A 57,671-nucleotide genomic window follows, 5' to 3' on the forward strand; every position below is an offset into this window, starting at 1 on the left:
CTGAATCTAATCCATTTCCGTTATTCGCTAAAACATCTACMTTTACTGAAGTATTGATTGTTGTTGTTGCTGAATCATCCTGTGCTACTGGTGGTGTATTAYCGATAGTTACAGCAACATTCGCTGTATCTGTTCCGCCATTTCCATCACTTATTGTGTATGGGAAAGTAATTTCTGTTCCTGTTCCATCAGGTTGAATATCTAATGTTCCTCCTGCTAATAAAGTTACAGTTCCTCCTGTTACTGATATTGGAGTATCTACAACTGGAGTAGTTCCATTGATATCTGTAATTGTTAATGTATCTCCATCAACATCATCATCTATTCCGTTTCCGTTATCCGCTAAAACATCTACCTTTACTGAAGTATTGATTGTTGTTGTTGCTGAATCATCCTGTGCTACTGGTGCACAATTAGGTTTTGCATTTATAACTATATTTGAACTTACTACCGAAGTACATCCCGTTCCATTTGTATCTGTTACTGTAAATGTATAACTACCTGTATTAGCTGTTACCAATCCGGTTGCTGATATACCTACTACTGATGGTGTAAATGCATATGTATCTCCTGAATCGTATCCGGTAATTTGAAAACTTCCCGTTGAAACAGCACACGTTGGTTGTGTTACTAATCCTGTCATTGATGCTACTGGCAACGCATTCACAGTAAGTAAAACTTCATCAGAAATTACCTCCGAACACGTATTACTTGTACTCGTTGTTACTAACCTGTATTTATTTGTTGAAGTCGTTAAAGGTGGATTCGTTAATGTTAAAGATGCGGTTGTTGCATTACTATATATGCCGCCATTACTTATAACATTCCACGATCCAGCTCCTTCAATTTGTTCTACCCATTGATAAACAAGCCCTGTTGTATTTCCTGCAATTCCTCTATAATCTGGAACTCCAGCATTAAAGATAGTCGTGCTTTTTGATAACATTTCAGCCGTAAAAACAGCATTTCCTCCTAAACAAATAACCTTATTTGTAGGTTGTGTCTTTACTTCTATTTTTGTTGCTGTTAATACATTTGTGTTTGTTCCCTGTCCTTGTGTATTATTGCTACCATCAGCAGTTCCTCCTGAATTTACCAAATTAGGAACTCCATTAATATCTACACCTCCTTGGTTTGCTATATCAATTCTTTTATCAGCATCTAATTGTACTGATGTTACATTTTCATTCGCTTCTATTGCATCAGGACATCCGTCATTATCAGAATCTGTATCTAAATAATTTGGAATTCCATCATTGTCATTATCACAGTGATTAATTTTAACAATTACATTATCGACATATTCATCGGTAGAGACACTAATAGCAGCATTATTTAACCAAGGATAATTACTTGCTGCACCTAAATCTATTTCATTTGCTATAAAAGCTGTTCCTAAAACTCCTGAAACATTATATTTATAACCTTTATTATCAGCATATAAATGTAAAATACCAGATCCGTTGTCTTTAACATAATAGGTTGTAGATTGTCTAAACCAACCTTTTACTCTTGGAGGTGCTGTAAAGTTAGGTAATGATGAATTAGGTTCTCTAATTAAAACACTTCCATGCCCATATAAGAATACTCCATCTGGAGCCCCAGCATAATCTTCTTGCCAAATAGGGTCTTGACCAGGTGCACCAATAGCAATACCATATTCATTACTTCCATTTGTTAAAGTTGAACCTGTATCTTGTAATCCTAATGAAAAATCAGCTTCAACAGTATATTTCTCTCCGTTTAATAAATTTACTTTATTTAAAACGATAAATGAAGACATTTGCTCCTGATCAACTATTCCTCCTCCATTTGCATCAATTACAATACTTGGATTACCATCAACTCCAGAAATCGATTTATACTCTCCTACATTTGTAGTACTCGTATTTCCTGGGTGTGAATTATAAGCTTCTTGCAAACCATCAATCCCTGGCACTCCTACTAAGCTTCCTTTTGGAATAACTGCTCCTACTGTACCGGCTTCAAATGTTTCATTTATAATGATTTCTTCTACTATATTTCCTGTACAATTAGCATCTTCTTCTGCATCTAAAATACCATCATTATCATCATCTAAATCACAACTATTATTTACACCATCACCATCGGAATCGGTTGTTGTTGGTGTACCGTTCGTACTCGCACCAACTGTACATGGGTTTGGTGGAGGACATGCTGAACCTTGTACACTTGGATCATATGGTTTTGTTGTATCAATTACATCTTTTAAAATTCCTGAATCTGGCGAAGTTTCTAAAGCATCATATAAACCATTTGCTCCAACACCCTCTGCTATTTGTGCAGGAGTTAAATCTGTTAAACCTGCCTCTGTTCCATCAGGACAACCATCGCCATCAGCATCTATATTTAAACTTCTAGTACATATTGGGTCAACTGGAAATCTTGTTACTTCAACAGCATCTACAGTTATTACAGCATCTGAATTATTAGACCCTAATTTTACATTTACAGATGTTGATGTTGCTTTAAAAATTACCCTATACACTTTCCAGTTAGGATCTAAAGGTGAGCTACTAGGAGTTACCGATACTGGAAAATCAGCCATACTGTAGGCACTAAAATCGGGATCATCACTAGTTAAAACATTACCTCCTGTTATATCAACATAAGTAGAAGGTATATATTTATCTACATTACCTGAATTATTATACACAGGTAATAACCCCATCTCATAGGTAAATGCATAAACTTTACCTATAGTTAAACCTGTTAAATCATTAGAGATAGCCTCAGAGCCTCTAGAAAAAATAATAAAAGCACCTCCGTCCGTAGTCGATTTTTTTATTACTGGGTGCTTAGTATTAGCGTCATTATCTGATTGATTTATATACTGTCCTTCTGTCCAATCTACCGAATCATGAAATAACCAATCATCTTTTTTACCTACAAGATTAACAACTGGATCTTGAGGTAACTGTTCCTCTAAATGTACTGTATAAGAACTTCCATCACTTGCTTGCTTAACACTCCAACCATTCCAATTGTTGTTTGAATAAAAATCAACAGCTTGGTCATACTCAAAACTTCCACTAGAAGTTAAATCAGAAGTACATTCAAATTTATCTATAATACCATCATTATCATCATCAATATCAATAGCATCAACAATACCATCATCATCAAAATCGCTAATTATTGTAAATGCAGTTGGATCACTATAACAAGGGCTTCCGTTATCATCACCTTCAAAAATAGCATAATATGTACCTGCTAAAACTTGTGAACCATCTGGTATTTCACTATCAACACTTGCTGGTAAAAAATAATACCATTTTACATTTTTTGCACCTTTATTAGTTATCGTTGTTTCAAAAGTACTCAAATTAAAAGTTGCTTGCCATTCAATTGGGTCAGTAGGATTTTTTGAAAACTGTGGAGCATCCGTAGCAATACTACACGGATTACACTTTGTAGTACCTACTGTAACAGCATCTATTTGTGAGGATACTGGAGGGGCTGCTTTAATTTTTATATATTTATAATTTAAAACAGCAGTAGCAGGTAATGTATATGTTATATCAGTATAACTTGTTGTAAGCGGAGCTAAATTCCCAGAGTTCCCAACCCAAGTACTACCATCAACACTAAATTCTATAAGGTAATTACCCGTACCCCCTGCTTTCGCTTTAATCGTTACAACAGCCCCTGCGGTAAAAGGAGTAGCAAACTCCAACTCAATATTGCTCCAATAGTCACCACCTGTATTGTCGGGAGCTCCAAAAACATTACCAATTGAACCTGAGTATTCATGAACTGCAGATGCTATTGCATATTGATTTTCAACAATCGTTCCACTAGGACCGCAATTAAGAGCCTGCCCCACCACCAACGAAGGCATCAGAAATAGAGAGACGATTAAAATCCCTGTAAATAAGAGCCTGTTTTTTATTAATAAGTGATAATTCTTTTTCATAAAATTAATTTTAAACTTAAACTTTGATGTTTTACTTAAAACACCAACACCTACTGATATCATTTATTTACTTTATTATTGATGATATATTACGGATTTCATAATTTATACTCAATAAAAATTGTTATTTTGTTTTCGGGGCTAATTTAGTTAAATATATAACATAGTGTATGTTATGTTATATATTTTTTAAAAAAAGCGTTCTTTTTAAATATCCCACTACGTAATATACTTTTTTCCTATATATAAACCAAAAAAAACACCAACTAATTAAAAAATAAGCAATATAATTAATAAAATATTGTATTTTTATAAATGTAATAATTTATTTTATTGATATATTTAATTCCAATAAAACATTAATAATCAAACCTAATAGCTCTACTCTATTGACACAATATTTTAAGAAAAGTCACATTATTTTTTGTTTTCTATAAAAAAATATTTCCACTTGTAATTCTTCAAAAAAACAAGAAAAACGTATTTTAAAGCATTTTAAAAGACTTAAATTAAAAAAATAACCAAATACAAGTAAGACGATGAGTTAATTGATGAATTTCAACACTATTTTTAACTTTTTTAATTATTTTTATAGAATATTTTATTTTTATTTCAGATGAACATTAATTTCAGGATAATTCTAACTAAAGAAATACTCATAATTCTTCCATTATTAAAAAAGGCAAATACCAAAACGCCTCACGATATTTTAAAAGAACGTGTTTTAGAGATGGCAAATTATCCAACTTATGAATGCGTGGGTCTTTTTGATGCCGATTTATTAATCGGTATTTGTGGTTTATGGCACAGTACCCGTCATTATATTGGTAAAAGCGTAGAGCCTGATCATGTTTTTATTGATGAAACTTACCGAGGAAAAAATTTAGGAAAACAATTTTTTAATTGGATTTATGATTACACGAGACAAAAAGGCTGTGAAGTAATGGAATTAAACACCTATACAGGAAACAGAAAGTCGCATAAATTTTATTATAATGAAGGTTTTGAAATCTATGGCTTTCATTTTCTGAAAGTTATGAGATTAGATGAGAAATTTTATTAATTTTACACAAAAAGTTATTGTAATTTTAAAAAACTGTTATATATTTGCAACCGCTTAACGATAGTGTTTTATTATTGTTTTAATAACAGTTAAAATACATTCAGTAAGCATTGCAAGAAATTGCAATTAAATCTTTACCAATGCGAAAGTAGCTCAGTTGGTAGAGCGTCAGCCTTCCAAGCTGAATGTCGCCAGTTCGAACCTGGTCTTTCGCTCAAGTCTTTNAGAAGATAGACTTTAAAAATCTTTATTTACCAATGCGAAAGTAGCTCAGTTGGTAGAGCGTCAGCCTTCCAAGCTGAATGTCGCCAGTTCGAACCTGGTCTTTCGCTCAAAAATCCGAAAAACATTATGTTTTCGGATTTTTTTGTTTTACATATATTTCAATAGAAAAGTTATTTGTAGCTACTTCCCGCTTTCCGCACTCGCTTTTTTTATTTTTTCAAAAGAAAAATAAAAAAGAGCTCAAACAATTGCTTCAATCGGGGCTAGACTTATCTACTAAATTTAGTCATCAATTTAAAAGCCTGTTCACATCTACAAAATATATCAGCAAAAAAATTGTATCAAGAACTTATTTAATAGTAAAGTCAATTAAAATTTATCAAAAAAAATAATTCAAATTCTCGATACAATTTTAATTCCTTTTCGTCATTAAAATCACTCGAATTGACAATAGTCATCAAAAAAAAGAGAATAACTACGGAAAATAAGAAAGCGAAACTAAAATAAAATCCCTTTGACGCATTTTTAGTACAAATGCCTAGCCCCGATTGAAGCATTTGTTTGAGCTCTTTTTTTGATTTTTCTTCAAAAAAAAGCGAGTGCAGAAAGCGGGAAATTGCTTCAAAAAAAAATCTTTAAAAACGGTAATAAAATTATTTTATCTTCAGTTTATCGCCAAATAAAAATAATCCAACAATAATTACTCCGATAATACCAATCATTATCATATTGTTTTCAAAAACACTTGGTTTAAGTAATAAAGTAAGTACATAACCACCAATCGCACCGCCCAAATGTGCCGAATGACCAATGTTATCTGCCTGATTTTTCATTCCATAAATCGAATATAATAAATACCCAATTCCGAAAACATAGCCTGGCAAAGGAAGTGGAATTGGAAACATTATTAAAGTCATATCAGGATACAACATAATTGCCGAAAACACCACACCAGAAACTGCTCCAGATGCTCCAACAGCACTATAATAAAAATCTTTTTTATGCTGATATAACGTATAAACACTTCCCGCAAACAAACTTCCAAAATAAATAATCAAAAAATAAGGAACTCCAAAATTAACTAAAACTGTTTTTCCAAAAAGATACAACGCATACATATTAAATCCTAAATGCATCCAATCGGCATGTAAAAAACCCGAAGTTAACATTCTGATTTTCTCACCATTGATAATTTGCTGAATTTGAAATTTATAGCGATTAAAAAAAATAATATCATTAAATCCTTTATAGGAAATAATAACATTTACAACTATTAATAGTACAATAATTTGATTCATATTTTTTGTTTAGAGCTACAAACATAATCAAAACTTAATAAAGTAAATCATTCATATTTTAATACGATATTTGCATTTTTAAAATTTAATATATGAAGTTTTTAGTTTTTGCACTCGTATATCCTTTTCTTTGGATAATTTCAAGATTGCCAATGCCAGTATTGTATCTTTTTTCAGATTTCTTTTTTTACATCTTATATTATATTATCGGCTATCGAAAAAAAGTAATCGAAAGCAATTTAAGAACAGCTTTTCCTACTAAAAGTGATGCTGAAATTAAACAATTAACCAAAGAATTTAGCAGTCATTTTGTTGATATTATTTTTGAAAGTATAAAATCTTTTGCTATCAGTAAAAAAGAACTAGACAAACGCTACAAATATGTAAATGCCGATTTAATAAACAAATATGCTAAGCAAGGGCGAAGCATTGTTTTGACAGGTGCGCATCAGGCAAATTGGGAATGGGTTTTCGCTTTACCACAACAAATTAATATCAGTTCTTATGGAGCTTATACTAAATTACAGAATCCTTATTTTGAAAAAGTATTAAAAAAATCAAGACGTAAATACGGTTTTGACGGCGTACCAACACAGTTATTTTATAAAAAAATTAGCCAAAGACAAGCTAAAAATATTCAAAGTTTATATATTTTGTTAAGCGATCAATCCCCACAATTAGCCAGAGCCAGATATTGGACACATTTTTTAAACGAGAAAGTACCTGTACACACAGGTCCTGAAGTTTTAGCTAAAAAATATAATTTAGTGGTTATCAATATGAATACCACTAAAATAAAACGAGGATATTTTGAAACAACATTTGAATTAATCACTGATACGCCTAATGATTTTGAAAATTATCAAATTACAGATAAATTTTTAGCTATCACAGAAAGAAATATAAAAGCACAACCCGCTTTTTATTTATGGTCGCATAAACGTTTTAAGCACAAAAACAAATATGAAGAATGGCTTAAAATCAGAAAGAAATAACTTTTTAATATCATAAAAAATAAAAAGGGCAGACACATACATAGGTCTGCCCTTTTTTTGTCTAATTTAAATTTTATGCACAAAAAAATCCTTCTTAAAAAAGAAGGATTTTTATTTTTGGGTGGAAGACGGGATTCGAACCCGCGACCCTCGGTACCACAAACCGATACTCTAACCAACTGAGCTACAACCACCATTTAATTGCGAGTGCAAATATATAACAGTTTATCTGTTCTGCAAAACTTTTTTTAAGTTTTTTTAAGTTTTTTTGATTTTTATTTGATTTTTATTTTAAATCAAATCCGTTATTTTATCCACAGCAACGTAACGTTCTGATGTAAAGCCTTCTGCAAAATCAACACCAATTAATCTGCCTAAATCTTTTGCTCTATAATTGATACTGTCTGTAAAATTTTTGCTTGTAATCGGCGTTTCAGGCTCTTTACTGTTCGGATCAAAAAATTGAGAAGCATACGCTAACACCGATTTTTCCTTTTTATCCATAAAACCTGTTACATCAACTACAAAATCTGGCTTACTATTTTTCCATTGTATATAATGATAGACTTGTTTTGGTCGCCATTTCTCTTGAATTTCACCATTCAATGTCGTTTCAATTTTGATTAAACCACTTAAAAAACAAGCATTTGATACCAAATCACTACCTTTTGGATGGTCAATATGTCTGTCATCAACAGCATTACACAACACCACATCAGGCTGATATTTTCGAATCATTTGTATAACCGCCAATTGATGTTCCTTATCATTGATAAAAAAACCATCAGCAAAGCCTAAGTTTTCACGCACCGAAACTCCTAAAATAGCTCCTGCATTGGTAGCCTCTATATGTCGCAATTCCGCAGAACCACGAGTTCCCAACTCTCCCCTAGTTAAATCGATAATTCCTACTTTTTTACCAAACGATATTTCTTTGGCAATCGTAGCGCCACAACCTAATTCAACATCATCTGGATGCGCTCCAAATGCTAATATATCTAACTTCATGTTTCTTTATTTTGATAGGCTAATTTACAAAAACCACTACAAAACATCACATAAATTCAATATCTTCGTACTTATGATTAAAATTGTAATTATTGGAGGTGGAAATGTTGCCATACATTTAGCAAACGCTTTTTATAAAACTAAAAAAGTTTTATTAACACAAATGTATGCTAGAAATATACAGCAAATTATCCATTTGAAAGAACGCGTTGCGATTACTGATAACATTAATTTATTAGCCGATGCAGATATTTATATTATTGCCGTTTCTGATGATGCTATTTCAGCAGTTTCTTCAAAAATTAATAAAAAAAATAGCTTAGTGCTACATACTTCAGGAAGTGTTTCGTTGGATTCGTTGAAAAATAATGGCAGAAAAGGTGTCTTTTATTTATTGCAAAGTTTTTCAAAAGATAAAAAGATTAATTTTGATAAAATCCCGTTTTGCTTAGAAGCCTCTACAAAAAAAGATTTAAAATTATTGAAAAAATTAGCATCTTCAATTGGAAAAAAAATATACACTATCAATTCCGAACAACGAAAAATTTTACATGTATCGGCTGTTTTTGTAAATAATTTCACCAATCATATGTATAAAATCGGAAATGATATCTGTAAAGAAAATAACGTTCCTTTTGAAATTTTACATCCTTTAATTGAAGAAACTGCACTCAAGATTCAAAAATTATCACCAGAAAAAGCACAAACTGGTCCTGCTAAAAGAAATGATACACAAACAATTGCAAATCATTTAGAATTATTAAATAAAGAACAACAAACAATATATCAACTAATTACAAGTTCAATTCAAAATTCAATTCAAGATTCAATTCAAAAATAAATTAATACAAAAAATTAATAAAATGGAAAAAAGTTATAAAGAAATATTACCGCAAATAAACACCTTTATTTTTGATGTCGATGGCGTATTAACAAACGGAATTGTTACCGTTTTCCCAAATGGCGAATTAGTCCGTCAAATGAATATTAAAGATGGATACGCCTTAAAAACTGCCGTAAACGCAGGGTTTAGAGTTTGTATTATTTCTGGAGGAAAAAATGAAGGCGTGCGTACTCGCTTGGCGAATTTAGGAATTACTGATATTTATTTAGGCGCTCATGATAAAATTAAACAATTTAATGAAATTATCAGCAAGTACAATTTAAACCCAGAAAATGTGTTATATATGGGCGATGATATTCCTGATTATCCTGTAATGAAATTAGTTGGAATGCCGTGTTGTCCGAATGATGCTGTTCGAGAAATTCAGCAAATTTCAAAATATATTTCTGATAAAAATGGTGGCGAAGGTTGCGCACGCGATGTATTAGAACAAGTATTAAGAGTACAAGGAAAATGGGCTGAAAATTTTGATGCTCAGTATGATTAATGAATTTTTTGGAGCAATTTTTGAAGTTATTTTAATTAATTATTAATAAAACCCTAAAAAAACCTAAAAACATGAAAAAATTATTTTTAAGTATTTTAATACTGATGATTACAACATCGATGAATTCACAATCTATTTTTGGCGAATGGGAAAATCGTAATGAAGAAACCAACACTGTTGATTCTGTAATTAAAGTATATGAAAAAGACGGAAAAGCTTTTGCAAAAATCATTAAAATCACAGATGAAAATAGGCAAAAAGCAGTATGTGATAAATGTAAAGGAAAACGTAAAAATACGCCGATTTTAGGCATGAATATTTTCACAGGCTTACAAAAAGATGGCAAGGAATGGAGTGGTGGAACTATTGTAGATCCTAAGAACGGGAAAGAATATAAATGTTATATCGAACTTGAAAATACTGATAAATTAAAAATTAGAGGCTATATCGGTTTTGCTGTTTTTGGTAGAACGGCGTATTGGCATCGAAAAAAATAATATCAAAAATCATAAAAAAACACGAAAAACTTCAGTAAAACTGGAGTTTTTTTGTGTTATTTCGTGTTATTTTTTATAAAAATTTTGAATGTTAAAAAATATTTTAATTAATATGGAATCTCTAATTGTCCGTGATTTTCGATATGACTTGGCGGAATAACTCCCATTATTTTTGTCGCCTCATAACGAATCTGTGGTTTTTGAGTATTGGACGAGGTTGTATGAATTATTTTTAAATTAAATTTTAAATAATCATTTGGTTGAATCACAAATTTACGAGCGTGATATTCTGATAACCAAAATTCATCTGTAATTTTAACATCAATAGGCGTACCTTCTCTTTTTAGTGTCCAACAAGAACTGTCTGATAATAAATCCATCGTATTTATTTTTAAGACCTCTACACGTTCTTGTGCAATAGTTCCATCGCCTAATTCGTTTAAAATCTTTGGAACATCGATAAAACTTTTACTGGTCAATTTTGCTTTATTTTTACCTATTTTAAAACAAAAATACTCGCCTCTTTTCAATTTACTTGCTTGCACAGAAAAGGCTTTTACACAATTTAGAACATAATAATTATTTACTGAAAATAATAATAAATGACTTGGCGCTTCTTTTTTTATTTTTCGATTTATTTCATCAGTAAGTTTGTCTAAACCTTTTTTAGAAGATATTTGTTGTAATTCTATCGCCTTTAAAGTTTTGTATTTTATATAAACCAACAAAGCTCCTAACCAAGCTACATTATCGATATCTCTCTGATTTCTAGTAGGCACATTTAAAAATACTTGCTTTATTTTAGTAGTCATTGTTTCAAAATCTACCGCTACTAAATTATATTCCACGGAAGTATCTACAGAAATATTATAAACAATGTGTTTGTCTAAAATTAGTAATTTGTCATAAAAATCGGCTAAATGATTGAATACTTTTGATGGATTTTTAATTCCTTTTAATTCCAGATTTAGTTCAAAATCATATGCTGTTATCATTTCCATACATTAATTTTTTACTACAATCGTAATTTTTTCTGTTGTCAGATTGTATCGCTGGAATTTTTTAAATGCCATTTTTAGGTATTTTTTTTTAGACCGATAAAATTACTACTTTTTCAGCGGTCTTACTAATGTTTTTTTTACATATAATCATTCTACGAGCCTGTTTAAATTTCATTTAAAAAAATTGTACCAGAAAAATAAGAAATCGAATTTGTCAAAGAGAATTTATTTCAGTTTTGCATCCTGATTCTTGTCAATTCGAGTGATTTTAATGACTAAAAGGAATTAAAATTGTATCGAGAATTAGAATTCTTTTATGTTGATGATTTTTAATTAACTTTAAATATTAAATAAGTTCTCGATACAATTTTTTTGAAGTAAAAAAATCACTCGAACTGACAGTTTATTTAATTTTTAAACAGGCTCTACACCTATTTTATTTTCAACAAATATAAAACTTTATTTTACCTACTAAAAAACTGTAAACTAACATATTACACTATCATTTAATTGTTTATTTTTAAAACAAAAACAATGTTAAAAAGAACTCTTTTCTTCGGAAACAAATGCTCATTAACCACCAAAAATGAACAGTTAGTCATAAAAACAATAGCTAGAGAAATTTCTGTACCAATTCAAGATATAGGCTTTGTTGTTATCGAAAATCAGGAAACTTATATTTCTATTCCTACTTTATCAAAATTAAGCACGAATAATGTTAGCGTAATTTTTTGCAATAACAAACACATGCCTCAAAGTATGCTTTTAAATTTAGATAACCACCACATACAACACGAGCATTTTAAAAATCAAGTTAATGCTTCTGAACCTTTAAAAAAACAATTATGGCAACAAGTTGTAAAGGCTAAAATATTAAATCAAGAGGCTGTTTTAAGTAATATTACTTCAAAAAAAACACCATTAAAAGAATATGCATCATCTGTTTTAAGCGGTGATTCAGATAATAGAGAAGCTGTTGCTGCCGCTTATTATTGGAAACATCTATTTGACTTTAATTTTAAAAGAGAACGTTATGGATGTTATCCTAATTTGTTTTTAAACTATGGATATACCATATTAAGAGCCGCCGTTGCCAGAGCTCTTTCGGGTAGCGGATTATTAAATACCTTAGGTATTCATCATCATAATAAATACAATGCTTTTTGTTTGGCTGACGATATTATGGAACCCTACCGACCTTTAATTGACATAAAAGTTTTAGAAATTATAAAACAATATGATGAGCACGATTTAATTACTCCTATTAAAGCCGAACTTTTAAAAACATTAACACAAACTGTTTATTTTGAAGATAAAAAAAGCCCTTTAATGGTTGGTTTAACCTCAACAACAAACTCTTTACAACAATGTTTTTCTGGAAAAACCAGAAAACTAATCTATCCAAAATTATGGATTTAAACGCTTATAGAATTATGTGGTTATTTGTATTTTTTGATTTGCCTACCGAAACAAAAAAAGACAGAAAAAATGCCCAACAGTTTCGTAAAAACCTTTTAAAAGATGGTTTTACAATGATGCAATTTTCTGTTTACATGCGACATTGTGCGAGTAGTGAAAGTACTGATGTACATGAAAAGAGGATAAAAAATTTACTTCCGCCTTTTGGAAAAGTAAGTGTTTTAAGAATTACCGATAAACAATTTGGTAATATTATGAATTTTTGGGGCAAGGTTCAAAAACCAAAAGAACCGCCTCGGTTACAATTAGAATTATTCTAATAGGAATGAAAAAATGCTTCAAATAAAGCTATTATGTCTTTATAAGAAGCATTTTTTTATACGATATTTTCTTACTAAAACGAGTATTAGCAATGGTTCTGTAAGTTGCTAATATCGTTTTCTCTAATCTTTAATCAAACCACAACAGTTTATTATTTATAGTTAATCCCCGTGTGAATATCGTTTTCTCTAATCTTTAATCAAACCACAACAATACAAGAGCTTCTCTATATTTAAATGGAATATCGTTTTCTCTAATCTTTAATCAAACCACAACCAGAACCTACCAACGGAACAACAGGAAATTAATATCGTTTTCTCTAATCTTTAATCAAACCACAACTATCAAATTGTATATAATTTTTCATATTTTAATATCGTTTTCTCTAATCTTTAATCAAACCACAACTAATTTCCATCATTTTTGAATTTCCTGCTAATATCGTTTTCTCTAATCTTTAATCAAACCACAACCTTTGCTCGTCTGTCATTTTACGCTTCGAAATATCGTTTTCTCTAATCTTTAATCAAACCACAACGCATTCTCAAAATGCTTTACTACTTCTTTTAATATCGTTTTCTCTAATCTTTAATCAAACCACAACAGAACGCAGGATTCATAACTCTGAGGTCAGAATATCGTTTTCTATAATCAAAAAATGTCAATGAACTTTCATTCCTCACAAAAAATTAAAGCTTTTTTAAAACACCTATACTATTAATTCCAACCTTAATTGGATTAAATGTTTTCCAGCCTGTTTTTCCTGTTCCAAAACCTTTTATATAATGAAAAGCAATCCCTAGTTTACCATCTAAATTACTTTCTTTATCTTTTCTAAAATAATAATCTCCAGATGTAAATTTCTGAACCCTATACAAATGGTCTTTTAAAAGATTCGCATCTATATTATCCCAATCAACCTCATCATTTTGTAAACCTAATAAAAACATATCATTAATTTGCAAAGTCGTTACAATTTTTTTTCCATCTTCAGGGAGTTGAAAAACATCTTGCTTTTGTCTTTTACGCTCTACGGCTGTCCAAAAAGTTACGACACTTTCTTTTAAATTATCTTCTTCATCTTTATAAATAAGTACATGATGATTATTTCTAGGATTCACATATTGGTTTACATCTTCTTTTAACTTTTCTGCTCCGCCTATATTTTCTTTAATACGTATTTTTTTTATTGGTACTTTGCTACCGTTTCTATTTGGTAAAAATATTTGTGCTTGTTTTATACCATTTTCATCAATTTTAAAAAAAGTATCTGAAGGTATTTTTCCTTTTACAAAACCGCCTAATTCTTTAACTCGTTTTAAAATAAGTAATCGAACAGTTGCATCTACAATTTTATCTAAATGCTTTTCTGTGGTTAAACTTTCTAACGGTTTTCGTATATGAAATGCTTCGCTACTATCTGGCGCTTTTCTTTTTCCATAAACCGACTCTTTATGCAATTGCCCTCTAGCGGAAACCCCTAAATTTTTATATTCAACCCCATTTTTTTTAGTTTTATGAGTTCTAATAGTTATTAAATTTTTCTGCTTTTTGTGTGATACTAAAATTTGTTCAACTGCAGTTTCTGCATCCATTCTAAAAGATTGCCAAGGCATCGGAAAATCTTTTAATTCATGATTTTTATGGTACCTATTTCTTTTCGTTAATTCTTGTAAATGACTTCTTTTCGCACACGCCATCACCAACGCATCTATTGCGTGATGCCTGTGGTCGGCTCTCGTTTTCGCATCTTGTTCTTTATTTAAAACCGTATTTAAACCCCAATTATGCCTTAATACGGCGGTCATTTGCCCAGGAGCAACCATTACATTTGCACATATTTTAGATAGATAATTTTTAGCTTCTTTACTGATATATCTTGTATCATTTAATTGACGACTTATAAAATCTTCATCGTGTTTTTGCTTTACAAAATGCTTAAATTTATTATAACAATTCGGATAATGAGCCTTTGTTTTAAAACAACTTAACGCCTGTAATTTTATGGCTTCCCATTTTTCTGAACCTTGCGAACTGTAAAATTCATACGGCGTTTTATTTCCTTTCGCCCTATTTTCATCAGCAAAACAAAGTGTTTTATTGTTGAAACTATCGTTTAACGACCTGCTCCAAGGAAAAATATGTTCTATTTGAACTTCTCCTGTAAAAAGTTTGCTTAACGTAATTACTTTTCCTGTAAACGGACACGTTTTATTACATTCTTCCCAAAGTTTATATTTTAAAATATTTGTATGATTTGTTCTTTGGTCTAATCCTTCTAACTCCACTTTTACTCTGTCATTTTCACGCTCTAAAATTTGTTGTCTTCTTCTGGTTTCTTGTCGGTTGGTTTTTGATGCTTTTAAATCTCGTGCTAATTCTACTTTTATTTCCGTTGGTTTTCCGTAAGTAGCTATAATTTCATTTACTAATTTTCGTATTTCAAACAAAGCGGTAATTACCACAGGATTTTTAATTTTTTGAATTTCTCTATCGGCATTTATATTTACAGGAAGTTTGTCTAATATTATTTCCGTTTCAATCGAACTACTATGATGATATAATTTTTCTAATTGTTTATCGGTACAATTAAATTCATTTTTCAGCATATTTTTTAGCGGTTCAATATATCCGCCTTTTATGTTTGAACGCACTATTTCAGGAACATTATCTAATACAAATTGTTCATTTTCTGCCCAATTATTTTCTTTTGATAACACATTTTTAACACCTGCCAATCCTACGGCAATATCAAACATAAAACCTTGTTTTAAAAATGGCAAAATAGTATTGATTGCTTTTCTACTTAAATTTGAATAGCCTTCTTTTAAATTAAATTTAGAAATTTCGGTTGCTTTTTCAGCATCGAAATTCCAATTTTTTAAGGCATATTCTTTTAGTTTATCCCTATCATCAAAAAAAGATAAAACGTGCCAAATATTTTCTTGTTCTTCTTCTGAAAAATGAAACCATTCTTTACCAAAAAACTTTTTGTTGGATAATTGGCTTATCGTATGCGTTCCTACAATAGTATCTTTATCCTTATAATTAAATTGATAATTACTTTCTGATTTGCCAATAACTTTTCTTATTGCTTTAAAAGCAACTTTTTCTTTGGATAATAAAAGTTGTATAATTTTTTCTTTTTCTTCGGGTGTAACTTCTTGTTTTTCTCCGTTAAAATCATAAGAAAGCGTGTTTACCCATTGATAAATTCTAAATAATTCAAAAGGAATCGCACTAATTTTACATTTTGTTTTTTTGGGTTCAAACGAGCAATAACCGACTAAATGTTTTTGAGAGCGTAAAGGTCTTTGATGAAATAAAACACCGTCATCTTTATAGCCATCTTTTTTTCTTCCACCAAATAACGATTTTAGTTTTTCGGTTAATTCTGTATGATATATTTTTTGAAATTCCCAAATTAGCTCAAATTCATCAATATACATTTGCCTTGTTGTATATCTATTTCTTATGCGTTCTAAATCTTCGGAATAAGGTTCATTCTCTTTGGGTTTTATTGAATTTAAGTAAGAACCTAGTGTTTTATTTTCTTCACTATTTCCAATATTTTTGATATTTTCGAGCGTACTACTAATTCCTGTTTTGCCAATTTTGGCATCACCTGTAAAAAGCGTACTTGTTTCTTTTACATCTGCACCAGCACTTCTACTATTACTTAAAAATCCTCTTCGTTGAATTATATGATAAAAAATTCTTCCGATTTCTACTAAAGATATTTCTTGATGAATTGCTTTTGCTCTTAATTCGTATGGATTTAATTTAAACCAATCTTGCAATTCTTCATTTTTGAAAATTTCTGTACCGTTCCAATCTTTAATTAAATCAGGGGAAATTGGGCATAATTTATGCTTCGCCAATTCTTTTAATAAATATCGTTTTCGCAATCTTCTTCTAAAAATTTGCCTTCTAACTCCTCTTGCTTCTGTTCTACTAGCATTTTTTGAAGTTTCTCTTCCTTCTCCCTCACCTAAATTTACAACACCTTCGGGGAAAATTCTACTTCCCATTCCTAAAATGATATTATTTTGAACCAACGCCCAACCAATAGAGTTTGTTCCTAAATCTAACCCAAGTATTTTTGACATAATATAGCAATTATTATTTTGCTCTAAATTAATGTTTTAATCTAAAAATCATCAAAAAATTTTCTATATTTGAAATGTGAAAAAATTACTCTAATCTTTTAATCTTATCACAATAAGGCTATATGCCGTAGATGAAAATCTTGAGTCCTGCTTCGGTAGGACTTTTTTTATAAAAAAGAATATAATTATCAAAATAAAAGACTATCCACTTATTTAAAAATGGATAGTCTTTTTATTTTCTGATATTTCTTATGTATTTGGTCATGCTAAATTTATTTCAGCATCGCACAAATAGAAGAACTTCGGCAAGTCAGGATTGAATGCTATTTTTAACAAGGGTTTTAACTCTTGCCACCCTCTTTTTTCTGTTATAAAATTTTTAATTCGTTAAATATTTTACTCGATAAAAATTCGTATAATTTTGATGCTAAAAAACCAATAATCATTCCGTTTATAAAACCGCATAAAATATCGATTGGAAAATGCACGCCTAAATACAATCGACTATATGCAAAAACTAAGGGAAATAATGCTAAATATTTAATAGCTGGCACGTGTTTTTTTAACAACATGATTAAAAAAACAGCTATAACTGTAGAAGTTGTAGCATGTCCAGAGGTAAAACTATAATTCCTAGGATTTATTAATCTTCTTAAAGAATCTTGTATTGCAGGATTATTATTTGGTCGTAATCTTTCAAAAGTACGTCTAATTAAGTTTGTAAATTGATCTGAAAAAGTAATTAAAAGAGCAATAAACAACAAGGTAAATACGGCTTTTTTCCATCCTAGATATTTAAAAATCAGAATAATTAAAAAAATAAATAAAGGAATCCAATTAAATTGATTCGTTATTGTTAACCAAAGCCAATCCCATTTTTCGCTTCCTAAATTATTTAAATAAATGAGAAGTTGTTGGTCTTTTTGTATAATTTCTTGCATTAAATCTTCCATAAAATTGCCCGCTTACTTTTTTCTTACTGATTCTTATTAATTCTTGTTGATTCTTGTTGATTCTTGTTGATTTATTTTCCTACTTTCAATACTTCAATTTCGAAAATTAAATCTGATTTTGGTGCAATTGGTCCTAATCCACTTTCGCCATATCCTAAATAATAAGGAATAAAAAACCTAGATTTTTCGCCTTCTTGCATGGTTTGTACACCTTCTTTCCAACCTGCTATCAACGGAAAATTTGGATCATTAATCGTAAATGTAAAAGGAGTTTTTTTATCTAGACTTGAATCTATTTTTGTTCCATCAGTTAAAAATAACGAATAATGAACCGTGGTTGCTATTGCTGGATTTACTTTTTTACCTGTTCCTTTTTTTAGTTGTAAAATTTGCAAACCAGAATTTGTTTTAACAGCCTTCTCAATTCCTTTTTCTTGCTGAAATTTACGTTTTAGGGCTTCAATTTTTTCTATGCGTTCGGCTTGATTTTTTGTTACATTGGCCAATTCAGTTTCAAAAACAGTTGCTGCTTTAAATTTTTTAGCATCTTTTCCAATTCTGATAATTGCTACTTCATTTATAAAATCACGTTGTTTGATGGCATCAACAACATTTTGACCGACCAATACTTTACCAAAAACCGAATGTTTTCCATCTAACCAAGGCGTTGCTTTATGCGTGATGAAAAACTGACTTGAATTGGTTGCTTTTCCAGAATTTGCCATTGATAAAATCCCTGGACTATCGTGCTTATAAAGTAATTTACCTTGTTCATCAACTGGAAATTCATCTGCAAATTTATATCCTGCATTTCCTCTACCAGTACCTGTTAAGTCGCCACCTTGTATCATGAAATCTTTAATTACACGATGAAATACGGTGTTATTATAATACGGTTTTCCTTTTAATGAATCGGCTATTTTAGGGTGATTTCCCTCTGCTAACGACACAAAATTTGCCACGGTCATTGGCACTTCTTTTGCGTGTAATTTCACTAAAACATCGCCTCTATTGGTTTGGATATCGGCATATAATCCATTTTCTAAATCGGGATATTTAACCGATTTACACGCTGAAAACAATACAATAACGGCTATTAAAATTTTATAAAACTTCATTATTTTGATATTTATTATTTATTCTTTTAGATACGCTTATAAACAATCAATTAGGTTAGCAACGAGTGCTAACCTAATTGTATTTCAGTTAATTACCTCCATAGATTCTTTAAGATAATTAACGGAATAAATTGAAGTAATGAATTAAAGTAATTTTCGAAAAACTACTTTACCTCAAGCAATTCTACTTCAAAGATTAATGCCGAAAAAGGCTTGATATCTTGACCTCTTTGTTGTGCTCCGTAGGCTAAATCTTGCGGAATGAAAAATTTATATTTTGCTCCTGGTTTCATTAATTGTAATCCTTCTGTCCAACCTTTGATAACTTGACCTACGCCAAATTCACTAGGAGTTCCTCTTTTCACAGAACTATCAAAAACAGTTCCATCAGTTAACGTTCCATGATAATGCACTTTTACACGTGATTCTTTAGTTGGTGCTTCTCCTTTTCCTTCTTTTAAAATAAGATATTGTAATCCTGAAGAAGTTGTTTTCACTCCTTTTTTCGTTTTATTTTCGGCTAAGAATTTTTCTCCTTCTTTTTTATAATCTCCAAAATCGGCTGCTGCTTTCTCAGCTTGTGCTTCTTGTTGTTCTTTCATTTTTTCAGCTTGTTTTTTCTGAAAAAACACTCTTAAAACAGTATTGACATCTTTCGTTTCTACTAAAAAGTTTGTCGAATCCATTCCATTTTTAAATCCCTGAACAAATAAATCTTGATCGACATCGTCTAAATTCATTTTAATTTTAGTTGCCATATCTAACCCTAAACTATAACTTACAGAATCCATTTCTGTAGCTAATGAACTTTTAGTTTTAAATTGACTATTTCCACACGATACTACAGAGAACGTTAAAACAGCTCCTGCTAAAATTTTAGTTAATTTCATTTTTATTGTATTAGTTGTTTATTTTGATTTATTATTTAATTTCTAGTAATGCAACGGTACTTTTTATGGGTTGATTTACGGTTATTTTATTTCCATCGCCCACAACGCCAAAAGCGCGGTATGACGGAATTACAAAAGTAACAATTTCTCCCTTTTTCATCAACTTTATTCCGTCTTGTAATGCGGGAATAAAATCTTCTTTATCTATTTTATAGCTTCGTTCTTCTTTTTGATAAATAATATTTCCGTTAATATCTGAAATATCAAAAGAAAAAACCACGGTATTTTCAGGCGTTGGTTTTGGGTTCTTTACAGGATTATTTATAGAATCTTTCACAAGATAAGTATACCAAAAACCGCTTTTAGAAACCTCATATTTAGTGAGTGTATCTTTGGAAATCCATTTTTCTAGGCGTTTTTTCTCTAAGGCGTTTAACTTTTTATTTTTAGCGATAACTTCTTTATAAAAATTAGTTGTTCCTTGTTTTTTGGGTCTTCTCGCTTGGTTTTCTGAACAAGAAAACAAGGTTGAAATCATCAAAAAAACAAACACTTTAAAAAATTTAGTAACAATACGATTATCCTTCATAAGACGTTTCTAATACTTTTTGATATTCAGGTAATAACGCTGTAAAAGTAGCAATAGTATCTTCTAAGGAAACATCACTTTTTCCTCCAGCGGCGTTATCGTGTCCGCCACCATCAAAATGATTTCTCGCAAATTGATTTACCGAAAAATTCCCTTTACTACGAAGCGACATTTTAACAATTCCTTGTTCTTTATCTTCAATAAAAATAGCCGCAAATACGATTCCTTTTAGCGAAAGTGCATAATTTACAACGCCTTCGGTATCCCCTTTTTCGTAGTTAAATTTTTTCTTTTCTTCTTCGGATAACGTAATAAAAGCGGTTTTATATTCGGGTAATAATTTCATATTACTCAAGGCTTGTCCTAATAACAATAAGCGATTATACGAATTTGAATCGTGTACATTACTGTGGATTTTATCATTTTGCGCACCTTTATCAATTAAATCGGCAATAATTCGATGCGTTTTACTCGTGGTTGAACGAAAACGAAAAGAACCTGTATCGGTCATAATTCCTGTGTATAAACAGGTCGCAATATTTTCATCAATCAAAGCAACATCGCCCATCATTTCAATAAAATTATACACCATTTGACAGGTTGATGACATCGAAACATCGGAATACATATACTTAAAATCATCAGGTTGTTGATGATGGTCAATTAAAGCAAACTCATTTTTATATTTTTCTAAGGTATTTTGCATATCGCCACCGACTCTATGTAAGGCGTTAAAATCCAACAGAAAAACAATATTTGATTTCTCTAAAGCACGAACACTTTGTTTATTTTGGCGGTCAAAACGATACACCGTTTCAGAACCTGGTATCCAATGTAAAAAATCGGGATATTCATTTGGCATTACAACTTGCGCAGTATGTCCTTTTTTATCTAAATAATGTTTCAATCCTAAGGTTGAACCAACGGCATCTCCATCAGGATTTCGGTGTCCTATAATCACAATATTTTTGGGTTGTGATAAAAATTCTTGAAGCTGTGTAAAGTGTTTTAAAATCATAGATGACAAATATACAAATTAATGATTTATTAATCTTTTTATGCTTTTATTTTTGTTCTTTTACTAAAAATTACATTCATGATTTTTAGTAAATTTTCTATTTATATTTCGTTGTTTTTAATTAGTTTGATATCTCTTTCTATTGATAATTGTTATGGTCAAGAAAAGTTTACGTTAGCTTTTGGTTCGTGTGATAATCAGAGAAAAGTAAACCCTTTTTGGGAAGATATTATTTCTTTAAAACCCAACGTTTGGATTTGGGGCGGCGATAATATTTATGCTGACACCAATAATATGACTAAAATGGCGCGATTTTATCAGCAACAAAAAAGAGATACTTCGTATCAAAAACTGATAAAAAACACGCCTATTTTAGCTACTTGGGACGATCATGATTACGGCATAAATGATGGAGGAATTGAACACGTAAAAAAAGAAGAAAGTCAGCAATTATTTTTAGATTTTCTAAACGTTCCTAAAAACTCTCCTAGAAGAAAGCAAGCAGGAATTTATCATTCCGAAACCTTTAAAATTAAAGATAAAAGCATCAAAATAATTGTTTTAGATACGCGATATTTTAGAACCGCTTTAACAAAAGGTACTGGTAAAAATAGGTATCAACCTACAAAAAAATTAACAGGAAGTATTTTAGGCGTTGCACAATGGAAATGGCTAGCAAAAGAATTGACAAATTCTACAGCAAATTTTACTGTTATTGTGAGCAGTATTCAAGTACTTTCGAAAGAGCATGGTTTTGAAAAATGGGGAAATTTCCCAAATGAAGTACATAAATTTTTTAAATTGATTGAAACTTCAAAAGCAAAAAATGTCATTATTCTTTCTGGAGATAGACACATTTCTGAATTTTCAAAAACAAATCTAAATACTATTTCGTATCCTATTATCGATTTTACGTCAAGCGGATTAACGCATGCTTACAGTTCTTTTTCTTCGGAAAAAAATAAGTATCGAATTGGTAAAGTTATAAGTGATTTGAGTTATGGCGTGTTATTTTTTGATATAAAATCAAACGAAGTTACCTTTCAGATTCGTGGTAAAAACAAGGTTATTTTACAGGAAATCAAGCAAATATATCCTTAATTTTGTAATAACATTAAAAAGTGTATTTTTGCGCCGATTTGTGCGAAGTTTGCACTTACATTTATTAATTAGAAACTCAATTACAATGGCAACAAATAGAACTTTTACAATGATTAAACCAGATGGTGTTGAAAACGGACACACTGGCGCAATTTTAGACAAAATTAATGCTGCAGGTTTTAGAATCGTAGCGTTGAAAAAAACTCAAATGACAACTCGTGATGCAGAAGCTTTTTATGCGGTACATAACGAACGTCCTTTCTTCGGAGAGTTAGTTGAATTTATGACTCGTGGTCCTATTGTGGCTGCTATTTTAGAAAAAGATAACGCTGTTGAAGATTTTAGAACTTTAATCGGTGCTACAAATCCTGCGGATGCTGCTGAAGGAACAATCCGTAAAATGTTTGCTACTTCTATCGGTGAAAACGCTGTTCACGGTTCTGATTCTGATGAAAACGCTGCTATCGAAGGTGCTTTTCACTTTTCAGGAAGAGAGATGTTCTAAAAATATTTTAAGAACAATAATTCTTTTTAAATATATAAAAACTCGTTACAATTGTTGTAACGAGTTTTTTATTAAAATATGAATCCGTCAAACTGAATTTAGTTCAGTTTCGCATCCTGATTTTCCGTAGTTTTCCTATTGATGCGATGCTGAACTAAATTCAGCATGACGAAAATCTGATTTTTACACAACATCTTTTACTAAGTCGTATTTTATTTCAGCATAATTAGAAATTACTTTTTGCGCTAACGAATAATCCTGTTCTTTTGAATGTTCACTTTTATAAGCAACACAATAAATTCCGCCATCGTAAGCGGCTTTAATTCCGTTGGTAGAATCTTCAATTACTAAACATTCTTTTTTATCAAAACCAGCAATATCGGCTGCTTTTAAAAATATTTCAGGATGTGGTTTTGATGCTTTTAAATCGGCTCCGCTAATTTTTCCTTTAAAATATTTATTTAAATCGAATTTATTAAAAACATTATCAATAGTAACCATCGATGCCGACGATGCCAAAACTAAAGTAACACCATTTTCATAATAATTTTTAATCAACTCTAACACTCCTGTTAATAATGCTAAGTCATTATCATCAGAAAAAAAGAGTTCTTTAAAAAAAGCTCTTTTAGAATCTACCAATTCGGTTGCCTGAAGTGTTAAATCAAATTTCGCCACTAAATCTTTACAAATCTCTAAGGTTGATTGCCCTGTGTACGAATTGTAAAGTTCCTGTGAAACCTGAATCCCGACTTTTTCAAACATTAAAAAATATGCTTTTTTGTGTAACGGTTCGGTATCTACAATTACGCCGTCCATATCGAATAAAACTGCTTTTAAAGCCATAATAATGATTTTCTATTTTCCTACAAAAATAATCAATTGCCCTTTACTGATTGCAATTATTAAGCATCACTTTATATGAATTATTTTGTGAAATTTATTTTATACGGATACTCATTTTCATCGGCTGTATTATATCAAATTTTGCATCTTTATATTTCGGAGGTCCCATAAATCCTTTTGCATTGTTCGAAATTCCTGTAGGTTCCTTAGGGATTCCTAAAAAATTGGTATCCATTTTTTCATTTTCATTTTCATCATGAAAAACCGATACAGCATACGTTCCTGTGGGAATATTTGTTATTTCTGCGGATGCTTTTTTAGCTATTACTTTTACAATTACTCCTTTAAAAGGTGTTTTCAAAAAGCTTTTTTCGGCATTATAAAGTGCGATATATAAATTTCCTTTTGATGATTTCATTCCTTCAAAACCCAAAGTAAGCGTGTGTTTTTCTTGTGATGTTATTATTGCTATATTACTAAAAAAGAAAGCGAATATTAAAATTATTTTAGAGATATAGTGGAACATACTTCTTCTTGTTTTAAATTATTTTGATTGATTTTGATTGATTTTGATTGATTTTGATTGCTATTTGAACGTAAAAAACAACTCATTATTATATATCCTTTTTTTGATTATTTTTTGCTTCTTGTTTTTTAGCGATATATTACGTATCTTTTTCGTGTATTATTGCAATAATAATACTACTATTTTTTTAATTTTAACATTATGATTCGTTTCTATTTATATAAAATTAACAATCTATTTTAAGAATTTAAAAATTTAGTATTATCAAAAAATAAGCACGCTGTAATTTATATTTTGATTAAATATTTTGGGAATTCTTTTGATAAAATAGCCTAAAACATTTGATAAAAATGTACTTTTACGGGGTATAAAAAATCATTATGTCACACGATTTAAGCGATTATAGAAAATCATACGAGAAAAAGGAGTTACTTAAAAAGAACTGTCCTGAAAATCCGATGGAATTATTTAGAAACTGGTTTCTTACAGCAGACGCCTCTGAAGTAGTAGAGGAAACAAACGCTATGAATGTTTCCGCAATAGGACTTGACGGTTTTCCTAAAAACAGAATTGTATTGTTAAAAAAATACACTTGGGAAGGGTTTATTTTTTACACAAACTATCATTCAGAAAAAGGAAAAGCTATTCTAAATAACAATAAAGTATGTCTTTCTTTTTTTTGGCCTGGATTAGAACAACAAATAATCATCAAAGGAAAAGCTGAAAAATTAGCCGAAAATTTATCTGATGGTTATTTTGAATCAAGACCCGATGGCAGCAAATTAGGTGCTTGGGCATCTAACCAAAGTGAAGTTGTTGCTTCTCGTGAAGTGCTCGATGAACAACTTCAAAAAACAACCAATCAATTTAAAGACAAAGAAATTACACGTCCGCCACACTGGGGAGGTTTTATGGTAAAACCTACTTCTATTGAATTTTGGCAAGGTCGCCCCAACAGAATGCACGACCGAATACGATATACTTTAGAAAAAGATTTTTCGTGGAAATTAGCACGTTTAGCCCCATAATTTTATATTTACATACATTTTAATAATTTAAATGAAAACACTTTATATTGTTCGTCACGCAAAATCTTCTTGGCTATACCAAGGTATTAAAGATATTGATAGACCTTTAAAAGAGCGTGGTATTAAAGATTCACATCTTTTTTCTAAGTTTCTATCCCAAGAAATAGTAAAGCCAGATGTATTTGTTTCCAGCAGTGCAAATAGAGCGTTACACACAGCTATTATTTTTTGTGAAAATTTTAAATATCCGCTTTCTAACCTGCAAATAAAACGTCAATTATATAATTTTAGTGATGGTTATTTAGTCAAAACCGTAAATGCTTTAGATGATAATTTTAGCAGTGCTATTATATTTAGTCACGACCACGGTATTAATAGTTTTGTAAATAATTTTGGCGATAAACCAATAGCTCACGTGCCTACTTGCGGAATTATAGGCATCGAATTTAAAGACAAACACTGGAAAAACTTAAAAAAGGGACGCACTATTTTAGTCGATTTCCCAAAAAATCATAGATAAAATTATAGTATTTTGAAAATAAAAAAATATGGCGCTATTGATATCGGCTCTAATGCTGTAAGACTTTTAGTAGCAAATGTTATTGAAGAAAAAAATAAAGAACCATTATTTAAAAAATCATCCTTAGTTCGAGTTCCTATCAGATTAGGAACCGATGCCTTTGTTAATGGAATTATATCCAAAGAAAACACCAGTCGAATGATTGATGCCATGAAGGCATTTAAATTAATCATGAAAGTTCACGGTGTTGAAAAATACAAAGCTTGTGCTACTTCTGCCATGAGAGAAGCCAGAAATGGCGCCGAAGTTGTTAGTACTATTTTAAAAGAAACCAATGTTGCTATTGATGTTATTGATGGTAAAAAAGAAGCTGCAATTATATTTTCTACTGATTTACATCATTTAATTGATTCTGATTTTACATATCTTTATGTAGATGTTGGCGGTGGTAGTACCGAATTTACCTTGTTTTCTAAAGGACGAATTGTAAAATCAAAATCGTTTAAAATAGGTACCGTTCGACTAATTAACAATAAAAAAACTGAAAATAATGCCATTTTTAAACAAGTACAAGAATGGGTAGAAGAAAATACTAAAAACTATAAACGTATATCCTTAATCGGTTCTGGAGGAAATATCAATAAAATTTTTAAAATGTCGGGCAGAGAAGTTGGAAAACCAATTTCCTATATTTATTTAAATGCTCAATATCAGTTTTTAAAAAAAATGAGCTATAAACAACGTATTTCGGAACTAAGCTTAAACCCCGATAGAGCCGATGTTATTGTTCCTGCTACTAAAATTTATTTATCAGCAATGAAATGGAGCGGTGCCCGAAAAATATTTGTTCCTAAAATAGGACTTTCTGACGGAATCATTAAAAGCCTATATTTCAATAATTTATAACTCTCAATATTCTTTTAACATTTCATTAACATCTATAGAAAAATACTTATATTTGTTTAGGTGTGACTTTCATAAAAAAAGTGTGTCATATAATTAAACTAAGTAATCATAAACAAATTTTTATCTATTATGAAAAAATTACTATTAACGGGAGCCTTATTAGCTTTCTATTTTACTGCATCGGCACAGGATTTGCCTACCAATGCAGAACCCGGAAAATGTTATGTCCGTTGTAAAACTCCTGCTTTATGGAAAAATCAAGATGTAACTATTGAAATTGCTCCTGCTTACAAAAGAATTGTAACGCACCCTACTCAATATAAAACCGTAACTGAAAGTGTTTTAGTTGATGAAGGAAGTCAAAAATTAGTAGTTGTACCTGCTAAATATGAACCTCAAACCTATTCAATCGTTACTAAAGAAGCTAGCCAACGTATTGAAAGATCGTTATCAAAACCTTCTACCGCTTCTGAAACGGTAATTACAAAAGAAGCTGCTCAGCGTTTAGTTGTAATTCCTGCAAAATATGAAATGCGTGACGTTACTGTAGTAACCAAAGAAGCGACACAACGTTTAGAGATTATCCCTGCAAAATATGAAATAAAAGATGTTGTTGTAGTTGTTAAAGAAGCATCGCAACGTTTAGTAAAAGTACCTGCTACTTCAAGTGTAGTTACTGAAACTATTGTTGTAAAAGAAGCAGCTGAACGTTTAGAAGTTGTTCCTGCAAAATATGAAATGCGTGATGTTGTTGTTACTGTAAAAGAAGCATCACAACGTATTGAAGTTGTTCCTGCAAAATACGAAATGCGTGACGTTACTGTAATGGTAAAAGAAGCATCGCAACGTTTAGTTGTCGTTCCTGCAGTATATGGAACTGAAACTATTTCTTATAAGAAAAGAGATTACGGAAATAAATTAAGTGTAATTCCTGCATCTTTTAATAACGATAGTGAAACTATTGAAGTAAAAGCAAAATCGGCAAGATGGCAAATGAGCGAAAAAGCGCCTGATTGTGAATCTTCTGATCCTAACGACTGTCGTTACTGGTGTTATAAAGAAATTCCTGCACAATTTCAAACGGTTAATAAAACTGTTTTAGAAAAAGATGCTAGTATTGTTTCTACTCCTGAATGTAATGAAAGTACTTCACCTAATGGATGTGGTAATGGAACCTATACAAAAAGAGTTGTTAAAACTCCTCCAAGTACAAGAGTTGTAGCAATTCCTGAAATTACAAAAGTAGTTAAGAAAAGAGTAATGGTAACTCCTCCTACAACAAGAACTATTGATATTCCTGCTGTAACGAAAGTTATCAAACAACGTGTAATGACTACACCTCCTAGTACTAGAAAAATTGCAATTCCTGAGGTAACTCAAACTATCAAAAGAACAGTAATTACTCCAGAATCAACTAGAGTAGTAGCAATTCCTGAAGTAACGAAAATTGTTAAGAAAACAGTAATGGTAACGCCTCCATCAACTAGAACAATTGATATTCCTCAAGTAACGAAAGTTATCAAGAAAACAGTAATGGCAACACCTCCATCAACAAAAGTTATCGCTATTCCTGAAGTAACGACAACTATTACAAGAGTTATTCCTGCAGTTACAACAACAAAAGTTATCGCTATTCCTGAAGTAACGACAACTTTAACAAAAACTGTAATGGCAACACCTCCAACATCTAGAGCGATTAAAGGAGAGCCTGTTTACAGAACTTTAAAGAAAACTGTTTTAGAAAAAGATGCTTGGAAAGAAGAAGTTCCTGTAGCAGCTAAATACAAAACAATTACTAAAGAAGTATTAGTATCTAAAGGTGGATTAACATCTTGGAAAGAAGTAGAATGTAAATTAACAGTAAACACTCCATTACCAATTAACTGGAATTTAGGAAGTTCAACATTAACTTCAGGTGCTAAACGTTTAATTGATACTAGATTATTACCAATTTTAAAAACTGGTGTAGCTGCAGCCGTTGAATCTCATACAGATTCTAGAGGTAGTAACGTAAACAACCAATCTTTATCAGAAAGAAGAGCTCGTTCAGTAGTAAACTACTTAATTTCGAAAGGAGTTAATGCTAGTCAATTAACAGCTAACGGTTATGGTGAAACTAAATTAACAAACAGATGTGCTGATGGCGTTTCTTGTACAGAACGTGAGCATGCTGCAAACCGTAGAACTACTTTTAGAGTAATTAATCAAAAATAATTATTGATTAAACATACTTTTAATTAGTATTTTTAAAATAAGAAAACCGAGCTTTTGCTCGGTTTTCTGCTTTTATAGAATGATATAAAGTAATCTAAAATAATATTAAAATACGGCAAGAGATTAAAAAAACTATTGTTTAAAAAAAGTAAAAATAGATCAAACCACCTCAAAGAAATTTTATATCAGCTTAGAGCCTGTTTAAATTTCATCTGAAAAAAACATCACAGAAAAATAAGAAATAGAATCCGTCAAACTGAATTTATTTCAGGTTCGTATCCTGATTTTATGTGTTTTTTTTAGCTTTTTTTGATGATTCTTGTCAATTCGAGTGATTTTAATGACTAAAAGGAATTAAAATTGTATCGAGAATTTGAATTCTTTTATGTTGATGAATTTTGATTGATTTTGACGCTAAAAAGTTCTCGATACAATTTTTTGAAGGAAAAAAATAACTCGAACTGACAGTTTATTTAATTTTTAAACAAGCTCTTAGCATCTTAATTTGTATTTTCACTATTGATGAAGTTTAATTTTTTAGCTTCTTAATTCTATATCAATTCGAGTGATTTTAAACTTTGGATAATCAGATAATTATTTTTCGATACAATCCTCAAGATAAATTAAAGACAAATTTTAAACTTATATACTCGTTGGTAAACATTTCTAAACGTTGTAAGTAATTCTCAAAAAAAAGAAATTTAAAAATACTTTAATTTACTTTAAATCTGAAAATAAAATTGACCGAATTATTACGTGAAATTTAAATTTATAACGTTCGTAGAATTGAGCAAAACAGAAAATAAGAATTGAAAAACTTGTCAAAATTACTCAAATGTTGAATTAAAAAATAGAAAATTAAATCAGAATTATAAACTAAAACAAACTACTTAAAAAAACATCTATAAAAAATGTTTAGTTTAGTCTTAAAACAAAAGTCAGTACCATTTTATTACATCTAATTTTCCTGCAAAAAATCCTCATAAACAAAACAGTACTTTTCATATACAAACAAAATATCCTCTATAAAATAAGAAAATCTTAGATTTATAGAGGATATTTTTAATTTAAAAAAAACACTTATTTAAGTAATACAACTTCTAGTTTCAATTCTTTTTCGAACCAACTTTTAAGTTCTTTTTCTTTTCTTTTAACTATTGAATCTGCTAATTTTTTATTCCAAACTATTGATAATTCAGGAATTGTATCTATTTTTATAAAATCCGTAGAAGATAATTTTTTAGAAAAACTAATTCCTTTAATATCATTAAATCTGATTTTAGCTTCTTTCGCTATTTTACTAAACGGAATACTATTTTCATCTCTTTTTAAAGCATTTTGCTCTATATTATTATTTAGACTAGAAATTGTAAGTTTTAAATCTTCAATTTCTTTCTGTAATCCTTTTATGATATTATCTTTTAAATCTAAATCAACAATTGCTCTATCGTAGGCATCCACGACTCTATCGACACTTCTAGCTTTATTTTCGTTGATAAATAACTCATAAACATCTAATTTAGGATATGTTTTTAGTTCATTTCTTAAAAAAGTTTCGGTAGCATCGGTTACATCACCATTAAAAAACAGGCTAATTTTTTTATTTTTTTTATCGATATTTTCTCTTTGTAACCATAAATCTTTATTCGCTAGAATTTCTTCTTTTAAAAATTTATCATAATTTGCAGTAACGACGCTTTCTTTATAAACATTTACAAAGGTGAACATGGCAGGAACCATCACTAAGAAACCGACAAAAGAAGCTATCTGTGCGATTCTTTTTCTTTTTTCAGAATTTACATATCGAATCATGGTAAATCCTAATAATTTCAGCACTAAAAAAGTAGCTAAAGCGATAAAAATAGTATTGATTGTAAATAAATACATCGCTCCAAAAAAGTAGTCAAAATTACCGATTGCCAAGCCATAACCAGCGGTACATAAAGGTGGCATTAAGGCAGTTGCAATAGCAACTCCAAATATTACAGATGCTATAGTTCCTTTTTTTGTTCGGGCGATAATTAAGGCTAAACCACCAAAAAAAGCAATTAAAACATCTCGAATATCGGGTTTTACTCTTCCTAATAATTCGGAAGTTTCTTCTTTTAAAGGAAATAAAAAAAAGAATAAAAATGCGGTTAATAAACTCAAAACAATCATAGTTGCTAAGTTTATCATTGATTTTTTCAACGTATCAATATCATTAATTGCTAATGACATTCCGATTCCTAAAATAGGTCCCATTAAAGGAGATATTAACATGGCTCCAATAACCACGGCTGTTGAATTGGCATTTAATCCAATTGATGCTACAAATATTGAGCAAATTAAAATCCAAGCGGTAGCTCCTTTAAACGGAATATCGACTTTTATGGCTTCTATAGTTGCTTCTTGATCGGTATCTTCTCGGAAATCTAATAATTCTACTAGAAATTTTTTGATGCTTTCCCATAATCCTTTAGCATCTTCCTGAATAGCTTGTTTAGATTGTGCAACATCTTGCTCTTTTTTTATCTTTTCTTCCATCTAAATTAATTATTAATAATGGGCGAAAGATACGAAATTCCTTATTACTCAATTTGTTGAATTTATTGAATTTCTTGATTTATTAAATTAAAAAAGCTTGAAGATATTTTCTTCAAGCTTTTAAATTAATACTAAAATAATATTTAGTTTTTAATATTTATTTTTTAATGTTTAATTTCTTTTTCAAACTATTTGTAACAGCATCTTTGTGTACTAAAACCGAAATCGTTTTCAATTTAAAATACGGAACAGACATATATACATAACCGTTATTTCCTTTTTTTGCTCCCCAAGAATTTTTTACTTTAAAGTATTTATTTCCTTTTTGATCTTTTACCAATCCTACGATGTGCATTAAATGGTCATCTGTGGTATTGAAATTTTCAAATTCTGCTTGACGAAAACTAGGTGTTATTGTTTTTTCTTTTACGATTTCAGTCAATCCTTTTTCACTTTCTGAGCTACTTGCAGGAATAAAAGCGACACCGTTTTCTGCTGAAAATGTTTTTTCAGAAACATCACAATCTAGCGCTAAAGTATAGCCTTTTTCGACAGCTCTTTGCGTAAGTTCTGTTAATTCATCTAAAGATACATTGTAAAATGAACCATTTGAGAAATTATCAGGAATATTTAAAATAAACTTATCATACATTTTTTGATGCTCAAAAGAAGTAATCGTTAAATACTCTGAAGGATTTATTTTGGTAAATTCTGCAAAACTTTTCGGTGTATATTTCTTTCCTTCGAAGCTAAATTCATTTTTATTTTCACCTAAATACACATCTAAAACTCGTTGTGTTGCTTGTTTCCATTTCGGGCTTAATTGTTTTGCTGGGTTTTTGATATACGTATCTAACATCGATTTTAAAACCGCTATTAATTCTGCATGATTATGAATATCTTTTCCTGCATCCAATCCTGAGAAAATTTGTTCTGGCACGAGTCCGTAATTTGCTACTGAATTTAAAACATCGTGTGCCAAACCGCCTTGACTAAATTGCGCTTTCCCTTGACGATATACATAATTTTCAGCTTTTTCTGAATAAGTATTACGTACAGTATACATTTCAGATAGGTCGATATTTTTACCTGTTAATCGTATAATTTCAGATTCTAAGAAAGAGCTTGTCGAAAAACTCCAACAAGTTCCTGTATTTCCTTGACTTTTAACGTGACTACTTTCGATATCTTTTACGGTTTTAAACTTATATTTTTGAGCAGTTATTGAACCGATACTTAAAAAGGCAAAAATGGCACCTATCAACAAATTTTTCATATAGTATAGTGGTATATTTTAATTTAATCAGCAATATATTCTTTTTGATTATTTTTAGCATCATTTTAAAAGTTAAAATCTTCTAAAAGTCTTTTATTTTATTTTAAATTTACGTTAAATATCATCTAAAATATCATCTAAAAATATTTTAAAAATCGATAATTACACCTATTCTTGGCAAGGCACTTCCTTTACTACTTTCGATTTCTTCTAAAACATATCTTGAAGTATCATTTGGATCGGTAATTCTTCCTGTAGTATCTTCAGTGGCTAATAAAAACGGATTTTGTTCCGCACTACTTCCGTATATATTTTGAATATCGAGATACAAATTAATAGCAACATTGTTTAAAAACCATGTTTTATCGAGTCGTGCATCTAACTGCGTGTAAGTGTTAAAACGTGTTTGATTTAATTTTGTATAATCTAAAATACCGCCATTTACGATATCATAATTTACTTTTAAAGAAGAAGCATTGGTATCATAAGGCGTATGTGGTCTTGCGCCAACTAATCGGAATTTTGCGCCTATTTCCCAATTTTTCTTTAATTTTTTCCCTGCCGTTACCGTTAACAGATGTTTATTATCCCAAGTCGATGGAATGTAATTTCCTAAGGCATTTTTAAATTCACTGCGTACAAAAGTATATGAAGCCAATCCGTACAAACCATTATACGATTTTTTTTGTGCCAATATCTCAACTCCGTAGGCTCTTCCTTTTGAATTTGAAAGTACTTCTTCGTTACCAACAACCCCAAAACCATCGCCTAAATTAGCCAAACTTACTTGGTTTCGAACTGAAAATGGATAATTTTTGTACGCTTTATAAAATCCTTCTAAGGTAATTTTAGCACTTGTATTGGGTTTGTATGCAAAACCGCTCACAAGATGGTCGGCTTGTATATATTTCAATCCTTTTTTGTTGATAAATTCGCCTGTATTATTTTTGAATCCTAATACGGTATAAGACGGCAATTGATAATAACGTCCTAGCGATGCACTTAATGAAACCTTATCATTTAGATTGTAATTTAATGAAAGTCTTGGTGAAAATTGATGTAATTGATTTTTCATCTGCGGATTATAATCAACACCATCGGTTCTAAATCCGAAGGAAACTCCTAATTTATTATCTAAATATTCTTTGGATACATTGGCAAAAAAGCCATATTTAACAAAATCAATATTAGCATTAAACGTATCTTCAAAAAGTCCTTGTGAATTGGCTACTTTTCGATACGTATCATTTAAATAGGTCGCTATTTCAACATTTGTTCCTAAGTTGAACTTATAATTATTGCTCGTTTTAAAAGTATTCTCGTATCTAAATTTGGTTTCTATTTCTTTTGAACTATAATCTAACAATAAATTTTCGGGTTGTTCTTGATTCAAAAAATATTTTTCTGCTGTATTTTTGAGTTCATTTCGACTAAGCACTACTAAATGTGTCGATTTATCTGCAAAATATTTATAACTGGCTCCAACGGTATAATTCCATTGACTATTTACGGGAACGGTATTTAAAATTATTTTATTTCTTTTTAGAGTTTCTTGGTCTGTTTCACTATCATTTACAGATTCATTCAATTTAAAATTGTCGATTGCTCCCAAAGCAATTATTGATAATTCGCTATTTTTCGATAATTGTGATTTTACATTTAATTGAAAATCATTATAAGTTGGTAAAAAGGGTAATTTTATCAATTTGAATAAAAATTGTAAATATGATTGCCGAACAGACAACATAAACGTTGTATTTTTTCCCAAAGGACCATCTAAAGTAATTCCAGCATCGGAAGTTCCTAGCGTTGCTCTTGTTTTAAGCTGGGTTGGATTTCCTCTTTTTTGGGTAAATTCGATAACGGAACTCAATGTATTTCCTCTATTTACGGGAAAAGCACTCGAATAGAAATCAACTTTACGGATTAAATCGGCATTCATAATTCCGACAGCACCTCCCGTAGCGCCTTGGGTTTGAAAATGATTGATTACAGGAACTTCAATGCCATCTAAATAGAATTTATTTTCTGATGTTGCTCCTCCTCGAATAATAATATCGTTTCTAAAACCTGGATTGGAAGCCACGCCAGGAAATGATTGAATTACTTTTAAAATATCTCTATTTCCTCCGGGATTTTTTTCAATTTCGGCAACGCCTAAGGATTGTAAAGAAAGTGGACTTTCTACGGATTTTTTAAACAAACTTGCTTTTATTTCTACTTCTTTCAGCGTTGTTTCTCGTTCTTTTAGTTCGATATTTATAAAAGTAGTTTTACCGTTGGTTACTAAATATTCATCTGAAATGAAGGTTTCGTATCCTATAAATGAGATTTGTAATTTATTATATCCTAGCGGGATATTTGCAATTGTAAACGTACCATTTTCATCAGAAGCACTACCGATAGAAGTTCCGTAAACTAAGATGTTTACAAAGGGAATGGCTTCTCTTGTATTGGCATCGATTATTTTCCCTGAAACAACGCCTTTATTTTGATTTTCATCGTTATTTTGACTTACAACAGTAGATACTTGTAGTAAAAGTATCAATAAAAATAAATTTAAGAATATCTTTTTCATAAAATAGCGAGCTTAATTTCTGGCTAAAATACAAAAAAACCTCTATCAAAAGACAGAGGTTTTGTGGGGAGAGCAGGATTCGAACCTGCGAAGTCGTAAGACAACGGAGTTACAGTCCGTCCCAGTTGGCCGCTTTGGTATCTCCCCAAAGCTTTCGAAAAAAATAAAAAAAGCTTTTCTTAATTACAAGAAAAGCTTAGTGACCGGGCTGGGGCTCGAACCCAGGACCCTCTCCTTAAAAGGGAGATGCTCTACCAACTGAGCTACCAGGTCATTTATTATTTTCTCCTTAGCGGTTGCAAATATACAAGGTTTTTAGAGTTCTGCAAAATTTTTTATTGAAAAAATTATAATAATTTTAATCACTTTTTATAGTTCGCTATTTTACAGAAACTTATCTTTTATTTATTTTTCAAAAATCTTCAAAATAAATAATTTTATACGTCTAATAAATAGGCTTCTCGTACTTTTTTAAATAAATTTGAGGAATACACGAAATCGACAACAGCTTTATTATCGGTTTTGAAAATTTCTTTATGAGAACCTTCCCACGCTTTTTTTCCATTTTGAAGAAAAACAATCTTGTCCCCTATTTCCATTACCGAATTCATATCGTGTGTATTGATAACCGTTGTTATTTGATATTCATGAGTAATTTCTTTAATTAAATTATCAATTACAATCGAAGTTTGCGGATCTAATCCAGAATTTGGCTCATCACAAAACAAATATTTAGGTTTCATAACAATGGCTCTGGCAATCGCTACTCGTTTTTGCATTCCTCCTGATAATTGCGCAGGATATTTTTTATTCGCATTCTCTAAATTTACTCGTTTTAGCACGAAATTTACTCTTTCTAACATTTCCGCTTGCGATTGTTTGGTAAACATTTTCAAAGGAAACATTACATTTTCTTCTACAGTTTGCGAATCAAACAAAGCACTTCCCTGAAAAACCATGCCGATTTCTTTTCGAAAATTTCGTCTATCATCAATTGTCATTTCGGTATTTACTCTACCATCATAGGTAACTGTTCCTTTTTCAGGAATGTGCAATCCTATTAATGATTTTAAAAAAACCGTTTTCCCTGAACCACTCTGACCGATAATTAAACTCGTTTGTCCTGGAAGAAAAGAAGTCGTAATTCCTTTTAAAATTTCAACGCCATTAAATCCTTTATGTAAATTATTTACTTCTATCATTTTATGTTAATAACATTTGCGTTAATAAATAATTCGCAATTACAATAAGAACCGTTGTCCAAACTACCGATTGCGTACTTGCTTTCCCTACTTCTAACGAACCGCCTTTTACATAATATCCGTGATATGCAGGAACTGTCGCAATTATAAAAGCAAAAATTAATGTTTTTATCATGGCATAACTTATTAAAAACGGGTCGAAATCCATTTGTACTCCTGTAATATAATCAACTCCAGCAAATAATCCTGATAAAATCCCTGTAAGCCAACCGCCAAAAATCCCTAAAAACATGGCTAAAATTATCAAAAATGGATAAAAAAATACAGTGGCAATTATTTTAGGCAATACCAAGTAATTTAAGGAATTAATCCCCATAACTTCTAGTGCGTCAATTTGTTCGGTAACACGCATAGAGCCAATACTTGACGTAATATAAGAACCTACTTTCCCTGCTAAAATGATGGAACAAAATGTAGGTGCAAATTCCAAAATCATAGAGCGTTTTGCAGCGAATCCTATTAAGGAATCTGGAATAAAAGGACTGTCTAAGCTAAGGGCAGTTTGTAAGGAAATTACGCCTCCTATAAAAAAAGATATAAAAGAAATAATCCCTAATGATTTAAGCCCAAGTTCGTCAATTTCAGTAAATAAAGCCTCCCGAAAAATACGCCATCGCTGGGGTTTTGTAAAAACTTGTTTTAGCATCAAAAAATACTTACCGATATGCTCAATGTAGTTCATTTAAATACTCTGTTTTTCTTTTGGCTAAAGTATTAAAAAACGATTAACTCTCGGCTTTTTTATCGCTTTTAGTATGTATTTTGACATTCTTTTAATATTCTTTTAATATTTTTTGACACCTATTTTACTCTTAAGATGAGTATCTTTGAACTTATTTTGATTAAAAACCTTCTTAATTTTATAGTAAAAAATATAATGAAAAAAATTATTCCTTTAGCAATTCTTGCTATATGTTGTTTATCAGGATTTACTTCATTAACTGCGAAGAAAAAAAATCCACCTAAAAAACCGAAACTCGTTGTCGGCATTGTTATTGACCAAATGCGTTATGATTACTTAATTCGTTTTGCCAATAAATACGGAAATAACGGCTTTAAACGTTTATTAAAAGATGGTTTTTCGCTTGAAAACGCACATTATAATTACATTCCGACCTATACCGCTGTTGGACATACGTCGATTTACACAGGAACAACACCTGTAAATCATGCGATTATCAGTAATAATTGGTACGATAAATTCTTAAAAAAAACAATTTATTGTGTTGATGATACGAATTATAAAACCGTTGGAAACGATGGAAAAGGTGGTGAAAAATCGCCCCACAGAATGCTAACCACCACCATTACCGACCAATTAAGATTAGCCCAAAATATGAAAGGGAAAACAATTGGTATTGCTATTAAAGACCGTTCGGCAATTTTACCTGCTGGACATACCGCAAACGGTGCATATTGGTTTGATGGCGGTAGTAAAGGCGATTGGATTACTTCGTCGTATTATATGAAAAAATTGCCAAAATGGGTGCAAGAATTTAACAAAGCAAAAATTGTAGATACTTATTTAAGTAAACCTTGGAAAACCTTACACAACATCAATTCTTACACCGAAAGTATTGCTGATAACAATAATTTTGAAGCACCTTTTAAAGGAGAAGAAACGCCTGTTTTCCCGCATAATATTCCTGAATTAAGACATAAAAACAACAATTATAGTATTATAAAAGCAATTCCTGCGGGAAATTCTTTAACTACGGATTTTGCAAAATCGGCTATTATTGGCGAAAATTTAGGAAACACTAACTATACCGATTTCTTAGCGATTAGTTATTCTTCAACCGATTATGTTGGACATCAATTTGGGGTTGCTTCCAAAGAAATTGAAGATACCTATTTACGTTTGGATAAAGATTTAGCAACACTTTTCAATTTTTTAGATACGCAAGTTGGGAAAGGAAATTACACCTTATTTTTAACAGCCGACCACGCTGCTGTTCAAGTTCCTGCTTATTTGCAATCGGTTAAAATTCCTGCAAATTATTTCAGTTATACAAAATTCAGAACTTTTGTAAATGACATTACTAAAAAATATTTTAAGTCAGATGCGTTGGTTGAAAATATTTCAAACTTTCAGATTTTTTTAGATAAAAATAAAATTGAATCTTTAAATTTAAGTAAAAATGAAGTTGCTCAAAAAATAGCCGATGAAGTAATTAATTACCCAGGAATTTACAAATCAGCAACGGCAAGAACCTTGCAAACAACATCATTTACTTCAGGGATTTTAAACTCATTACAAAATGGCTATAATCAAAAATTTTCAGGCGATGTGTTACTTGTTCCAAATCCATCAACGGTTAGTTATCCTAAAAAAGGAACAACGCACGGTTCTGGATATTCGTATGACACGCATATTCCTGTAATTTTTTATGGAAATGGTATCCAAAAAGGAAACTCTAAAAAGAAATATGAAATTATTGATATTGCTCCTACTTTGGCGAATTTATTGCAAATTGAATTTCCAAATGGAACAACTGGAAAAGTTATTGAAGAGGTTTTAAAGTAAAAATTCACTCAAATTTTCAGGAACAATTTTACTCGAATTTACTCAAATTGACAGTTTTATCTTTTTTTATGATTTCTGTCAATTCGAGTATTTTTTTTTAATTTTTACTATTATTTTTCTGGCGGGTATTTTTCAAGAATTTTAGCTGTTATTTTCTGATAATACGCTGTTCTTTCCTGCGGATTTAGTTTTTTTTTGATATTCGTATTGGCGATTCCTTGCCATAATAACGCATCATTTTTACCAGCAATAAAATTAACGGTTAATTCTTGTTTTATTTTTCTATTTTCAAGAGGGATTCCTCCTGAAATATTAAAACCAACACGACCGCCTCCACCGATTCCCACACCGATGGTGCTGTTATTTTCAACAATACTTTCTTTGGATAAAACATCAATATACATATCAGGATTATCGGATAATTTCATACCTTTTTGCTCCAATAAAAATATTATTTCACCCGTAACTCTCTTAATATCGAGTGCATTTAAACCTTTTCCTGCATCTTCAAAAAACTGAAATGTTTTATAATTTTCAAAATTGATACTCGTATCATAATCATAAACAACTTTGGAAGAAGAACAACCAATTATAGAGAATACTAAAATTAATAATATTGAACTATTTTGTACGTATTTTATCATTTAGAAATTGTTTATAACATTTACTCTTTTAACACAATTCTTGTCGGCGTATCTTTTCCATTAATGATACTTTCTGTTCCTTTTGCTACGGCTTTAATTGTTTGGGTAATTACGCTCATATTTAAAGTTTCAGCTTCATCAGAAACCTGATGATACTCTTTATCAACATCAATTGGTGTGGTCGAAAATGTGTGCGAAGGAACTCCCAAACGAGCTAAAGACGCATTGTCCGACCTAAAAAACAAATTAAATTTTTCATACGGATCAGCAAATAATTGATAATCTGTACCTTTTAAATTCTTTTGAATAATTTTACCAAAATCAGAACGTTCAAAACCTGTTAGCCACGCCGTATTTTTGCCAAAACTTGGTGTTTTCCCTATCATTTCCAAATTGATTCCTGCGACAAATTTTGTTGGGTCAATTCCTTTTCCAAAAAAATTAGAACCGATTAAACCCATCTCTTCCGCCGTAAAACAGACAAACAAAATAGTACGTTCATTCGTACCTTTTTTCGCTAAAAATTCCGCCAATGCTAACACGCCAACAACGCCAGAAGCATCATCATTTGCACCGTTAAAAATAACATCGCCTTTTCCTGATTTTTTTACGCCTAAATGGTCGTGATGTGCCGATATTACTACAATCTCCTCTTTTTTACTTTTTCCTTCTAAAACGCCAATAATATTACTCATTTTAATATCTTTATGCGTAAAATTCTGGCGGTAAGTCGCTAAATTAGCATACGTTTTTAAACCGATTCTTTTAAATTCATTTTCAATATAAACCGTCGCTTTTTCCATACCTTCTGTACCAGGTTTTCGCCCTTGCATTTCATCCGAAGCCAAGGTATATAAATGTTTTTTTACAAGAACGCTATCGATAATAAACGCTTTTTTTGAAGTTGTTTTTTCTTGATATTTTACCGTTTTACAGGATACCAAAAACACTGGCAAAAATGCCGATATATAGATTATTTTTTTGAAATTATTTTTGAAATTTATTTTAATATTGATTTTCATTTGATGTTATTTATTATAAAGGCTAAATATAGCCAATTTAATTTCTTAATTTTGTTAAAAACCCACAACTTACAATCATGGATTTACAACATATCCCAAATATAAAATATACCGAGGCTAATAATTTTTTTCTTTTAGCAGGTCCGTGTGCCATCGAAAGTGAAGAAATGGCAATGCGAATCGCCGAAAAAGTACTTACAATTACCGATAAATTAGCAATTCCGTATATTTTTAAAGGAAGTTTTAAAAAAGCAAATCGAAGTAGAATCGATAGTTTTACAGGAATCGGTGATGAAAAAGCCTTGAAAATTCTAAGAAAAGTTTCCGAAACTTTTAATGTGCCAACCGTTACCGATATTCACGAAGTTTCAGACGCTTACAAAGCCGCCGAATATGTTGATGTTTTACAAATTCCTGCTTTTTTAGTGCGTCAAACCGATTTAGTCGTTGCAGCCGCCAAAACTGGAAAAGTCGTTAATTTGAAAAAAGGACAATTTATGAGTCCTGAAGCAATGCAACACGCCGTGAAAAAAGTACACGATGCAGGAAACGAAAAAGCATGGATTACAGATCGTGGAACGATGTTCGGATATCAAGATATGATTGTCGATTTTAGAGGAATCCCAACCATGCGTGAGTTTGCGCCGACCATTTTAGACGTGACACATTCACTTCAACAACCCAATCAAACAAGCGGTGTTACAGGTGGAAGACCCGATATGATTGAAACAATCGCAAGAGCTGGAGTCGTTAATAATGTCGATGGTTTATTTATTGAAACACATTTCGACCCCGCAAACGCAAAAAGCGATGGCGCAAATATGTTACATCTCGATTATTTAGAAAAATTATTGACAAACTTAGTCGCAATCAGAAAAACGGTCAATAATTTATAATTTGATAACTATAAATAAAGTTGTTTTAAATACTTGATATAAAGCAACTTTATTTTCAAAAAGATAGAAAAAACCTGAATTTTTCAGTTAATCTCAAACCTCACAGGTTTTAAAAACCTGTGAGGTTTATTTAGCCCCGATTGAAGCAATTGTTTGAGCTCTTTTTTTTGATTTTTCTTCAAAAAAAAAGCGAGTGCGGAAAGCGGGAAATAGCTCCAAAAAAAAAAATGAAAATGATTATTATCAAAAAAAATGTGTCAAAAATTGGAATAATACTACTGATTTTTAATAGTATCTTTCTTACTTCTTGTAATATTTTTGATTCTCCTGATACAAAACATGAGGCAAGTATCGAATTTGAACACCAATGGAACGGTGAAAAAATAGAACTCAATAAATACTATAAATTTCAACACCCAAAAACAAATATAAATACTCCTAATGTTATTGATAGTATTAAATTTGAAAACATAAAATATACTATTTCGAATGTGAAATTAATACATAAAAAGAGTAAAAATACGACTGATATCAGCAGTCTAAAAACAATACAAATACCTGTAAAAGAAAGAAATAACAACTTATACGCCGATGATTTGGAAGGCGGAGATTATACCCTGCAATTTAATTTAGGACTTAATTTAGTCTTTGAAAAATCTTCTTTTAAAATTGAAGGAAATACTAAAAAAATAAGTACTAAAATAAACACAGAAACCGCTTTTAAATACGATATCGCACCGATAAAAAATGATGAAATTAATCCAATACAAATTACATTCGATAATTTTGAAATTTGGTATTTTGTAAATACCGCTACGATTAATGTTGATTTAGCGAAACTTTTTGAAAACCCTAATATTGATATTGAAAAACTATCTAACAAGCCCGTAAACGATAAAAATAATCAACAAAAAATGCTGGAAAATGCCAAAAAAATGTTCTCTTCTAAATTTTATTATGATTAATTATCAAAAATTAATTTCTGATTTTTCGTAAAATATCTTCTAAACCATTTAATTGCATTTCATAAACCAAACCCATCATTTTGCCTAATTTTCCCGCAGGAAATCCTTTGTTTTTATACCAAACAATATAATGTTCGGGCAAATTATCTAAATAATAGCCTTTATATTTTCCAAAAGGCATTCTCATTTGAGCGGTATCCATTAAAAATTGTTTATCTGGCAACATCTATTTTACTTTTTTTTACTTATATATAAAATCCCGCAATTGCGGGATTTTATTCTTATTTCTTATGCTTTTTTATTATTCTAATATTCCGTTTACATAATCTTGTAAATACGCATAACGTTCAGCTAATTTTCCTTCGCTTGTCGTCATTTTTGCACGTTCTAAAACACCGTTTTTATCATCATTGAAAAAAGCTGGAATTACATTTTTTAAAAACATTTCTCCAAATCCTTCACTCGCATCTTTTGGTAATTCACACGGCAAATTATCTACTGCCATTACGGTTATAGCATTTTCATCAGTGAAATTAACCTCTTTTTCTGTTTGAGGATTGTAACCATAAATAGGCTCCGCAATTGTTGAAGAACGAATTGTTGAAGCTACTGGACCATCGACATCACAAGAAATATCAGCGACATATTTAATATTAAACTCAGGATTTTTAGCATCTTCTCGAGTAAATAAATACGGCGCGCCATCGCCATAAAAATGACCTGCGATAAAGAAATCTGTTACTTTCGCATACGGCATAAAATTGCTTTCATAACCCGTTGCATCTTTATAAAAAGCAAACTTATTCCCTACTTTTCCATCGATACGCTTGCTGTATTCCATCACATCAGAAATACAATATACAGGCTCGGTAAAATCCGCCGTTAAATATAAAGCATCGCTTACTTGTTTTATGTTCAGATGCTCTAAAATTTCTTTTGCTCCCTGTGCTACTTTCCCTGTTCCTGTTAATAAAATTTTGATATTTGGCACCGTAATTTTATCTAATTCCGATTTTACAGCATCTAAATCGGTAAGTGTTTCTACTTTTGGTAAAGTGAATAATTTTTCACGTAAACCCAAAGCTCTAAAACCATTGTAAGCACCGACCAAACCTGCATAACGACCAAAACCAATTAATCGAGCTCCATCTTCTTTGATAATGGTTTCATGGTCATACATTTCAATATTTTTTGATAATATTGCTTGTAACAACTTGCGATTATAAGGTTGCTTTTTAATCGTATGTGAAAAGAAAAAATATTTTTTATTCGGAATTAAAGCCTCTAAAGGAACTTCTTTGACACCTAATAATACATCACAATCTGACATATCGGTAACTACCTCTATACCTACTTTTTGATACGCTTCATCACTAAAAACACGAATATCGGAACTTTCTACCACGATTTCAGCGGATGGAAATTGCTCTTTAAATTCTTGTAATTTTTCAGGTGAAAAAACAACTCTTCTATCTGGTGGATTTTTACGTTCTTTAATAATTCCGAATTTCATGTATGTATTTTGTGTAAAATTAAACAAATAAACTATAATTGTTAAAAATATAACAATTTAAGCGAAAATACTTGATTTAAATGTATTGTACAAATAGTATTTTGTTATCTTTGCATTTCATAAATGTATTTTTATTAAATAATTTGGATTACTAAATTTGTTTTTCACCTTGTAAAACAACTATTTGCTCAAAGATATTAATAATAATATTATTTTTGAAGGTATATTTAAAGGTATACTTTTTAACATTTTGGGGACGACTGGTTTTGACAGCGAGATCAGCGATAATGTAAGCATGCCGAGCAGTGAATAGAAACTCGTTAATCTTTATTTCAACTTTTTAAACGGCGAGAATAACTACGCTTTAGCTGCTTAATCCGAATCACAGTAGGATTGGCCTAGGCACACAAGGTGTGCAAGCTTTATGTCCACGAATAGCCTTGATTTACGGCGCTTCACTTTTGGATATCGTAAAAGTAAATATAGAAAACCTGAAGCTTCGGCAGGTTTTTGAAACTAAAGAAGATAAGCTTTTAACAGATTGTTCTTAATCAGTTACTAGTCGAAAATTAAGAAAGAAATATGTATGTAGAAAGCATTTGAACTGCTTGTTTGGACCCGGGTTCGATTCCCGGCGTCTCCACAATTACACCCTGTAAACCCCGTGTTTACAGGGTTTTTATTTTTAGGTGTCAATTTAGGTGTCAAAAAAAATACTAACTAAACTCTTTTCTTAGTACTATTTAAGTACTCTTTTTCTGTAGAAAAATCAAATAAATACTTGTACATACTTTTATATAACATCTATTTATAAGCCTGTTTCATCTAAAAAAACAGAAAATAAAATCTATTAAATAGAATTTAGTTTCTTATTTATTTTATTAACCTTATTCAGTACTGAAATAAATTCAGTATGACAGCTTCTAGTTTTCAAAAATATTTTCTAAATTTTATCATTGTGAATCTCCTTATATAAAACATCATAAAAAGTGTACTATAAAGCACTTTTTAAACAATTACTAAGCTCAAAAGTATATATTTACATTAAAAGAGCCATACAATGCACTTAATCGAAATTGTAAAAAATCGTAGAAAAAATTTAAATGTAACACAAGAAATGCTTGCAGACCTTTCTGGTGTTGGTTTACGTACACTTAAACAGTTTGAAAGTGGCAAAGGAAACCCAACGGTAGAAACTCTAAATAAATTAGGTAATGCCTTAGGAATTGAGCTAACTTTTATAGTTAAAATGTAAGTATTAAATAATGATAGAATCAAATAAATACTTATACATAATTTTTATAGCACTTTTTTCAAGATATAATTAAAATAAAAACTATGGTATTTTATAAAAAAAAGATGCAGTTAACTGCATCTTTTTTTATTTTAATAACTATGATTCTTACTTGCTATAATTCTGGTAATTTAATTCCATATTTAAAAAACTGAACATAATGTTTAAATTTATCATTCTTTAAATTCTCTTTTATTAAATCAAGACCATTTGTTTGATCGGGATAAATAACTAAACAAGCTAAAACTTTATTTAAATCAGGCTCATTTAATTCTTTATACATTTTTTCCATTCTTGCATAACCGCTAATTTGACGAGCATCATCCATAGAAATTCCATTATCGGCGTATCTTGGTTTATATTTTACATCTATAACCATTTTTAAATCTTGACTATTTAATACAAAATCTGACTCTTGCCTGTTTAATTTTAAGTGATACTTTACCTCTCCTTTTTCGGGATAAATTTCTCGTAATTTTTTAAATATATACAACTCAAATAATTTAGGCATATCAATCCAAAAAGGAGGCGTTTTAACTATTTTTTCAGTCGTTTGACTTATCGTATAATTGTAACGCTTTAAAATTATTTTAGCTAGCTTTATAGCTTGTGTATATTCTTTAAAAAGAGGATTATGTTTTGTGTTTTTTATAACTCTTATATCAATATTTTCATTAACACTTTCAAAAGCAGGAATAACATAATTAAACAACTCTTTTAAATCTAAGGTTTTATCAATTTTAAAACTATTTAAAGCAAATTGCGTAAAAAGCAAAGCTTTTTTTAATATGCTATTTTCAACAGAATTATAACCAAACTCCTCAAATGTGCATACATTATATAGCATTTTTTGATGTGAGTGATTTTGCTTAACAGTAGCATTTATTAATATTTTACCTTTAACTTTTGAATTTAAATTTTTTGTTACTTTATAGTACGATTTTTTTAAACCTTTGCGTACAATATTTTTTAGTAATTGTAGAAATTCAATTAATAATAAAGGAGCTAATAAATCTTGCTGTTGCGTTATTGGTATTAATGGTGCTTTAAAATCTATCGTATATAAATCGTTTAAATGATTTAAATTCTCTGGCTCTTTTAAAGCTTCAAAAAGCATTTTTAAATAATTTACCTGCTTTTCTTCTTCATTTAATTTAGGTTCTACATAAATTGATAAACCACTATTTCCAATCCAATCTACACCAATATAATAACCTGTTTCAAATTGAAATTCGCCATTTTCAGACTTATTAAAATTAAAACAAAACGTTTCTTCATTATTATTAAAACACTTTTTAAAAGGTGTCCTTAAATCAAAATCTTGACAAAGTTTTAAATTATCTTCATTTAAATTAAATCTATTATTTCTCTTTTCATATCCAAAATGTTCACTAATTACAAGCATTTATAAATGAGATTTTAATGCTTCAATTACCTCTAATGCTGATTCTTTTAAAATACCATCGGCTACATATTCCTGTAAAATTGGTTTGATTTCATATTTTAAATTCATATCAAAATTAGCTTCTTTATAGATAAAATAACTATGTCCTAATTGTACATCTTTTGCTTTAAATTCATCTGATAAATGATTGTTATCGCCAATAAATAATGCTTCTACTTCATTAAATGAATCTGTATTAAATTTCAAATCATTTTCTAACGTTGATTCTTCTATAACTTCAGGTAACACATCAACAAAAGCAAAACGCCTACGAATAGCATAATCTATCTGCCCAACGCTACGATCAGCGGTATTCATTGTTCCGATAATATATAAATTAGGTGGCAAAATTATACTATTACCTTCCCCTTCCTTTTCATACATACTTTCTACAGCTTCTCCACGATATTCTAAAGCATAAATAAGCTCACCTAAAACACTTGATAAATTAGCTCTGTTTATTTCATCTATAATAAGCACATAATTTTTTAGCGGTTCTTTTTCTACAGATATATTTTCAAAAGTTAAATTTTCATCTTTTAAAAACTGCTGAAACATATTTAAAACACGAATAAAATAACTTGAATGTTGTTTGGCTGAACCAGATAAATTAGAATTTTTCTTTACATCTTGACGAACTATATTTCCATCAGTAAAGGCTTGTAGAATATCTTTAAACAACATTCTGTTTCCGTTTTCATTCCAATTACCTTTATATCTAAAAGCATCTTCATCAGAACTTAACAAACCTACATTATCTGTTAGTTTAAAAAAACCGTTGTTTGCTTCAATTTTATCTTCTACAAAATCTACAAAAAGAGTAAAATATTCGTTGAGTTTAAACTCTTTATTTAAAGAACTTATTTCTTTCTGAGAATTGGTATAATTTTTTAAAGCTTCCTTGGCTATTTTAGCTAATATTTTATTTTCAGTTTTATATTCAATATTTCCATTTTGATTATTTTTAACAGAAATTCCTCTTACAAAATCTTCATAAGTATATGATGGATGAAATTGGATAACCTTAAAATTATTTTCAGAAATAGTCATTTCTGAGGCTATTTGTTTTGCCAACCTTGTTTTTCCTGTTCCTGGAGGTCCTTGTAAAATGATTTGCTTTTTATGATGTAAAACATCAATTTTATCTTTTAATACAGCAGGTATTTCTTTAAAATTCTGAATTGAATTTGTAAAATTTTCTTTACTTGATATTATTTGCTGATAAGATTGAAATAATACATTTTTAATATCAAAAATCAATTGATGAAAAGAAGTTATATTTAAACTATAATTATTTTCTACTTCAGATAAACTAAACTCTTTACCTATAAGAATATATTGATTATTTTCAATATTCTTTAATTGCTCTTTAGAACCTTCTATAAAATTAAAATTATTATTAGAAAGTGTTTCTTGAACATCCTTTTGGGCTAAATATGAATTTATAAATGGTTGCATATATTCTATTGGAGAATAATCATTTGCAAAGGGTACATATTGTGTATTAAATCCAATACCGTAGCCAATTTTATTATTTCTTAAAAAAATATGATATTGAAGTTCAGTTCCTCCTCCTTCATTAATAGACCAATCTCTAGTTTCATCATTTAAAATAAATAAACTTTTAGCAGAGTTAATTCGTTTTTTACTAAGTAATTTTTTTCGAGTTCTTTGAAAAACCTCACAAAAACCACCTAATTCTATATTAACTAAATCAACTAATTCTTTTATATTTTTAAAAATAATTTCCTTTTTATTGAAATATGTTTCAAGCAAAACATTTTGACTTACAATATGTTTAAAAGAAACACTTGTTGTAGTTGATGTAGTATTCCAAAATTCTTTAGAATGTCCTTTTATAGCTTTTAATTCTTCTAAAATTACAGCCTGAATATGAGCAATTATTTCATTTTTATATTCTAAAAATAAGGTATAATTAAGTGTTAATAAACTCTTATTATCTGAACCTCCAAAAGCATGTAAATCAGAATTTATTTTTGGTAATTTATCTATAAAATCATTATTTACTATAGTTCCTATAAATGAAGTTTCATTTTCTTCTTTAAAGTTTAAAACAGTACGCATGCCTATTATAAGCATTATTTCTTTTCCTTTAATTGCTAAACGATAATTAGCAATTTTATGTTGCGCACAAAGGCTATAAGCTAAATTTATAAATTCTTGTAAAGCTTCTTTGTGCTGTACTTTATTATAATAATTTTTTGATTTTTCAAAATCTTCAATAAAATTCTTTTCCATAACTTTTTTTAAGTTTATTTTATTTTTCGCCAACACTAACCTGTCCATTCATTAACATGGGCAATAACCAATCTCGTAATTCTGAAAGCTTTTGATTTTGTTTTGAATTTACAATTATTTTATCGTGAAAAGGGTCTGCTATTTTTTTAAAATTATCTAAAACTTCTTTATCGGGAATACATAATTTTAAACCAAAAAGGTCATCTTTTGTGATTGAACCAAATGTTGTTCCTGAAGCATTTCTTCTATCAAATATTTGTTTAAAATATTCCATTTGACTCCACAAGAAAGAAATTGAACCTTCTTTTTCCCTTAAAGATGCTAATCCACGACCAATACAACATTTTTCAATTGCTTGATTAAGTGTTCCAACAGGTGCTCTAACTGATAATAAAATATCGTTTTTTTCTGCCATACGTGATGGTTCAGTTGTATATTTTCTAACCGATGGAAACCTTAAACCAAAATCAGTAGAACCTTGATAAAAAACTGTTCCAATTCCATCTTCATTATAAGAACTTCCAGAAGGAGATTGTCCCATTGTAATATTTGCAATATCAGATAAAACACCACTTTCCCACCCAACAGGAATTTCACGTTTTAATTCTTCATTAAAAATCATTTTTCCTTCGGATGATTTATAGGGTTTTCCGTTTTTATCAGGAAAATCAAACTGAACAAACCAATAATCATAAAGCGTTTTTGCCATTGCTTCTAATTCTGCGTTTATTTTATTGTTGATTTCTATTTTGGAATTTATATTATCTAAAACTTCAACTATTTTCAATTGATTTGAATAGCTAGGAAGAGGTATTTTCATATCCAAAAACATAAAATGATTTAAATCTGGAATTGTCGTAATTCCTGAACGATTTTTCATTTCTTTTTGCTTTTCTTTGGATTTTAAACAATAGTATAAATATTTACCAACTACCTTTTTCTTATCATAATTAACTTTAAAAAAATTATTATGGAAACAACCTTTGATGCCTGTTAATATTTTACCTGTACTTCCTGTTCTAACTACAATAATATCATCTTCTTTACAAATACTTGATTTAGGTGGATTTTCAACATAATGTTTTTCATTATGACTTTCCTTTAAAAACTGAACTGTAATATAGAAATATCTATTTTCTCCATTAGATTTAAACCTCTTAGATATTGGAATTTGAAGCCCTTGATTTACTGTACATAAATCTTTTAGCTGTATATATGGAATTTTACTCATATTTCAAGCCTTTTAAATTATCTTGAATTTCCTTTTCTAAACTTTTAGACTCAGAAAACAAACTATCTAAAGTATTTTCAAAACTCTTCATTTTAGCAGTAAATTCATCCGAAGAAATATCAGTATATTCAATTTTAACTTCAAAATATTGTCCTGCGCTTAAAGAATAATTTTTAGCTTTTATTTCATCATAAGAAACCACTACAGAAAAATCTTCTTTCACTTCTTTGTTGTTAAAAACATCAATAATTTGTTGTTCTTCAATTGGTGATAAAACTGTTTTTTGTGTTTTTCCTTCTTTAACTTTTGTTCCTAAATTAGACGCATCAATTAAAACTACGTCTTTAGTATTGGTTTTATCTAAAAATAAAATACTAACGTTAGTTCCTGTAGTTGCAAAAATATTCGAGGGCATAGAAACCACACCAGCTAACATTTTACTTTCCACCATTTTTTGACGTATTTTTTTATCAATACCAGATTGAGCGGTAATAAAACCCGTAGGCACAACAATTGCAGCTTTTCCTTTTTCGGTTAAACTGTGCATAATATGTTGAATAAACAACAAATAAATAGCCATAGAGTCTTTTTTACTTTTCGGAACATTTGGGATTCCTGCAAAAAAGCGTTCTTTGTTAATTTTAGTATCTAAATTTGCCGAATAATCAGAAAAATCTAACTTAAATGGCGGATTAGATACGATATAATCAAACTGTTCTAATTGTCCGTCATCTTGTTTATGATACGGATTTAAAATAGTATTTCCTTGTATAATATTTTTGATAGAATGTACTAAGTCGTTCAAAATTAAATTCAAACGCAACAACGCAGACGATTTTTGAGAAATATCTTGCGAATAAATAGTACATTTTTCTTCGCCAATAGCATGTGCAATATTCATTAACAACGTACCAGAACCCGCACTTGGGTCATAACAGGTTACATTATTTACATTTTTATCGGTTACTAAACAGGCTGCCATAATTTTTGCCACGGCATGCGGTGTAAAATACTCGGCATATTTACCACCTGCATTGGTATTGTAATCTTTAATTAGGTATTCAAAAATAGTGGCGAAAAAATCGAACTTTTGCGTAAAGATATGCTCAAAACTAAACGTTGTCATTTTGCTAACTAAGGCTTTGCAAAAATCATCTCTATTATCGGTTACATATTTACTAATATTATCGAATAATACTATTTTTTCGCCTCCTTTTGTTTTTACAGAAAAAATATCGTTGTTTGCTTTGGCTACTTCTAATAAAGTTTCATCAAAAATCGTGGCAAATTTGGGTTTATTTTGCTGTTTTGCTAAATTTGGCAATAAGTTTTTAGGAGCAAAACGAGCTGTTTTTGCGCTAATTTGCATCATTAGCATTTCTAAATCATCAGCAGGATAATTTTCTAAGGCTTCATCAAAATTTTCTTCGGATGCTAATTTTGGGTCTAATTGTTTTAATTCGTAAACGTATTTATCGTTTAAAAATTTATATAAAAAAACTTGTGTTATAATTTTAAATTCATTTCCATCATTCCCTAAACCGTAATTAGCACAGACGCTTTTTAAATCGTCTATTAATGCTTTAGTTTTGGTTTCAAATTGTTTTGTTTCTTCCATTTTTTATATTAGGCTACGCTATTGTATTCGTTAATATATTCTTTTACTAAAATGTTGTTAATGCGTTTTACATCGGTTGCATTTATATGGATGTTTTGTTTGTTTTTAAATTCATTGATAACCAAACGCATCATCATTTTTTCTACATAACTTTCATTTTCTAAAAGCTTTGAATTTTGTAATATTTCATTATCTACTTGAGTTTTCAATCCTTTTAAAGCATCAAAAAGTTTGCGTTCGTTATCTGTTAGCGGGTCTTTTTCCATTAAGCGTTTATGAATACGAGCGTATTTTTCATCATAATCATACTTAGCTTTTAATAACTGATTTTCTCTTTCCAATTTTTTAGCCACATTATAAATTTCATTTAAGGCTTTTATATTGGCTTCCATTTCTTGCTTAGAAACTTCACTTAAATTTTTCTTTTTAAATAAACGTTCTAATTCTTGGCGTAAAGAAACAAATTTCGGGTCTTTATGATCAAAATTATCACCTAATTTCCCACGAGTTTTTCCTAAAACATCTTTTAATTCATCAGCCAATATCATTTCTTCTTGTTTTACTTTTGTAAAAGCAAAAATGACATCTTCTAAAGCGGTATTTAAAATATTATTAGTTTCAACATTATTTTCTAAGGCTATTTTGGTATTGATAAGTGCTAAACGGTCGTTTGTTAATCTTGATAAAATAGCTAATTTTTTAAAGTCTAACTTCTCTAATAATTCAAAGTTACCCGATAATCTAATTAAGTTATAAAGTTCTTTAGAGTTGTTTAAAACCTTTGCAATTTCTCTAATTTCTGTACGTTCGTTTATTTCTGATATTTGCTCACTGAATATTTCGGCATTATTGGTATCAAATTTAAAAATAACATCTTTTATTTCTTCAATTTCTTTTTCAATTTCTTCGGATGATTTAAACAGGTTCGAATAATGTTCCATTTCATCGCCTAACTCGCTTTGCAATTCGTTAAAATACGCTTGATTTGTTTTATCAAATTCTTTTTGAATATCAGCAAAATCAACTACAAAACCATGTTTATGATTTTTATACGTTCTATTTACTCTGGTTAATGTTTGTAATAAATTATGTGATTTTATTTTACGTCCAATGTATAATTTCTTTAATCTTTTAGCATCGAAACCAGTTAGTAACATATTATATACAAAAAGTACATCTATTTTACCTGCTTTAAAATCAGAAACCCAATTTTTGCGTTCTTGCTTTGTACCTACATCATGTAAAATTACAGCTGCTTTATTTACTTTGCTATCTGTATTTTTTTTTCGGCTATATTTATCTGAAGATACTTGTATTTGTTGATGATCTGTTTCTGGTTTAATTACATACTTTTCATCAAAAATTTCTTGCATCATTTTAGCTTGTTCAGATGAATCACAAACCACCATTGCACCAATAGTATTATCATTCATAGAAATTCTTGCTGTTTCTAAATCTTGAACAATATAATGTAGCATCGGCTCTACAAATTTATAATGTGAATAGATTTTTTTCTTATCAGCATTACCTTCTAAAACTTTAATTTTCTCTAATGTTTCTTGAAGTGTTAATTTGTATTTTGTTTCTATTTCTTCCCGAATTAAACGCAAAGTATATCCGTCTTTTATAGATAAATTATAATAATATTTATGAATATAATCACCAAACAAGGTTTTAGAATTAAATTCTTTTCCTAAAAGTGGCGTTCCTGTTAATCCTATTTTGATAGCATTTTTATCTGCTAATTCTAAATTTGCTAAAAAACTTCCTTTCGGATTATAACTTCTATGAACCTCATCTAAAAAGAAAACACGTTGTACATTTAAATTATAATCGTTATTTTTTATAACATCAGGATCATCTTTAAATTTCTGAATATTAACTACTGTAATTTCTGCTTTTCCTGAATTATTATGAATTACTTTAGTTGATTTAATATCTTTTGTAAATTCTTCCCTACTATTTACTTTATGTACTACTAAACCACGAGAACTAAATTCTTTTGCAGCTTGATTTAATAAATCTATTCTATCTACAATAAAATAAAATTTAGGAATGATGTTTTTTTTCTGATAATAATCTGTTAAATGCTTTACGTTAAAATATGCCAATGCTGTTTTACCAGAACCTTGTGTATGCCAAATAATTCCTTTTTTAACACCGTTTTCTAATTTGTTTTCAATAGCTTTTGTTGCAAAAATTTGAGGATAACGCATTACGTGTTTCTGTAAACCATTTTCTTCTTCTACATAAGCAAAAGCATATTGTAATATAAATTGTAAACGTTCTTTTTGAAATAAAGAAGTAGCTATTGAATTTGTTGGTGAATTAGGATTTTTATTTGAAATAAATTCTTTAGCATTTTTAATACTGATAAGATTTGTATCTTTTAATACATAGTTTTCTTGTTCATCAGAAACAGGAACTAATATTTTATTTAAATCAAATCTTTCTTCTTCTCTAAAATAATTGAATATTGGTTTTTTGTAATTTGTAGTACTATAAAAAGCACCTTCTAACATTTGCGTATCATTATCGTTATACTTCATGTTATTAGAAAAAACCATTAACTGTGTTAAGTTGATGAATTTTCTAAACTTCTTATTTTTAAAACGAGTTTGCATTCGTTTATGTTCTGCTAAAATTCCATCTTTATTATTAGGCTTTTTAACTTCAATAAAAACTAAAGGCATTCCATTTATTAATAAGATAATATCGGGTCTAAAATTATCTTCATCTTTTTCGTAAGGTAATTCTGTAACTACATGAAAAGAATTGTTTTCAAAATTTTCAAAATCAATTAATTTAATTCCAGATTTATTTGTTAACTTCTTATAAAAAGCCCTTCCTAAATCTTCATTTTCTAAAGTAAGTGAAACTTCATTATAAATTTTTTCAGCTTCTTTTTGAGAAAGGTTTGTATTATTTTTTTTTAGTTGAGCATAAAAAATATCGGTAAAAATATTGGTATCAATATCCCAATTATTATCTTTTAAAGATAAATATGTATATCCTAACTGTATTAAATGTAAAATTGAGGGAATCTTGACCCTAGAGTCTTCATTAAATTTCATAGCAAATGAATTAAGTTACCAAATTTAATAAAAGCAATTGATATACAATTATAATCTAGCTATTTATATAAATTTAGATAAATTCTGTTTTTTCGGGAAATTCACGAAAAACTCACCACATAATACAGGCTATTATTTGAGCTAAACAATCAAATAACTTTACACATTCTGCTATATTTTCGATAAATTCTACTTTTTCGGTAAATTCACGAAAAACTCACTACATAATACAGACTATTATTCTAGCTAAACAATCAAATAACTTTACACATTCTGCTATATTTTCGATAAATTCTGTTTTTTCGGGAAATTACTATTTAATAACAACACTAAAACAGATGAACTAAAATTCCATGTTGTACTGTTGAATAAGTCAATAAAACCAATACTATAAAGGGGCGCAAGCTAAAAACAGTAGTTCAACAATCCGTCAACAATAAAGTAATTAAACCTGTTGACAATTTATTGAACTACTGTTATCTACTAAAACTCTTTCTGTATATGCTATTATTGGTCTTTGTCAACAATCAACGGTGTTGCAATAAAATAACTTATATACTCTTCTATATTTTCAATAAATTCTGATTTCTTTATAAAATTAGAATATTTCACAATGTTTTATTAAACGCAATAAAGCGCAAACATAAACGCAAAATCAAGAATTTAATGTTATACTAAATAATAATTCTGATTTCTTGGTGAAATTAGGACTTTTGTAATGTTTTATCAAACGCAATAAAGCGCAAACACAAACGCAAAATCAAGAATTTAGTGTTATACTAAAAACTCAACGATGTTTCTATAAAATCACTTTTATGAAACTAATAATACCTTTATTCTTATTTTAGATAAAAAGCTTCTAAAAACTCACTTGGTTGAATTTCAATCTTTTCTGAAGGAAATAATGTATTAGATGCTAATTTCGATTTATTTTCTAACAACGTATTTAAAACAATATCAAACGTTTTCATTTCTTCATTCGGAGCTATAGCTATAGGGTAATAAACATGAACAGGTTTTGTTTGACCTATGCGATACGCTCTATCTGTTGCTTGATTCTCTTTTGCAGGATTCCAATGACGTGTATAATGAATCACATGATTTGCACCTGTAATATTTAAACCAAACCCCGCTGCAATAGGAGACATAACAATAATATTAAAACCTATCTTTTTTTGAAATTTATCTACTTCTTGTTGCCTAGATAACTTAATATTTTTAATACTTGAAATACTAGAGGTACTAGAAGAAGGTGTATCACCATTAATTATAGCTATATTCAAGTTGTAAATTTCTAAAAAGACCCTTCTAAAAACACGTTGCATTTTTTTATTTTGAGTAAATACAATAACCTTTTCATTACTAACTTTTATAGCATTAATAATAGTAATTGTTTTAATTAATTTAGCGGAAGAATTAATGACTTCATCTATATCTAACAACGAAAGATCTTCTGATTTTAAGAACGGATGGTCTGAAATAGATTTTAAGTTATGAATTCCCTCAAGAGTAGCTCCTTGTTTTCCTGATTCTTTCATACTCTCTATATCTGATAATGCATCAACATACGCTTTGTATTGTTGTACAGGCATCTCTTGTAAATATATTCTTTCTTCTTTGGGTGTTATACCAGGTAAATCTTTAGCTACATCAATTTTCATGCGTCTCATAAAAGCCTGACCAATTTTTGATCTTAAATTTCTTGAAAGTTCTTCAGGATTAGTTTCTTTATCATTTAAAGGCTTTATATATTCTTTCGTAAATGTTTTCGTATCTAATAATATTCCAGGATTACAAAAATCCATAATACACCATAAATCAACTAATGAATTTTCAACAGGTGTTCCTGTCATTGCAATTTTAAAATGTGATTTTAATGCCTTAGCAGCATTCGTTACCAAAGTACCAGGAGTTTTTATACGTTGTACCTCATCTAACGCTACAATACCCCAATTTACCATTGCAAAAGGAATTTGATGCTTCCTAAGTGTTTCATAAGTTGTTAAATATAAACCTGATTTACTTAACGATTTTATCGTTAATTCTTTATCATTAAGATGTATA

Annotated in this window: 44 protein-coding genes, 5 tRNA genes, 1 other RNA gene and 1 CRISPR repeat array (1 of these 51 cut by a window edge); of the genes, 20 read left to right on the plus strand and 30 right to left on the minus strand. The window is 29.8% G+C overall.

The genetic code is table 11. From position 1 onward, the window contains the following. The coding region (locus L0U77_RS00010) for an Ig-like domain-containing protein (RefSeq protein WP_233900547.1) at positions 1 to 3,937 on the minus strand (3,937 nt) is incomplete at its 3' end. A 616-nt stretch (positions 3,938 to 4,553) separates the two neighbouring features. On the opposite strand from L0U77_RS00010, the gene L0U77_RS00015 reads away from it, so the two are divergent. The 3 genes from L0U77_RS00015 (at position 4,554) to L0U77_RS00025 (ending at position 5,332) form a co-directional block, all read left to right on the plus strand. Further along, complete coding sequence (locus L0U77_RS00015; RefSeq protein WP_233900548.1) at positions 4,554 to 5,000, plus strand: GNAT family N-acetyltransferase; 447 nt, start codon at positions 4,554 to 4,556, stop codon at positions 4,998 to 5,000. A 142-nt stretch (positions 5,001 to 5,142) separates the two neighbouring features. Continuing rightward, a tRNA-Gly gene (locus L0U77_RS00020) sits at positions 5,143 to 5,215 on the plus strand. 44 nt (positions 5,216 to 5,259) lie between these two features. Next, positions 5,260 to 5,332 (plus strand) — tRNA-Gly (locus tag L0U77_RS00025). A gap of 546 nt (positions 5,333 to 5,878) precedes the next feature. On the opposite strand, the gene L0U77_RS00030 is transcribed toward L0U77_RS00025, so the two are convergent. Continuing rightward, positions 5,879 to 6,523, minus strand: a complete 645-nt coding sequence (locus tag L0U77_RS00030; protein WP_233884111.1) for a rhomboid family intramembrane serine protease — start codon at positions 6,521 to 6,523, stop codon at positions 5,879 to 5,881. Between the two features lie 92 nt (positions 6,524 to 6,615). Here L0U77_RS00030 and L0U77_RS00035 point away from each other — a divergent pair, with 92 nt between their 5' ends. Further along, positions 6,616 to 7,518 (plus strand): lysophospholipid acyltransferase family protein, encoded by a 903-nt coding sequence (locus L0U77_RS00035; protein ID WP_233900549.1) that lies wholly within the window; start codon positions 6,616 to 6,618, stop codon positions 7,516 to 7,518. Between the two features lie 119 nt (positions 7,519 to 7,637). Here the strand turns inward: L0U77_RS00035 and L0U77_RS00040 are convergent. Then, a tRNA-His gene (locus tag L0U77_RS00040) sits at positions 7,638 to 7,713 on the minus strand. Positions 7,714 to 7,809: 96 nt separating this feature from the next. Next, positions 7,810 to 8,526 (minus strand): bacillithiol biosynthesis deacetylase BshB1, encoded by a 717-nt coding sequence (gene bshB1 / locus L0U77_RS00045; protein ID WP_233884109.1) that lies wholly within the window; start codon positions 8,524 to 8,526, stop codon positions 7,810 to 7,812. A gap of 73 nt (positions 8,527 to 8,599) precedes the next feature. Here bshB1 and L0U77_RS00050 point away from each other — a divergent pair, with 73 nt between their 5' ends. The 3 genes from L0U77_RS00050 to L0U77_RS00060 all read left to right on the plus strand — a co-directional run bounded on the left by L0U77_RS00050 (position 8,600) and on the right by L0U77_RS00060 (position 10,414). Beyond that, entirely contained in the window at positions 8,600 to 9,367 is a 768-nt protein-coding gene (locus L0U77_RS00050; RefSeq protein ID WP_233900550.1) for a Rossmann-like and DUF2520 domain-containing protein, read from the plus strand. A gap of 22 nt (positions 9,368 to 9,389) precedes the next feature. Beyond that, complete coding sequence (locus L0U77_RS00055) at positions 9,390 to 9,917, plus strand: KdsC family phosphatase (RefSeq protein WP_101916478.1); 528 nt, start codon at positions 9,390 to 9,392, stop codon at positions 9,915 to 9,917. Positions 9,918 to 9,988: 71 nt separating this feature from the next. Continuing rightward, positions 9,989 to 10,414 carry a DUF2147 domain-containing protein gene (locus L0U77_RS00060; protein ID WP_233900551.1) on the plus strand — a complete coding sequence of 142 codons (426 nt, stop codon included), beginning with the start codon at positions 9,989 to 9,991 and terminating at the stop codon, positions 10,412 to 10,414. A gap of 107 nt (positions 10,415 to 10,521) precedes the next feature. Here the strand turns inward: L0U77_RS00060 and L0U77_RS00065 are convergent, their stop codons facing one another. After that, complete coding sequence (locus tag L0U77_RS00065) at positions 10,522 to 11,415, minus strand: hypothetical protein (protein WP_233897104.1); 894 nt, start codon at positions 11,413 to 11,415, stop codon at positions 10,522 to 10,524. A gap of 534 nt (positions 11,416 to 11,949) precedes the next feature. On the opposite strand from L0U77_RS00065, the gene cas1 reads away from it, so the two are divergent. Both cas1 and cas2 read left to right on the plus strand, forming a co-directional pair. After that, the gene (gene cas1, locus L0U77_RS00070) at positions 11,950 to 12,834 is read left to right on the plus strand and encodes a type II CRISPR-associated endonuclease Cas1 (protein WP_233900552.1); all 885 of its coding nucleotides are present in this window, start codon (positions 11,950 to 11,952) and stop codon (positions 12,832 to 12,834) included. After that, complete coding sequence (gene cas2, locus L0U77_RS00075) at positions 12,825 to 13,154, plus strand: CRISPR-associated endonuclease Cas2 (protein WP_233900553.1); 330 nt, start codon at positions 12,825 to 12,827, stop codon at positions 13,152 to 13,154. Before cas1 ends, cas2 begins: the two co-directional genes overlap by 10 nt. A gap of 110 nt (positions 13,155 to 13,264) precedes the next feature. Further along, a CRISPR array of direct repeats spans positions 13,265 to 13,759; the repeat unit is 36 nt; unit sequence AATATCGTTTTCTCTAATCTTTAATCAAACCACAAC. 85 nt (positions 13,760 to 13,844) lie between these two features. On the opposite strand, the gene cas9 is transcribed toward cas2, so the two are convergent. From cas9 to L0U77_RS00105, 6 genes are all read right to left on the minus strand, one after another. Next, a complete protein-coding gene (gene cas9, locus L0U77_RS00080) occupies positions 13,845 to 17,264 on the minus strand; it encodes a type II CRISPR RNA-guided endonuclease Cas9 (RefSeq protein WP_233900554.1) in 3,420 nt (1,139 codons plus the stop codon). A gap of 368 nt (positions 17,265 to 17,632) precedes the next feature. Next, positions 17,633 to 18,217, minus strand: coding sequence for a phosphatase PAP2 family protein (locus L0U77_RS00085; protein WP_233897096.1), 585 nt, complete (start codon positions 18,215 to 18,217; stop codon positions 17,633 to 17,635). Between the two features lie 71 nt (positions 18,218 to 18,288). After that, a complete protein-coding gene (locus L0U77_RS00090; protein ID WP_193700284.1) occupies positions 18,289 to 19,335 on the minus strand; it encodes a peptidylprolyl isomerase in 1,047 nt (348 codons plus the stop codon). A gap of 164 nt (positions 19,336 to 19,499) precedes the next feature. Next, complete coding sequence (locus tag L0U77_RS00095) at positions 19,500 to 20,225, minus strand: BamJ family beta-barrel-assembly machinery protein (protein ID WP_101916473.1); 726 nt, start codon at positions 20,223 to 20,225, stop codon at positions 19,500 to 19,502. 31 nt (positions 20,226 to 20,256) lie between these two features. Continuing rightward, on the minus strand, positions 20,257 to 20,766 hold the full coding sequence (gldI, locus tag L0U77_RS00100; protein ID WP_262909526.1) for a gliding motility-associated peptidyl-prolyl isomerase GldI: 510 nt from the start codon (positions 20,764 to 20,766) through the stop codon (positions 20,257 to 20,259). A gap of 37 nt (positions 20,767 to 20,803) precedes the next feature. Next, entirely contained in the window at positions 20,804 to 21,832 is a 1,029-nt protein-coding gene (locus L0U77_RS00105) for a DHH family phosphoesterase (RefSeq protein WP_233897093.1), read from the minus strand. Between the two features lie 78 nt (positions 21,833 to 21,910). Here L0U77_RS00105 and L0U77_RS00110 point away from each other — a divergent pair, with 78 nt between their 5' ends. Further along, entirely contained in the window at positions 21,911 to 22,933 is a 1,023-nt protein-coding gene (locus L0U77_RS00110) for an alkaline phosphatase D family protein (protein ID WP_233897092.1), read from the plus strand. An 85-nt stretch (positions 22,934 to 23,018) separates the two neighbouring features. Further along, complete coding sequence (locus tag L0U77_RS00115; protein ID WP_233884077.1) at positions 23,019 to 23,438, plus strand: nucleoside-diphosphate kinase; 420 nt, start codon at positions 23,019 to 23,021, stop codon at positions 23,436 to 23,438. A 183-nt stretch (positions 23,439 to 23,621) separates the two neighbouring features. Here the strand turns inward: L0U77_RS00115 and L0U77_RS00120 are convergent, their stop codons facing one another. After that, positions 23,622 to 24,284, minus strand: coding sequence for an HAD family hydrolase (locus L0U77_RS00120; protein WP_233884076.1), 663 nt, complete (start codon positions 24,282 to 24,284; stop codon positions 23,622 to 23,624). 94 nt (positions 24,285 to 24,378) lie between these two features. Next, a complete protein-coding gene (locus tag L0U77_RS00125) occupies positions 24,379 to 24,810 on the minus strand; it encodes a DUF2141 domain-containing protein (RefSeq protein WP_233897089.1) in 432 nt (143 codons plus the stop codon). Positions 24,811 to 25,190: 380 nt separating this feature from the next. Between L0U77_RS00125 and pdxH the strand changes: the two genes are divergently transcribed. The 4 genes from pdxH to L0U77_RS00145 all read left to right on the plus strand — a co-directional run bounded on the left by pdxH (position 25,191) and on the right by L0U77_RS00145 (position 29,478). Beyond that, complete coding sequence (gene pdxH / locus L0U77_RS00130; protein WP_233884073.1) at positions 25,191 to 25,838, plus strand: pyridoxamine 5'-phosphate oxidase; 648 nt, start codon at positions 25,191 to 25,193, stop codon at positions 25,836 to 25,838. Positions 25,839 to 25,869: 31 nt separating this feature from the next. After that, a complete protein-coding gene (locus L0U77_RS00135; RefSeq protein WP_101916465.1) occupies positions 25,870 to 26,358 on the plus strand; it encodes a SixA phosphatase family protein in 489 nt (162 codons plus the stop codon). A gap of 9 nt (positions 26,359 to 26,367) precedes the next feature. Next, a complete protein-coding gene (locus tag L0U77_RS00140) occupies positions 26,368 to 27,264 on the plus strand; it encodes a Ppx/GppA phosphatase family protein (RefSeq protein ID WP_233900675.1) in 897 nt (298 codons plus the stop codon). Positions 27,265 to 27,393: 129 nt separating this feature from the next. After that, positions 27,394 to 29,478, plus strand: coding sequence for an OmpA family protein (locus L0U77_RS00145; protein WP_233900555.1), 2,085 nt, complete (start codon positions 27,394 to 27,396; stop codon positions 29,476 to 29,478). A gap of 1,080 nt (positions 29,479 to 30,558) precedes the next feature. Here L0U77_RS00145 and L0U77_RS00150 read toward each other — a convergent pair. The 7 genes from L0U77_RS00150 to L0U77_RS00180 all read right to left on the minus strand — a co-directional run bounded on the left by L0U77_RS00150 (position 30,559) and on the right by L0U77_RS00180 (position 37,802). Continuing rightward, positions 30,559 to 32,004, minus strand: a complete 1,446-nt coding sequence (locus tag L0U77_RS00150; RefSeq protein ID WP_233861140.1) for a DUF389 domain-containing protein — start codon at positions 32,002 to 32,004, stop codon at positions 30,559 to 30,561. Between the two features lie 157 nt (positions 32,005 to 32,161). After that, a complete protein-coding gene (locus L0U77_RS00155; protein ID WP_233884068.1) occupies positions 32,162 to 33,280 on the minus strand; it encodes a C1 family peptidase in 1,119 nt (372 codons plus the stop codon). 148 nt (positions 33,281 to 33,428) lie between these two features. Further along, the gene (locus tag L0U77_RS00160) at positions 33,429 to 35,828 is read right to left on the minus strand and encodes a TonB-dependent receptor (protein WP_233900556.1); all 2,400 of its coding nucleotides are present in this window, start codon (positions 35,826 to 35,828) and stop codon (positions 33,429 to 33,431) included. Positions 35,829 to 35,922: 94 nt separating this feature from the next. Next, a tRNA-Tyr gene (locus tag L0U77_RS00165) sits at positions 35,923 to 36,005 on the minus strand. A 53-nt stretch (positions 36,006 to 36,058) separates the two neighbouring features. Then, positions 36,059 to 36,131 (minus strand) — tRNA-Lys (locus L0U77_RS00170). A gap of 164 nt (positions 36,132 to 36,295) precedes the next feature. After that, positions 36,296 to 37,060, minus strand: coding sequence for an ABC transporter ATP-binding protein (locus L0U77_RS00175; protein WP_101916455.1), 765 nt, complete (start codon positions 37,058 to 37,060; stop codon positions 36,296 to 36,298). 1 nt (position 37,061) lies between these two features. Beyond that, positions 37,062 to 37,802 (minus strand): MlaE family ABC transporter permease, encoded by a 741-nt coding sequence (locus L0U77_RS00180; protein ID WP_101916454.1) that lies wholly within the window; start codon positions 37,800 to 37,802, stop codon positions 37,062 to 37,064. A 195-nt stretch (positions 37,803 to 37,997) separates the two neighbouring features. Here L0U77_RS00180 and pafA point away from each other — a divergent pair, with 195 nt between their 5' ends. Next, on the plus strand, positions 37,998 to 39,647 hold the full coding sequence (pafA, locus tag L0U77_RS00185) for an alkaline phosphatase PafA (protein WP_233897086.1): 1,650 nt from the start codon (positions 37,998 to 38,000) through the stop codon (positions 39,645 to 39,647). 110 nt (positions 39,648 to 39,757) lie between these two features. Here pafA and L0U77_RS00190 read toward each other — a convergent pair whose 3' ends face one another. Both L0U77_RS00190 and L0U77_RS00195 read right to left on the minus strand, forming a co-directional pair. Beyond that, complete coding sequence (locus L0U77_RS00190) at positions 39,758 to 40,291, minus strand: DUF4136 domain-containing protein (RefSeq protein WP_233900557.1); 534 nt, start codon at positions 40,289 to 40,291, stop codon at positions 39,758 to 39,760. A gap of 20 nt (positions 40,292 to 40,311) precedes the next feature. Further along, complete coding sequence (locus tag L0U77_RS00195) at positions 40,312 to 41,313, minus strand: M28 family peptidase (protein WP_233900558.1); 1,002 nt, start codon at positions 41,311 to 41,313, stop codon at positions 40,312 to 40,314. A 77-nt stretch (positions 41,314 to 41,390) separates the two neighbouring features. Here L0U77_RS00195 and kdsA point away from each other — a divergent pair, with 77 nt between their 5' ends. Both kdsA and L0U77_RS00205 read left to right on the plus strand, forming a co-directional pair. Next, positions 41,391 to 42,209 (plus strand): 3-deoxy-8-phosphooctulonate synthase, encoded by an 819-nt coding sequence (gene kdsA / locus L0U77_RS00200; protein ID WP_233900559.1) that lies wholly within the window; start codon positions 41,391 to 41,393, stop codon positions 42,207 to 42,209. A 233-nt stretch (positions 42,210 to 42,442) separates the two neighbouring features. Beyond that, entirely contained in the window at positions 42,443 to 43,174 is a 732-nt protein-coding gene (locus L0U77_RS00205; protein ID WP_233897078.1) for an MbnP family protein, read from the plus strand. Between the two features lie 10 nt (positions 43,175 to 43,184). Here L0U77_RS00205 and L0U77_RS00210 read toward each other — a convergent pair whose 3' ends face one another. Further along, positions 43,185 to 43,400: a DUF3820 family protein gene (locus tag L0U77_RS00210; RefSeq protein WP_101916447.1), complete on the minus strand. Its 216-nt coding sequence runs from the start codon at positions 43,398 to 43,400 to the stop codon at positions 43,185 to 43,187. A 75-nt stretch (positions 43,401 to 43,475) separates the two neighbouring features. Then, positions 43,476 to 44,687, minus strand: a complete 1,212-nt coding sequence (locus L0U77_RS00215) for an NAD(P)-dependent oxidoreductase (RefSeq protein WP_233897076.1) — start codon at positions 44,685 to 44,687, stop codon at positions 43,476 to 43,478. 252 nt (positions 44,688 to 44,939) lie between these two features. Here L0U77_RS00215 and ssrA point away from each other — a divergent pair. Both ssrA and L0U77_RS00225 read left to right on the plus strand, forming a co-directional pair. Further along, positions 44,940 to 45,333: a transfer-messenger RNA gene (gene ssrA / locus L0U77_RS00220) on the plus strand. Between the two features lie 414 nt (positions 45,334 to 45,747). Further along, entirely contained in the window at positions 45,748 to 45,942 is a 195-nt protein-coding gene (locus L0U77_RS00225; protein ID WP_232152015.1) for a helix-turn-helix domain-containing protein, read from the plus strand. 154 nt (positions 45,943 to 46,096) lie between these two features. Here the strand turns inward: L0U77_RS00225 and L0U77_RS00230 are convergent, their stop codons facing one another. The 6 genes from L0U77_RS00230 to L0U77_RS00255 form a co-directional block, all read right to left on the minus strand. Then, positions 46,097 to 47,386, minus strand: a complete 1,290-nt coding sequence (locus L0U77_RS00230; protein WP_232152016.1) for an McrC family protein — start codon at positions 47,384 to 47,386, stop codon at positions 46,097 to 46,099. Further along, positions 47,387 to 49,684 (minus strand): McrB family protein, encoded by a 2,298-nt coding sequence (locus L0U77_RS00235; RefSeq protein WP_233900560.1) that lies wholly within the window; start codon positions 49,682 to 49,684, stop codon positions 47,387 to 47,389. Between the two features lie 19 nt (positions 49,685 to 49,703). Continuing rightward, positions 49,704 to 50,915: a restriction endonuclease subunit S gene (locus tag L0U77_RS00240; RefSeq protein WP_233900562.1), complete on the minus strand. Its 1,212-nt coding sequence runs from the start codon at positions 50,913 to 50,915 to the stop codon at positions 49,704 to 49,706. Continuing rightward, the gene (locus L0U77_RS00245; RefSeq protein ID WP_233900564.1) at positions 50,908 to 52,533 is read right to left on the minus strand and encodes an HsdM family class I SAM-dependent methyltransferase; all 1,626 of its coding nucleotides are present in this window, start codon (positions 52,531 to 52,533) and stop codon (positions 50,908 to 50,910) included. Before L0U77_RS00245 ends, L0U77_RS00240 begins: the two co-directional genes overlap by 8 nt. Before the next feature lie 8 nt (positions 52,534 to 52,541). Further along, positions 52,542 to 55,607, minus strand: coding sequence for a type I restriction endonuclease subunit R (locus L0U77_RS00250; protein WP_233897071.1), 3,066 nt, complete (start codon positions 55,605 to 55,607; stop codon positions 52,542 to 52,544). 839 nt (positions 55,608 to 56,446) lie between these two features. After that, positions 56,447 to 57,671 carry the end of a DEAD/DEAH box helicase gene (locus tag L0U77_RS00255; protein WP_233897069.1) on the minus strand. Its footprint extends 1,619 nt past the window's final position, so only the last 1,225 of its 2,844 coding nucleotides appear in the window; its start codon lies beyond the right edge, outside the window — the gene reads right to left on this strand; its stop codon occupies positions 56,447 to 56,449.

This window comes from Tenacibaculum piscium (assembly GCF_021390715.1).
GTDB classification, from domain to species: Bacteria; Bacteroidota; Bacteroidia; order Flavobacteriales; family Flavobacteriaceae; genus Polaribacter; species Polaribacter piscius.

Coding starts and splice junctions, on each gene's coding strand:
- L0U77_RS00015 (WP_233900548.1), top strand. CDS start 4,554: ATGAACATTAATTTCAGGATAATTCTAACTAAAGAAATACTCATAATT.
- L0U77_RS00030 (WP_233884111.1), bottom strand. CDS start 6,523: ATGAATCAAATTATTGTACTATTAATAGTTGTAAATGTTATTATTTCC.
- L0U77_RS00035 (WP_233900549.1), top strand. CDS start 6,616: ATGAAGTTTTTAGTTTTTGCACTCGTATATCCTTTTCTTTGGATAATT.
- bshB1 (WP_233884109.1), bottom strand. CDS start 8,526: ATGAAGTTAGATATATTAGCATTTGGAGCGCATCCAGATGATGTTGAA.
- L0U77_RS00050 (WP_233900550.1), top strand. CDS start 8,600: ATGATTAAAATTGTAATTATTGGAGGTGGAAATGTTGCCATACATTTA.
- L0U77_RS00055 (WP_101916478.1), top strand. CDS start 9,390: ATGGAAAAAAGTTATAAAGAAATATTACCGCAAATAAACACCTTTATT.
- L0U77_RS00060 (WP_233900551.1), top strand. CDS start 9,989: ATGAAAAAATTATTTTTAAGTATTTTAATACTGATGATTACAACATCG.
- L0U77_RS00065 (WP_233897104.1), bottom strand. CDS start 11,415: ATGGAAATGATAACAGCATATGATTTTGAACTAAATCTGGAATTAAAA.
- cas1 (WP_233900552.1), top strand. CDS start 11,950: ATGTTAAAAAGAACTCTTTTCTTCGGAAACAAATGCTCATTAACCACC.
- cas2 (WP_233900553.1), top strand. CDS start 12,825: ATGGATTTAAACGCTTATAGAATTATGTGGTTATTTGTATTTTTTGAT.
- cas9 (WP_233900554.1), bottom strand. CDS start 17,264: ATGTCAAAAATACTTGGGTTAGATTTAGGAACAAACTCTATTGGTTGG.
- L0U77_RS00085 (WP_233897096.1), bottom strand. CDS start 18,217: ATGGAAGATTTAATGCAAGAAATTATACAAAAAGACCAACAACTTCTC.
- L0U77_RS00090 (WP_193700284.1), bottom strand. CDS start 19,335: ATGAAGTTTTATAAAATTTTAATAGCCGTTATTGTATTGTTTTCAGCG.
- L0U77_RS00095 (WP_101916473.1), bottom strand. CDS start 20,225: ATGAAATTAACTAAAATTTTAGCAGGAGCTGTTTTAACGTTCTCTGTA.
- L0U77_RS00105 (WP_233897093.1), bottom strand. CDS start 21,832: ATGATTTTAAAACACTTTACACAGCTTCAAGAATTTTTATCACAACCC.
- L0U77_RS00110 (WP_233897092.1), top strand. CDS start 21,911: ATGATTTTTAGTAAATTTTCTATTTATATTTCGTTGTTTTTAATTAGT.
- L0U77_RS00115 (WP_233884077.1), top strand. CDS start 23,019: ATGGCAACAAATAGAACTTTTACAATGATTAAACCAGATGGTGTTGAA.
- L0U77_RS00120 (WP_233884076.1), bottom strand. CDS start 24,284: ATGGCTTTAAAAGCAGTTTTATTCGATATGGACGGCGTAATTGTAGAT.
- L0U77_RS00125 (WP_233897089.1), bottom strand. CDS start 24,810: ATGTTCCACTATATCTCTAAAATAATTTTAATATTCGCTTTCTTTTTT.
- pdxH (WP_233884073.1), top strand. CDS start 25,191: ATGTCACACGATTTAAGCGATTATAGAAAATCATACGAGAAAAAGGAG.
- L0U77_RS00135 (WP_101916465.1), top strand. CDS start 25,870: ATGAAAACACTTTATATTGTTCGTCACGCAAAATCTTCTTGGCTATAC.
- L0U77_RS00145 (WP_233900555.1), top strand. CDS start 27,394: ATGAAAAAATTACTATTAACGGGAGCCTTATTAGCTTTCTATTTTACT.
- L0U77_RS00150 (WP_233861140.1), bottom strand. CDS start 32,004: ATGGAAGAAAAGATAAAAAAAGAGCAAGATGTTGCACAATCTAAACAA.
- L0U77_RS00155 (WP_233884068.1), bottom strand. CDS start 33,280: ATGAAAAATTTGTTGATAGGTGCCATTTTTGCCTTTTTAAGTATCGGT.
- L0U77_RS00175 (WP_101916455.1), bottom strand. CDS start 37,060: ATGATAGAAGTAAATAATTTACATAAAGGATTTAATGGCGTTGAAATT.
- L0U77_RS00180 (WP_101916454.1), bottom strand. CDS start 37,802: ATGAACTACATTGAGCATATCGGTAAGTATTTTTTGATGCTAAAACAA.
- pafA (WP_233897086.1), top strand. CDS start 37,998: ATGAAAAAAATTATTCCTTTAGCAATTCTTGCTATATGTTGTTTATCA.
- L0U77_RS00190 (WP_233900557.1), bottom strand. CDS start 40,291: ATGATAAAATACGTACAAAATAGTTCAATATTATTAATTTTAGTATTC.
- L0U77_RS00195 (WP_233900558.1), bottom strand. CDS start 41,313: ATGAAAATCAATATTAAAATAAATTTCAAAAATAATTTCAAAAAAATA.
- kdsA (WP_233900559.1), top strand. CDS start 41,391: ATGGATTTACAACATATCCCAAATATAAAATATACCGAGGCTAATAAT.
- L0U77_RS00205 (WP_233897078.1), top strand. CDS start 42,443: ATGATTATTATCAAAAAAAATGTGTCAAAAATTGGAATAATACTACTG.
- L0U77_RS00210 (WP_101916447.1), bottom strand. CDS start 43,400: ATGTTGCCAGATAAACAATTTTTAATGGATACCGCTCAAATGAGAATG.
- L0U77_RS00215 (WP_233897076.1), bottom strand. CDS start 44,687: ATGAAATTCGGAATTATTAAAGAACGTAAAAATCCACCAGATAGAAGA.
- L0U77_RS00225 (WP_232152015.1), top strand. CDS start 45,748: ATGCACTTAATCGAAATTGTAAAAAATCGTAGAAAAAATTTAAATGTA.
- L0U77_RS00230 (WP_232152016.1), bottom strand. CDS start 47,386: ATGCTTGTAATTAGTGAACATTTTGGATATGAAAAGAGAAATAATAGA.
- L0U77_RS00235 (WP_233900560.1), bottom strand. CDS start 49,684: ATGGAAAAGAATTTTATTGAAGATTTTGAAAAATCAAAAAATTATTAT.
- L0U77_RS00240 (WP_233900562.1), bottom strand. CDS start 50,915: ATGAGTAAAATTCCATATATACAGCTAAAAGATTTATGTACAGTAAAT.
- L0U77_RS00245 (WP_233900564.1), bottom strand. CDS start 52,533: ATGGAAGAAACAAAACAATTTGAAACCAAAACTAAAGCATTAATAGAC.
- L0U77_RS00250 (WP_233897071.1), bottom strand. CDS start 55,607: ATGAAATTTAATGAAGACTCTAGGGTCAAGATTCCCTCAATTTTACAT.